The sequence below is a fragment of the Stieleria neptunia genome (assembly GCF_007754155.1).
Lineage (GTDB): Bacteria > Planctomycetota > Planctomycetia > Pirellulales > Pirellulaceae > Stieleria > Stieleria neptunia.
In genome coordinates this window covers 5815910-5873580 of record NZ_CP037423.1, presented here as the reverse complement: position 1 = coordinate 5873580, position 57671 = coordinate 5815910, and the positions used below count along the sequence as shown (strand labels likewise).

The following is a 57671-nucleotide window of genomic DNA, read 5'->3' as shown; positions in this document are numbered from 1 at the left end:
ACAATTCCCTGGCCGAACAGATGATGCCAAATGCGATTGACGATCACACGCCGAGTCAGCGGATTGTCGTCCCGCAACAAATCCTCCGCCAATTCCGCACGACCGCTGATCGTCGACCGATAAGGGCTGTCATCGATCACTTCGAGGAATCGTCTCGGCACCGGATCCGCCAGTTGTTTGTGATTCCCCCGGACCATCAACGGCTGGTCGACTCCCACCGATTCGTCCAAACCAGGGACACGAGTCGGTACGGGGATCTCATTTTCAAGTTTACGGTATTGTCCCACCAACGCGTTCAGTTCGGGAAGCCGATCCAAGGAATTCGGCAACACACCCGTCCGCAGACAATCGTCTAGCAGGATCGCTTGCGCGTCGGTCATCGAGCCCGACGTCCAAGCCACCACGGCACGCCGGACCGATGAACGCAACAATGTCTCCAGCTGCGACCAGTCGCCGGGCACATCGCCCCCAGCGGAGGCGGCGCCCCGAGCGGACTTAGCCGACTCGACCAACGCCAAGAACCCTTCCGATGCCGGCCTGGGGACTTCGTGATCATTGTCCGTCACGACGACCCGTCGCACGCCGAACCAGGACCGTGGCTTGTCGGATGTCAACAAAGGCGCGTCCATCGCGGTCGCCAACTCCAGATGAATCATGTCGCCACTCCAGTACGACAGATCGTACCGCTGCACGTTCCAGTCGCCGTTGAGTCGCGTGACCGGGTATACGGTTCCGTTGCGTGGATAATCCTGAACCACATAACGCAAACTGGCGTCGTTCGCACCGATCACTTCGGCGCAAATCGCCTGGCCGTCATGCAATTGAAAATCCGGTGATGTCAGCCGTCCGGGATGCTTGGCGGAAAGACCGTGCGTGTAAACGCCCGACGGATAGATGCCGGACAAAAGCGTCTGGCCATCGATGGCAATCGAAAACTGCCCGGCATCAGAATCTCCTTCCAGTCCCGTTCCATAGGAATACCACTGGGACCGTGCATCATCATCGCCCAAATTCCAGTGGACGCTTGTTGAATTCGCAAAGAACGCGTCGACGGCGTTTCGCTGGTCCAATTGAGCCTGCACCGTTTCGTTCCAGGCCGTTTGAAACGGTTTCCCGTCGGCGACGTTTTGACGAAGCCCGTTCAAGACGTCGACCAAGCCGACCGACTTGGCAGGCTTCGCGTCAGGGTTCAACAACCGATCCGTCGCCACGTTGGACTCGACCAGCCACTGTGACGCGATCGAGTCTCGGATTTGAGTCTTCAGCTCCGCCAGCGTCGTTCGATGAAGTTCTTGCTGGGATTGTAAATCGACGACATGGCGTCCGGGTCTGCAGGAGGCGAGCACCCCGAACAGCGCGTAGTAATCGGCCTGGCTGATCGCATCAAATTTGTGATCGTGACAGCGGGCACAGGAAACCGTCAGCCCCAAGAATGCTTTGCTAAAAACGTTGATTTGATCATCGATGAAACGAACCTTTTCGTCCAACGCGTCGGTGGGCGCAAATCCATGGAACACCATCCGCCAATGTGCGGTGCCGACCATGGACTCGTTGATCCCCAGCTGCGGATTGATTCTCGGTTCAGGCAACAGGTCACCGGCGACGTGTTCCCGCAGCAATTGGTCATAGGGAACATCGGCGTTGAGCGCGCGAATCAGATAGTCGCGATAGTGCCAAGCGTTTTGAATCCGCGGATCCCCCTCGCTGCCGTGTGACTCGGCGTAACGAATCCAATCCATCCAATGCCTGGCCCACCGCGGCCCAAAATTGTCACTGTCCAACAGCTGGTCGATCAATTCTCCGACGACCGCGTCTCGGTCGGCCGTTTCGTTGATCCGTCGAGTCCAGCTGGTTGCTTGGTCGGGCGATGGCGGCAGGCCGGTCAACGTAAAAAACAAACGGCGAACCAGGGTCGCGGCGTCCGCCGCAGGAGACGGCTTCAACCCGTTGCTTTCCAGTTCGCGATTGACGAAGCGGTCGATCGGATGGGGCGAATCGTTTTCGTCGGCGGGCGGATCACTCGAAACAATGGGTTGGAAGCTCCACCACTGCTTTCGCCGCTCCAGCTTTTCCGCCCACGAGCTTGACGCCTGGAGTTCCTCGTCGGTCGGCGGTTGGTCGCGGGGATCGGGCAGCCCGATGCGGATCCATTTTTCAAAGTCACGGACGATGGCCTCATCCAGTTTTGGGCCCCCCTCGGGCATCTCCAGGCCGTCGATTTCATGACGCAGCACCTTGATCAGCCGACTTGCGCCCGGATCGCCTGCGACAACGACCACGCCTCCGTCACCGCCACGCAGCACCGCGTCGCGATGATCCATCACCAGTCCCCCCTCCGACGAGTCGACGGAGTTGTGGCAGGAATAACAATGCTCGACCAACACCGGCCGAATCTTCGACTCGAAGAACTCCCGCTCCGCCTCCGAGATCGTCTTGGCCATGCCGTGAGTACTGAAACCGCAGGCCAAAAGGAGAATGACTGTCCAACGCATAGAGATCCCGATCCAGGTCTAGATTTGAATTTCGCCAGCCTAGCCCACCGCAGAACGCCGAGCAAGCTTTCCCCGGATCGCACCGCGTCACCGCTGAAATCGGGAAAACCGTTACAGATCTACCAATTGGTTGCCGATCAATCTTGACAAGGGAAGGCCGTCGCCAAACCGCATGCGCGGGTGCATCTCCATTGCATCCCGCCCCGCGATGGCCGATCTCCGTTGTTTCACGCTGATGATTTGATCCAAACCAACGGAAAAAGCGATGACAAACTCGCTCAAAGTAACCTTCGCCACCGTTTCAAAATGGTGCGGCCGAAGCCTCGCTGTCACCCTCATCGCGGGACTGGTCAATTCCGGAACCGATGTCAACGCCCAGCGGCCTGTTGTTCCGGGTACCGGCAGCGAAATCGTCGGCGTCTCGGACGACTTCGAAGACCCCAATTGGGGCTACGTCCCGCGGAACCCCAAGAGTACCGAAGACATCGACGAAAACCAACGCGGTCCGATGGGGCGAAGCACCAACGGTCGATGGTACGAAGGCATCAAACGCGGACATCCCGATGAAGTCAAACGCGTGGCGACTCCACCGGGTGGGATCCCCGGCAGCACGGGCGCCCTGTTGATGCGCAGCAAGTTCACCGGCATCCCCGGCCGACCCAGCGGAACCATGCACCAAGATGACTTCGTCGCAAACGTCCAATACCGGCTGAAACGGCGGATCGACATTGCGGAAGTCCCCAGTGTGACGACCCGCGTTTTTCTGCCGCCGGTTGAAAGCTGGGAAAACCGCAGTGGACCGCATTTCGGATTCCGCCTGGCGCTGGAAACAACCGCGATGGTTGACAAAGAAGTCGGCGTGGGGATCTTTAAACGCACCACCCAGGAAATGGGCAACGAAGTCTATTGGCCCGGGATGTTTGTTGAATTTGAAAGCAAGTCCACCACCCGCAAGGACCATGATTACGCCTACTTGCGAATCCGGGGCAACCAACGTGGCGGCGATTTCCGCGGTCCCCAAATCACCACGACCGGTTGGTGGACATTAGGGATGAGTGTCACTCCCGACGGAATGGTGCACTATTATGCGTCGCCCGGAGTCGATGATTTGACCGAAGACGATTACATCACCAGCCAGTTTCCGTACGGCTATCGCGCCGAACGCTTCCGAACGTTTTTCTACAACGTTTGCAGCGCCGACGACGGACAACGCTGGAGCACTACGTTCGTCGTCGACGACCCGAAGGTTTACGTGCTGCGTCCCAAGGGCCAGCGCATCGCCACCCGACCCGCACGCTAGTGGCGTAAGCTTCCAGCTTGCGACCCCAACTGCGCCAGCAGCCAAGTGGCGTAAGCTTCCAGCTTGCGACCCCAGCTGCGCAAGCAGCCAAGTGGCGTAAGCTTCCAGCTTGCGACCCCAACTGCGCCAGCAGCCCAGTGGCGTAAGCTTCCAGCTTGCGACCCCAACTGCGCAAGCAGCCCAGTGGCGTAAGCTTCCAGCTTGCGACCCCAACTGCGCCAGCAGCCCAGTGGCGTAAGCTTCCAGCTTGCGACCCCAACTGCGCAAGCAGCCCAGTGGCGTAAGCTTCCAGCTTGCGACCCCAGCTGCGCAAGCAGCCCAGTGGCACCAGCCAAAACAAACGCGGGGTTGATCTTTCGGGCAGCTGGAAGGGCAAAACGATGGGGGCAAGACGATGAAGTCAGAACCACCCGGCCAGCCCCCCACCATTCCCGCTCTTCATCATTCTGCCCCGGATCATTCTGCCATCCTTTCCCATCGTTTTGCCCCCATCGTTTTGCCAATCCCGTCCGCCGACGCAACTTACCGATCCGCCAAGCGTTCCACGTTGACATAGTACGCACCGCAGATCTCATTCCCCGAATCGTCATCGAACCAGGTTTGCATGGTCGTCCGACCGGCCGGCAACGTCAGCTCAAACCGGACTGAACTGGCATCTGGGTCAACCTTGGTTCGCAGTCGTTGCTCGCCGACCCGCAATCGTGCGACGGCGACCGGCCAGGCCGGCCCTTCGGTGAACACTCCGTCGGCAACGGGCGTCTCGTCGATGCCGTCACGCAAGCCGAGTCCCGACTCCTCGGGCCAACGGCTGAGTGTGAGCGCATAGCGGCCGGAGTCGGCAACTTCCAAATGCCAGATCCCGTTCTTGCGGTCACCACGGCGCACCTGAGACTGCTGGTCAATGAACACATCGGCCCACTCACAGGCGGTCAATCGCACGGGATTTTGCGAATCGTCGCCGATGACCGACGGTTGAAATTCATTGACGTTCGTTTTCAATCGGTCCCACCACGCGTCTAAATGTTCGCGCATGGCCGCTGCGACCTCGGGATGCTGATCGATCACGTTGGTTTGCTGCAACGGGTCGGCGTCCAGGTTGTAGAGCCGTTTGTCCTCGAGCAGGCGCCAATGCTTCCACAACACCGCTGCCCGCTCGCGACGTGGAACCGCATTGTTGTTGGGCATCGTTCGGCGCGCCTTGAAAGGCATCCGGCTGTAATTGATCACCAACATGCGATCTTCGGGAACATCGGACTCGCCGCGCAGCACGCCGGCCAGGCTGGTTCCGTCAAACGTTGCTTCGGCAGGCACCTTCAGCTTCAACAGATCCGAGAACGTCGGCAACAAGTCTTGGACCTGGGTCAAACCGGCCACATCACCCGCGGCTCTGAACCCACCGCTCGGCCACCGGACGAAGCAAGGCACACGGTGTCCGCCTTCCCAAAGCGTGGTTTTTCCGCCCGTCATGCCGGCGTTGAAGTATCTGGGGCCGAACGTGCTGCCGTTGTCGGTCAGGAAGACCACCACCGTGTTTTCCCGCAAACCGCTCTGCGTCAAAAAACGTTCCAACAAGCCGATGTTGTCATCGATGTTGGCGCACATACCCAGGAAACGAACCAGTTGTTCCTCCCGTTCGGGATCCATTGCGGGAAACTGGTCCCGCGCCGCCTGCCATTTTTCACGGGCGGCCAACCGATACTTTTCGGGAACAAAGTGTGGTTGGTGAGCCGCGGCGGTCGCCAAGTAACAGAAAAACGGTCGCCCGGCATCCGCTTCCGCCTGCATCCATTCCATCGATTCACGAAACAAGACATCGGTGGTGTATCCCGAATAGGTTTCACGACGGCCGTTGTGAAGGTAAGTGTCATCGAAGTAATCGTTGTTCCAGGCGTCCGGAACCGAATTGATGTGGGACGATGGGAACCAAACACTTTCTTGAAACCCGCGATCCTGGGGCCGGTAAGGATACGCATCGCCCAAATGCCACTTGCCGAACAGCCCTGTGCTCCAGCCCGAGTCGGCGAACAGATTGGCGATCGTGGGAAATTCACGACGAAGCAACGTTCGCCCGCTGCTGACGTTCATCGCACCGTTGCGCAGCGCATCGACTCCGGTCATCAATTGGCCGCGCGTCGGCGTGCACATCGGTGCGACGTGGAAATCCACCAGGCGAACACTTTCTGACGCCAACCGATCCAAGTGCGGCGTTTCCAAAACCGGATTGCCGTGGCAAGAAAGCTCTCCGTAGCCCTGATCATCCGTGATCACGACAACCACGTTGGGCCGTGATGCCGGTTGCGGATCGGCTGCTTGGCAATGGCCGAGCAACGAAGGAAGCAGGGAAATGCAAAACAGGAGTGTAGAGGTCAGGGGCTTCATGGCGAGGCGAGATCTTGAGTCGGATGAAGTGTTGGGGGGCTGACTACTTTGATCAATCGACAATGTGTTGTCGACCGGCCAAGCCAAGTCGAACGATGCGTCGACCGACTCGATCGCGCGACAAATCTGAACGATCTGACCGAATGGGTGAGAGGTGGTCGGCGGAGGGGTGTACGACGTCCTTTCTAGGTCGTCGCGCAGAGCCCCACGGGCGACGGCCCGGAAGGGCCATCGTACATCAGAAAAGCGACCGCCTTAAGCTGGACGGTCTCTGAGGGTGGGTGGCAGAATAATACAGGTGGCCGGAAGTAGGGCAAAACAATGGGGGCAAAACAATGAAGTCAGAACCGGCAGCCAATCACGTCACACCTCCCGCTCTTCATCATTCTGCCCCGTATCATTCTGCCATCCTTTTCCCAGCGTCTTGCCCTCGCCACGCAACCTGATCGTGTGATCGGTCAAAACTTAGTTTTCGCGATGCCTCAACTGCAACGTGACGACTTGCATGCTGCCGGGTTTCACCATGCCGATTTCCGCTTCCCAGTTGCCATCGCTCAGCAGGTAGTCGTCTGATTCGATCGATACCTTGTACTTGGCCGAGGTGATGTTTTCAACCACGACCTCCATCTCGCCGGCTTTGGCTGTCTTCGCACTCAAGCGATTGCTTCCGACGCGTTGCAAAAAAATGTTCACGGGTTCAGCGCTGCCGTCTGGGCGTGACAGTTGGACTTTCAGGTTGGCTGGACTCGATAACGTGACGGTAGTGCTCGTTCCGTTCCATGCGATCTGCTCCGTTCCCTTGCCGTCCTTCTCAACGATCAAGACCCCGTCGGCAAATGGGATCGCGGAAAAACGGACGTGCCCCTGCGAATCAGATTTGCCGTGAAGACGTCGACGGACCAGCGGATGCGCATCAAGCGGACGTTTCGGGTCCCCGGGAATCAGCCAAACATCCGCTCCTGCGATGGGTTGCGATGCCGGATCGTTCACCGTGATCACCGCATCGGTCGCCGGCTTGAGCTGCAGGTTGATCGATTCAGTTGAATCGAGCTCCGAAAGTGCCACCGCGTGGACGCGGGACACGACCGCGTCTTGGTATCCCGGCGCGGCGGCGACGAATCGATAGGTGCCTCCTTTTTTCAGCCCCGTGAACTCAAAACGCCCATCGGCCGGAGTGAACAGGCACGCGTTTCCGACGGGACCACCGCTGACGATCTCTTCACCGGGCTGCCAATCTCGCGGCCACTGAAACGACAGTTCGAATTCCGTCGCCGGTTCTCCGTTGGGCAGCAACACCTGGCCACGCACGCCGCCACGTCCCGGATCTGGCCGATCCGAAGCAAGCGAGTGAAACACGGCCGAGCCGGCTTCTTGCGGCGCCGCGTGGTCACCATCAACCGAAAAATTGACTTCCACTGGATCAGCCGCACGAACCGTCACCGTTTGGGTCTCCCATTGGGACCCACCGGAGGTCTTGTGGGAATACGTGCTGACACGCACCGGCCGATCAATCGGCATCCCGTCCATGGAGTAGTTCCCATCTTGGTCGGTGATTTGTCGCATGGCCGGCTGAAGACTTTGGTGGCCTATCATCAACCCGACCGGATTGCCAGCGACGGGCTGACCGCCACGATCAACGACTCGCCCAAGGATCCGACCGCCCTTGTCCAACTTGACCACCAGACGCTCTTGGTTTTCGGAAAACAGGTCGACCTCGATCGCTCGGCGTGCAAACCCCGGTGCAACGACGATTAGCTTCGTAAGGTCTTTCGGTAAGCCGCCGATGCGGCATTGGCCGTCCGGCGCATCCACGATGCGACCATCCACCAAAAACAAACGCGCACCTGAAATCATCTCGCCGGAAGCCCGATCCCGAACCGCGAAGTTCGCCATACGTCCCGGTTTCAGACTGATAGAGACCTCGCCGTCGTCAGACACTTTGCCGGACCGCCCGAAACGATTTCCTTCAAACGCAACAATGTTCCAAGACCGGATCGCCATCCGCGGATCGATCGGCAACTTCAATTCGAATCGACCTTCCCTGTCCGTCAGCACTCTCTCGCGTCCGCCGATCAGACCATAGCCGCTCGCCCAAACTTCGGCATCGGCCACCGGCATCCCGTCATCCATGACCTGTCCGCGAACCACTTTGACATCGCAATCGCTGATCCGAGCGGCGCTGCCGGGCATCTCGGGTGTCATCGACCAAATGCAGCCGGCGGTCGAATCACCGACGGCCTCCACCTCGCCCCTGCGTGCGGTCTCCGGCGCGCAGCCGAACAGAAACGTGACGAAGCCCATCACCGCCACCGCGAAGAACCCCGTCGCGCAGGACCAGGTGGCGTTGCATGGAGACGAACCACGGTCGTTCTGCAATAGCCAGTGAAGACGTTTGGTCAGCGTGGTTTGGCTGGTCCATCCGCCCACGACGGACAAAATCGACGGAGGCGCGTGTAGTGTGCGCGCCAGATCGATCATACCACGGGAATAGGCAACGACCGATGTCGACTCGGCCGCCGTCGCGTCGGCAACGTGTTCCGAAGCCATGATCGCCGATCGTCGGAGCAACCAATAAAACGGGTTGATGTACAACACCGGCATCGCAACATTCATCACGGCGCGGGTCAACGCATCGCCTCGTTGAACATGGACCAATTCATGTCGTAGAACATGAGGCCGATGCTCGCTGTCAGCGACTGCCGGCGGCAACACGATCCGCGGCGAAACGATTCCACAGCAGAACGGTCGACTCGCCCGTGGGCTGATCAACAAACGCACCTGCGGGGGCACGTCATCGGAACGCTCACACCGTGCCGCCGACTCGATCCAACGCAGCCGCAACCGCCCGACCAGTAAGAAAAGCACGCACAGCCCAGCGCCCCCCAGGTAGACGCTGGTCAACACGCCCCGCCATCGAATCGGTGACCGTGCGTTCAATACCGGATTGGCGAGAGGGGACGCGGCGGACGCGGCTGCAACCGCGTTGCCGATCATCGGCGGATCCGCCAACTGCTGCTGCACCGCGGCCACGGTCGACGAAGCTCCGATGATCGTCGACGAGCGGCTCGTCTGCGGCCCGCGTGCTGCTTCGAAAATGGCAGGACGCGGCATCGGAACAAGAACCAAACCCGCGGCCAACATTGACAATGCGATCCCTGCTTCGCACAGCCGCTGACGTCTCTGCGGGCTCCTTTGTGCCAAACTGCCTAGCCAGCAGCAGACCAGAACGATCGCCGAACTGAACAAAACGGAATCGAGCCATTCAAAGGAGAGGTCTGACATCATCGATCTCGATGGATGGTGGGTGTGTCGCGAATTCAATTCACGCTGTTGATGGTCAACGTGATTTCTTCTTGCCGGCTCGATGTTGCATCAACAATTCTTCGAGTCGCTGCAACTCTGCTTCACTGGGCGGTTTTGCATCAAAAGCGCTCTGGACCATCGCGTCGACCGCTCCGTCAAATGCGCGTTGCACCAATGACGAAACCAATTGACCACGGGTGCGTTTCTGAGCAACCGCCGCGCGGTAAACGAACGCCCGCCCTTGTTGTCGATAGGTGACGAGCTGTTTTTCAGTCATCAAACGCAGGAAGGCTTGCACCGTGTTTTGAGCCAACGCTTCGCCCTGCCCGCGAAGTTCCTCGTACACCTCGCGGACGGTGCATTCGCCGCGTGCCCAAAGGACGCCGAGGATCTGTAATTCACGATCGGTGGGAAGCTGCTCAGACATCGAGTTCTCCTGGTCGCTTACGCTTAACGCTTTAAGCTTAAGGGTTCCGGATAGGATGTCAAGGAGAAAATGCTTCGAGGCGAAGGGCTGGCAGAATGATGGCTGGCAGAATGATGGCTGGCAGAACGATGGCTGGCAGAACGATGGGGGAGTCCGGTGGGGGAGTCCGGTGGGGGAGTCCGGTGGGGGAGGCCGGTGGGGGAGGCAAAACAATGGGGGCAAAACGATGAAGTCAGAACCACCAGGCAAATGCTTCACACCTCCCGCTCTCCATCATTCTGCCCCGGATCATTCTGCCATCCTCTCCCCATCCTCTCCCCATCGTCTCCCCATCGTCTCCCCATCGTCTCCCCATCGTCTTGCCCCCATCGTCTTGCCCCCATCGTCTTGCCCCCATCGTCTTGCCCCCATCGTCTTGCCGATGCACCGACTTTGGTGCCCCCTGCGTCACTGAAACGCTACAAACGTCACGGATCCCCTGATCGGCAGTCTTTGGCCAATCGCGAGGGTAAACCCTCGGGTTTCGCTCCGCCGAGGGTTTGCCCCCAGCCGTTATCAAGAGAAATCGGCATCCGGTGGCCACGCGTGTCTCGCGGCAACGCCCCACCGTGAATTGCGATCTCCTCCCGAACCACTCGGCAGCCGGCGCCTCCCCAACATTCGCCGGCTGCACGGAGCCGTTGAATGATGACGCGCATGAATCGATCCACCAAGCCGCTCCGACGGCGCCTGTCCGAACAGCTTGAAGAACGGGTGTTGTTCGATGCCGATTTGGCAAACTTCATCGCACTCGATGCAACACCGGACGACATCGAGATCGCCAATCCAGACCTACCTGACGAACGAGCACCGGAAATCCAGACGATTTCCAATCACACCGATCTCGTCCAGCCAGCCGCCCCAGCGGAGCAGTCCACGATCCGTCAAATCGCGTTTGTCGACACCACCATTGACGACTTCGAAACCCTTCTCGAGGACATCGATCAACAAGACCAGCCCCTGGAAATCGTCTACCTTGATCCCGCCAGAGACGGCTTTGCCCAGATCGCCGAAGCGCTCACCGGCAGAACGGAACTCGACGCGATCCATCTGATCTCGCACGGCCGCGATGGCGTGCTGCACTTGGGCGAACAACCGTTCGATGCGGATGATCTATCGAATCAGTATGCGTTGGAACTTGAATCGATCGGCCGCGCCTTGGCAAGCGACGGCGACCTCCTGATCTACGGCTGCGACCTCGCCCGCTCTGGCCCCGGCCAACACCTCATCGACACGCTGGCTCAGTTGACCGGCGCCGACGTCGCCGCATCGGATGACACCACCGGCAATTCTGATGACGGCGGCGACTGGGAATTGGAGTTCCACCACGGACAGATCCAGACCCCGTCACTGTGGATCGAGACAACGGCGATGCAGTGGACCGGCACGCTATCACCGGCGCCGCACGTCTCCTTTCAAGTGCCATCCGAAGCGTTTCTCAATGAGGAGTTCCAATTCGACGTCACCTTTGACAACACGTCACCCACACACTCGGACGCGGGTTTCGCGCCCTACTTTGATCTGCACGTGCCGCACGGTGTTCGCATCAACCACGCCTCCATCTTCGCGGGAACATTGGATCCGATCGTGGCGGGAACGTTCAATGCCGATGGAGATCTGGTCAACGACGGCGGCAATCCCATCCTTCATCCGGTGACGGGACTGACGGTGACCGGATCTGCCGGCGACAGCTTGCTGGTGTATCAATTGCCGTTTGGAAGCTTTGTCCCCGAACAGCCCGATGCGACCGTTCACTTTAGCGCGGCGTTGAGTGGTACCGATGGAGCGACTGTCGGCACGCCACTCGACCTGTCCGCCGTCGGTTTCTTCGCACTGGGAAACGACCCGATTGACAACCGTACGACGGATCCACCGATTTTCGACACAGCGGTCACAGCGTCCGTCACACCGACGGTGTTGCAATTGGTAAAGACCAGTGATGCCGCCGAGGCGGAGCGAAGCACGGGGAGAAACTTCCCCATCACCTTTACGTTGACCCTGAAAGTGGCGGAGGGTGAAACGGTCGAACAGGTGCTGGTGGAAGATGCTCTGCCCCATTCGTACGTCTATGTGCCCGGCTCGCTGCAGGTCATCTCAACGGGCAGCTATTCGACGACGGAGCCCACTGCGGCGTCGCCCACTGCTGGGTCGCCACAAAACCCACCGGGAAACCGGCTTGCAGTCGACCTGGGAAGCCTGACCGGATCTGGTAGCGCCGACGCAGTGATCACCTATCAAGCCTGGATCAGCAAGACCGATGCCGACGGCAATCCGGTCTTGGATGGTTCAAGCGGCGACGACAGGGTCGCGGTGAATGATGCCCAGGTCACCGGAGTCTATCAATCCGCGTCGATTTCCGACAATGACGATTCCACCGACTCGGCCGTTTCACAGCAGTCGTTGTCGATTCAACAATCCGTCGCCATCGTCAACGACACCGGTGCACGCGGTGCGACTCCCGGCGACACGCTTGAGTATGTGATGCACGTTCAAGTCTCGGACTATTTCGAGTTCGCCGACCTGATCGTCCAGGAGACGTTCAGCGATGGACAATTGTGGGACGATTCCTTCCAACCGCTATTCGTGATCCGCGAGCAAGGTGTTGTTTCCAGTGGGACATTCTCTGAAACGCAGCACTCGATCACCAAACAGGGAACCGGCAGTGGGGCGACCGAAGTCCGCTTTGACCTCGCATCGGCCATCAGCGACGGCATTCTGACGGGGGACCGATTTGACGATGCGGACTCGGACGGCGGCACGACGGTCGAAATCCGTTTCCGAACCGTCATCCAAGAAGACTTCACGACGTACTACCTGTCGGGGGACCGATCGGTGGACGCCGGCGATCCGTTGGCCAGTTCCGTCACGGTGACGGGCCGCGTGCGAGACGGAATCAGCGATACACAATTTGAATCGGATTCCAGTGGCACCAGCCTCTTCATTGTCGGGCCGGCGATCAGCAAGTCGGTGTACGCCATCGAGGGAGACACGAACAAACGCAACGACCCGATCATGGCGGGGCAATCGATCACCTACCGACTTGCGTTTTCAATGCCAACAGCTGACTACGAAAACTTGATCCTGACCGACTTCTTGCCGCTGCCGATCTATCGAGCCAACGAAGTCACCTCGTTTGCCGGTGGAGGGCCGTCCGCCACACCGCCGCCTGCGGGCATGTTCAGTTACGGTCCGGCGCACACGTTGGACCAGGTCGCATCGAGCACGGATCCACCGACGCTGGCAGTCGATGGCGATTCCAACAGCGTCCATTTCAATTTTGGCAGTTTTGATGTCGTCGACAGTATCGCAGAAACCATCGAAATCCTGTTCACGGTGACCGCGCAAGACATGCATTTCGACGACGGGTTGTTGTTGACCAACCAAGCGATTGCGACGTATCAGTTGACCACAACGGAAGTCCGCTCATCGAACACGATCACCCAAAACCTGGCCGCAGCCCCCGAGTTGACGATCACCAAGGGAATGGTGTCGACCGATGGACCCCACCCCCGTTTTACATCGACACCGGCACCGACGGCATTCGCGCCGCCCGGCGACCCGGGAATTGCGTTTACCGGACGGATCACCGCTGCGGATCTGGCCACCGATCCGATCGATGCCGATCTCCACGACGTGGATGCGGGGGATCGTGTGAAGGTTGCCATTGCGATCCAGAACTCAGGTGGCGCCGACGGCTTCAATTTAAAAGTCGTCGATGCCCTCCCGCCACAATACGCGATCGCCGCCTCGGGGCTGAACTTGCAAGTCCATCGCGGCGATGGCACGGCACTGGACTTCACCGGCGACCTGTTTACCACCGGTATCGAAATCACCGACCCATCGGCCGCAGAAGGGGCGATCCACAAACAAGCCGACGGCGGCGGCAGCGGATCAAACGTGATCATCATCACCTATGATGTTCAACTACGCGAAGAAGTCGAGATCAATCAAAGCTACCAATCGTCTGCCCAGATCATCGCCTACGGTGCAATCGACGGCGGAGCGAATCATGCGGTCAGTCTGCCGGCGGGGGCACTCGCGGATGACGCAACGATCACGGTCCAGAACGTCGCGACGCACCACTCGATCGTAGCAACCAGCGAGGCGCATACCGGGCTGACCAGCGGCAGCGAACGGATCGCAATCGGCGAAATCGTGCGGTATCAACTGGTGGTGGAAATCCCCGAAGGCACGTTACCGGATCTGGTGATCAGAGATCGACTGCGGAGCGGCATGCAATACCTCGATGATGGCACCGCCACGTTGGCCTTCCTCTCCGACGCCGGAATTTCATCGACAAACGGATCGGGCACGTTGCCCATCGGCCTCGGCGGCGCCGGGAACTCGATCGGCAGCACCGTCATCTCGCCGACGTTTGTTCTGCCGGATATCAATGTCGGTTCAACGTCCAGCCTGCACACGGACACCGATTCCTATAACAACGGGACCGATCCCCAGTTCAAGCTCGGCACCCTCGTCAATCGAGACAACGACGCAAACGCCGAATACATCGTGATCGAGTTCAATGCCCTGGTGCTCAACCACGCGTCGGCGCAACAGAACGCAGTGCTGCGCAATGATTTCCAACTGTCAATCAATCCCACGGAAAAGCCCGGGCGACAGACCCTGCAAACCAGCAATCAAGCCAACGCCCGAGTCGTTGAACCGACGATGGATGACTTGGCGATCCGTGTTTCTCCATCCAACGCGGACGCCGGCGATCGAGTGACGTTCACCATCGAATTCAGCAACGACAACTCCGCAAGGAACTCCGACGCCTTTGAAGCTCGGCTGACCAGTCTGCTGCCCGACCAAGTCACGTTGCATGCCGACACGATCCGTGTCCTTAACAGCGGTGGATTCGGAACCATCACCGACCACTCCTCCGGCAATCAGATCGAGATCGCGTTTGACCATATCCCCACCGGTGGTCGCGTGACGGTGACTTTCGACGCGACGCTCGAATTACCCGTTCAACCGGGTGAAGCCCTGATCACGCCCGTGAACCTGACCTACACCAGTTTGCCGGGATCGGGTACCGCCGGAAACCCGACCGGCAGCGATGTGCCTGGTGGATCCGGCAGTGGGACCGGCGAGCGAACCGGAACCGGTGGCGTGAACCATCATTTCGACAACGCCTCGACGCGGCTGACCGTGTTCTCACCGACCGTCACCAAATCACTCGTCTCGACCAGCATCGTCGACGCGAACAACGCCATAGCGGAAACCGTGATCGGCGAGCGGGCCACTTATGAATTGGTGGTGACCATTCCCGAAGCCACCATGAACCGCGCCGTCGTGATTGATACGCTGGAAGCTGGGCTGGTTTTTGAAAGCCTGGATGCGGTGACGGTCGATTCAGCAATCGTGTCAGACGTTTCCGGCCCGGTCACACCACAAATCAGTGGACAACAGATCCGATTCGATTTTGGGAATCTGATCAATGCGCCCAACGACTCGGCACCGGAGACCATCACGATTCGGTACACCGTGCGCACCGACAATACAGCCGGCAACCAGGGCGAGCAGGCCGGTACGGTGCTGTCCAATGCCGCCAGGGTGACATGGGAGCTAAACGGTGCAACTCGATCGACGGCCAGCGCCGTGGCCGATGTGACTGTGATCGAACCCGATTTGGAATTGGTCTACGTGGCCTCGCCGGACCACGTCGATGCTGGTGATCGCGTGACGCTGGATTTGGTGGTTCGTCATTCCGCGGCCAGCGACACCGATGCATTTGACGTCATCCTCTCGGAAGTCTTGCCGAGCGCGTTGCAAAATGTTTCTTTGGTTTCGGTGCTTCATTCCAGCGCCGGCGACCTGTCGTCACTCTTCGACCTCTCGTCGACAACCAACACGGTCACCACCATCGCCCCAGCCGGATTTGATTTACGAAAGGGCGAAACGTTGACGCTTCGAGTGACCGGCGTTGTCAGCCAATCGGTCAACCCTGGACAAACACTGACCGGCAATGCAGACGTCCGCTGGACCAGCATGGACGGGGCAACCGCGGTCGAACGCACTGGCGACGGAGAAGATCACGGGATCGGGAGCGGGGGCGTCAACGACTATCGAGCCACACGATCGACTGATCTGCACATCATCCGTCCGCTGACGACCAAGGAACTGGTGGGGACGGGGATCAACGACCTTAACAATTCAACGACTGAAGCCGTCATCGGGGAACTGGTTCAATACCGCATCCGCGTTCAGATACCGGAGTCCACGATTGACGACGCAAGGATCATCGATACCTTGGACCCCGGATTGGAATTCGTCTCCTTTGACAGCCTTGCGGTGACCAGTGGCGGTGCCGCGACGCACATCATCACCAGCGATGGAAACCCAATCGACCAGCTTGCCGCGTACCATCCAACTCTCGACGGCCAGCAATTGACGTTCGATCTTGGGCAAATCATCAATCCCGACAATGACAACGCCAAGATTGAGTCATTGGAAATTGTTTACACCGCTCGGGTCGTCAATGCGTCGGTCAATCAACAGTCGACGAGGGTCGGCAATGACGTGCAGTTCGTCTGGGTTCGTGGCGGCGTCGTGGATGCGACGGCGGTCAGCAGCGCCACGGACGTGACGATCATCGAACCGAATTTGCAAGTCATTCATTCGGTTAGTAGGCCGAGCGGTGATGCCTTGGATGCGGTCACGTACACTTCAACGATCCGCCACACAGCGGACAGCCAGGCCGACGCCTTCGACACAACCTTTATCGCATCGCTGCCGACGGACATGGACATCACGTCGTATTCCGTCACACACAGCGTTCTGGGTGATTTGACCGCTGGGTTTGAATGGCTCGCCGGCAACCAATTGCAACTCAAAGCCGGACAATCGGTGGACATCGCGTTGACCGAATCGCTGACCATCACGGTCGTCGGCACGATCCATGCTGATGTGATGCCGGCAGACATTCATTCCAGCACCGCGACGATTGCCTGGTCCAGTTTGAACGGAGCCGACGCAACGGAGCGGACCGGCGCGGGCGGTTTGCCGATCAGCGGATCGACGCCCCTGAACAACTACGCCGCGACCGACGAGACGACGTTTACCGTGAATCCGATTGGCCTTTCCAAGTCCCTGCTCGGCACCAGCATCAACGACGGCAGCAACGGCGTGAATGACGTCGTGATCGGAGAATCGGTGACGTATCAGTTGGAGGTCACCCTGCCCGAGGGTGACGCCGAGGCGCTGGTGATCACGGACACCATGGATCTGGGGCTGGAGTTTGTTTCACTCGATTCGGTGGTCCACTCCGCCGGCCTTGCCTGGAGCGCCGCTTCGTTCTCGCCATCGATCGTCGGTGACGGCCAAACGCCCCCCCAATCGCTTATCTTCGACTTGGGCGATGTCACGAATTCTGACACAGACAACGGCGTTACGGAATCGATCGTGCTGACATATACCGCACGTGTGTCCAATCTCCCATCCAATGCATCCCTCCCCGTCTCCGGCGGAACGATCTTGGACGAATCGGCGACACTCACCTACAACCATCGCGGGACGTCGAAAACAACGCCGCCGGTTTCGGCGAGTGATGTCACCGTCCTGGAACCGCAACTCCGTCTTGCCGTCACCGTCAGCGATCACACGCCATCATTGAATCAAGTGGTACGCTACACGACGACGATCGGGCACAGCGCTGGCAGCAATGCAACCGCCCACAATCTGTCCTTCTTGGACACGCTTCCCGAAGGAATGCAGTTGCTGGGTGTGACGGTCACCGGAGCGACGCTCGAATTTGACGGTTCCGATTCGGGGTCGGTGGCGCTGCTGTTGGACTCGTTGCCGGTTGGACAAACCGCGACCATCCGATACGACGTCCGCATCACCGACAACCTCGCCGCGATCACCAACACGCTGCAGAATGATGCCGTTGTTCAATGGACGTCATTGCCGGACGGGGTGTACAGCGGAGACAACACCGAACGCGATGGGGACGGTGGGCACAGCGGTCAAGACGACTACGTGGCGCAAGCACGCGAAACATCGACGATCATCCATCCGCTGGTGGAGATCACGCAGTCGACGATCGCAACGACACCGGCGGCATCGGGAACCACCGGCAATGTCGACATCACCTACGAGTTGACAATCACTAGCACCGGCAACGATCCACTGACACAGATCGCGATCGACGAAGACTTCTCGATCCTGTTCGGTAACGGATTCGTCGACGTGGTGGTCCCGCCGGCCGTGATCCACACGACGGCGAACCGTCCCCTGACGCTCAACCCCGTCTACGACGGGACATCGATCAATCCCTCCATCGTCGACAACTCCGTCGGCAACTCCAATCGCATGCTTCCAGGCGAATCTGTGACGATTCGATTGACGGTGGAAGTCGATCCGGATGCGCCAGGCATCTCGGTCGACAATGGATCCATGATCGCCCAGGCCCAGGTGAGCGGTGTCGGAGAGGTTTCGGGGTTGACCGCAGTCGACCTGAGCGATGACCCGGATCGTCCGGCGAATGTTGAACTGGATCCGATTGCCGACAATGAGCCTGACGATCCAAACATCCACCGGATCCCAATGCTCAGTCTGACCAAGCAGATCATCGGATCGCCCACCCCATCGACCAGCGGCGTGTCGGGCAACTACGACGTGACCTATCAAATCCGCATCGACAACAACGGCTCCACTCCCCTCGATGAGTTGACGTTGGTGGAGGACCTGGAAGAACTTCTGGGTGACGCTTTCGTCGGCATCGTCTCAGCTCCGGCCGTGGTGGACGGCAATGCCAGCGACGCCCCGAAATTGAATGCCGGATATTCCGGGCGGGGGACCGGAACGTCACTGATTGATGCTTCCGCATCGGGACGCTTGGATTCCGGCCAGTTTCTCGTGATTCAGCTCACGATCGAACTCGACCCCGATGCCCCGGGACGCAGACTTGACTCGGTCCGCGATGACGCCAATGGCGATTTTGAAAACCAAGCCGTCATCGCGGCGAAGGATCCGGTGACGGGTCAAATGGTCTGGGATCGATCGGATGATCCCACGGATCCCACCAACGTCGATGGTGATCCGGCCAACCCCGATGACCACAGCGACGACGACAATGACCCCGACGATCCGGTCTCGCTGGAATTCGTGGAAATCGGCGTCGCCAAACGCGTCAGCCACGAGCAGCGGATCGGGATGTCATCGCTGGTGACGATCCAAATCATGGTCGAAAACACCGGCTCGGTTTACCTGGAGAACATCGAATTGCTGGACGATGTGCAGTCTCAATTTGGGGACAACTTTGATTCCGTCGTCACCGCGCCGACCATCATCGCAAGTTCCGCGATGGTTGATCCGATTCTGCAGCCCGGGTACGCCGACAATCCATCACAAAACATGTTCGACGGCAACAGCGGCCGCCTCGCACCGGGCGAGCAGGTGTTGGTGCAACTGGTGGTGCGGGTCAAGCCAACCACCGGTCAGGCAAACGTGGTCTTGGTCAACCAAGCGATGGCGGCGGGCACGCCCATCGACGCAGCCGGCAGCCCCGTGATGAATCAATCCAACCAAACCATCCGCCGTGTGACCGATTGGTCAGACTCAGGCACCGATCCGGCAACCAACAACCCCGGCGCACCGGGCGATACCGGCGGCTTTGATGATCCGACACCGACGTCGCTGACGTACTTCACGTATGACGGTTTCAATAATTTTAGCAACCCGTTTGATGTTGCCAGACAATACGAAAGTGACTCCACGGCGTTTCCCACCCGATTGCTCAGCCAGGAGATCCCGCGGCTCGCCGCAAACCCGATCTTTTCGGGTACCGCGCTGCCGGGGGCCAGAGTCATTGCAACGCTCTACAACTCCGATGGAGAGCAACTCGTCCGCGCATCCGTCTTCGCGGACATGGGTGGCAACTGGATGATGCAATTCCAGGGTTTGGATCAGGAGGAAGAGGTACGTGTGGAGTTCGAAGAAATCAGCACTGCGGCGGAAACGTTTACGACTGCCGGTGACAGCTTCGGCGCCCCGGGGCTACCCCACGGGCAAACACATTACCACTCCCTGCAACATTGGTCCGCCTACGATGACCGTTACGATTTCAATGCCGTCTATCGCGGGTCGGCCCGACAGTCGCTTTCCAATGAGCATCGGCAAGCCAATCGACCGATCGGATTCGGCGGGTAGGGAATCGGGTGGGCAAAACGATGGGGAAAGGATGGCAGAATGATACGGGGCAGAATGATGGAATGCGGGAAAGTGAACGAGTTGGTTTGATCATTTCCCCCATCGTTTCACGCTGTGAAGCATTTTCCCCCTGTAGTTCTTTAGATTTTAGCGGCAGGGCGCGAGCCCTCCGGTTCTTCCTCTTTGCCAAAACACCGGAGGGCTCCCGCCCTGCCGCTAAAAAGATGCTTCACAGCGTAGCCCATCATTCTGCCACCCCATCATTCTGCCGCCCCCTTTCCTCCGCTCCCGCAGAGTTCGTCCCAGTTGCAAGGCATAGCTTCTGGTCAACCGTTTCTGTCACCAGACCGAGTTGCATGAGCGTTTCGAGCGCCCGATCGACTCGAAAATCAATTTCGACCTCGATCGCCTCACGGATCAATCGCTCGCATTTGCGTCTCAGTCGGCGTCGGCTGATCGGTTCCGGTTCGGTCGCGAGTGCATAGTACGCCAGCGAGGCTTCGTTGGTCGATTGGCGGCCGGCTTGTTGGATAATCTGAAACGCGGCACCGGCGTTGGTATCCAGCTTTTGAAAGTACAGGTTCCGTGTCAGATCCAACAAATAGCGATTCTTGGTTTGGAAGTAGCTGAAGAAGCTTTTGACACAGTAGCCGATCCCGGCGAGGATCAAACCGATGACCAGGGCGGTGGAGTAGTACGCGGCCAACGCGAGAGTGACCAGCACGAACCGCGAGATCTTTTGCAACGACAACAGCCATCCGCCCAGGCTGGGCGCGATCACCTTCACCCGGTCGAGTTTGCTGAGTCGGACTTGCGTGCCCGGCAGCAACATATCGACGTCCTGTTTGGGGATGTTCTTGAAGATCCGCAGGTGGAATTGTCCGGCGGCCAGCATTTCGCCCCGTTCGTGGTCTTCGGCCAATTGAAACAGCACGACGAGCCGTTGGTAGATGGCGACGTCGACCATTTCCATGCGATACAGATTCTGCAGGCGGCGTTTGCACCGACGCCCGATGATGTCACCGCGGGCGTAGACGGCCAGTTGTTGAAACAGGCCAAAATTCGCACTCATCGGAACGCCCCAATGGCTTGAAACCCCGACGCATTTCTCGATGTCCTCCTGGCTGAGCTTCTGGTAGGCGGCATCGGCCAACATCTGATCACACAGTTCCATCAGCCGGGCGGAGTGGTCGACCACCTGGTCGCACTGTAAATCAATCGGGATTTTGCAATCGCTATCGGGATCGACCGCGTGGTACCGATCCGAAAATTGGGCGTGATACTGCGACGTTTTCGCCGCCACATGATCACTGATTTTCCGGACCGCGGCTGCAAAGGCGTCGCGTCCGGCTGGATCCAGCCCGGCGGTTTTCTCCGCCCGATTGCCCAGGTATTCGACCAAGGTCTGCGTTTCGATGGGCAAAAAGGGTTCGATCGACCACTGCGTCGCGTCATCATCGATCCACCCCGACGTGCTGACCTCGCTGATCCCACGCGTCAGCGGGCCTGTTCGGTCGATGGACCAGTTGGTAAGAATTCGGTCGACCGATCCAGACACGGCAATGACGCAAAAGCGAAAAGGGACAGAAATGGCGACGCGGCCAAACCGAGTATTTGAACCGATCCCCCAGCGAGATGATAGCGATCCCGTTCCCGCGGTGGCGGGAGTCGCCTTGGACATGGACGGATTGCTGTTCGATACCGAACGGATCTATTGGCAAGTCGGGGACACGATTTTGCAACGTCGCGGACACCGTTACAGTGCCGCCCTGCAGGCACGAATGATGGGGCGGATCGGCACGGCCGCCGTCCAGCAAATGATCGATTTCCACTCCCTGGACGACTCCCCGGACGCGTTGCTGGCCGAATCGGACCAGTTGTACGGAGAGCTTTTACCCGAACTGCTGAGGCCGATGCCGGGATTGGAAGCCTGGATCGATCACCTGCAACAAAGTGGCGTTCCGTTTGCCTTGACCACCAGCAGTCGCCGAAAATGGGTGGACGTGATTTTCGCCGAACTGCACTGGCGGCAATCCCTGACCTTCGTCTTGACCGGCGACGACGTCCGCCAAGGCAAACCGCACCCGGAGATGTACCTGACCGCCGCCGAAAAATTCCAGCTCCAACCGCAGGCCATGCTGGTGCTCGAAGACAGCGGCAACGGCTGTGCGGCGGGAGTCGCGGCCGGAGCAAACGTCGTTGCGATCCCCAACGAACACACCCGCCAACAGGACTTCAGCGGCGCGATGCTGGTCGCCGAATCGTTGCTGGACCAACGGTTGTGGGAACTGTTGCGATAGGGTGCCGAAGTTGGGATAGGCTTTCAGCCTGTCGGTTGCCGCATGACAGGCTGGAAGCCTATCCCAAACCCCCTACGTCGCCGACTGCTTTGAATCCGGCTGACTGGATTCCATCTTTTCACGCAACTCTTTGCAGGCGTCGGAAGGATTGCTGCACAAGGAGCAACTGGTGCTGCCGTCTTCGTTGGTTTTGTTGGCCAATCCGCCGCAGGAACCACTGATCGATCGCCGACCAAAAACGACTCCGATCGCCATCGCGAACAGCAGAATCGAAAACACGCCAAAGGTCAGGATGGCGATCGGCACCAGTGCCGCCAACCAACTGGTGGTCTCCGCCGCATCCGGTGTCGCCTGGGCGTACTGTGCCAAAACCCCGCTGCCTACCATTTGATACTCCTTCGCCCCGCTGCGCGAGACGAGCAATGCATGAAGGTCGTTTTGCGTTGCGATCGCCAATGCCGGCTCTGGTCCCAAGACATTCAGGGCGGTCGCCCAACCATCGGCCTGCATGCAAGTCTTGGCGATCACAGTCACCGATGCGAGGTCGTGTTCCACGGGCGAACCGGTCCGCGGGTCGATGGTGTGAGAATATCGTTTGCCATCGACGACATACACATTGCGGTAATCCCCGGACGTCGCCATCGCGTTGCCGGCCGATTCATTTTGCAACATCGGATGAGCGATCATCACCGTGTCCTTGGCGGCATCGGGCAATTGAATACCGACCTTCCAAGCGCCACCGGGCTTGTCGCCCGTGGTCCGCACCTCGCCACCGATTTCGACAAACACGTCCCCTGCGCCGAGCTCGGCCAGTTTGTCGACCACTCGATCGACACCGTGTCCCTTGGCGATCGACGAAAGATCGATCTGCAACTCGGGAATCAGCTTGCGCAAACTGGGAGGATCCGTGCGAACCTCCAACTTTTTGTAGCCGATCGTTTCCATCAGCATTTTGATCGTGTCCGGGTCGGGAACCGCCGACGAACGTTCCGTGGGACCAAAGTTCCATGCATTGACCAACGGCGCAACGGTGATGTCAAAGGCACCGTCCGTCATTTTCGCGATGGATTGAGCTTCCGCAACGACTTGGGCGAATTCGACACTGACGTCGAACCACTCGGTGCTGGTCGATCGATTGAACCGGCTGATCTCCGACGACTTGAGATACGTCGACATCTGGTCATTGACACGTCTTAGTTCGGCATCGATGGCGAACCGCAGCGTCTGGTCATCCAGTGTCTCCGCACCGGCGACTTTGACCATGTACAACGTCCCCATCGTCTTGCCGCGGTACTCGCGAATCGTCCGCGGAGCCGCCGAGTCGCCCTGGCCGTTTGCCGCCGTGGGGCTGAAACCGGTCAGGGGAAACAAAAGAAACGCGACCAGCAGCAAGGCTCGTCGCGTTTGTTGGATCATCATGGTTGTTACCGATCGTTGGGGAATGGACCGCGTCTACTCCATTGTCTCAATCATCAACCGCCGAAGTCATCGTAGGCGATATTTTCCGGTTCGACGCCCAGGTCGTCCAGCATGCGGAACACGGCCTGGTTCATCATCGGCGGGCCACAGATGTAGTACTCGATGTCTTCCGGCGCGGGATGCTTGCTCAAGTAGTTGTCCAACAACACTTGGTGAATGAACCCTTGGTAGCCGTCCCAATTGTCTTCGGGCAACGGATCCGAGAGCGCGATGTTGAACTTGAAATTCGGGAAATCCTTTTCGATGTCGCGGAAGTGATCGATGTAGAACAATTCACGCAAACTTCGGCCGCCGTACCAGTAGCTGACCTTTCGATCCGTCTTTTGCCGTTTGAACAATTCAAAAATGTGACTCCGCAGCGGAGCCATACCGGCACCACCACCGATGTAGACCATTTCCGCGTCGGTGTCCTTGATGAAGAACTCGCCGTACGGGCCACTGATGGTCGCCTTGTCACCGGGTTTCAGGCTGAAGATCCAGCTACTCATTTTCCCCGGCGGCAATTCCGGGTTTCTCGGCGGCGGGGTCGCGACGCGAATGTTCAGCATGATGATGCCTTTTTCGCCCGGATAGTTCGCCATCGAATAGGCCCGAATCACCGGCTCGTCGACCTTCGACACGAAACGCCAGATGTCGTACTTATCCCAATCTTCGTGGTACTCTTCTTCGATATCAAAGTCTTTGTAGTTCGCCACGTGGGGCGGGCATTCAATTTGAATGTAACCGCCGGCTTTGAAATTGACGTCTTCGCCTTCGGGCAGCTCGAGCACGAACTCTTTGATGAAGGTGGCCACGTTGTGGTTGCTACGGACCGTGCATTCCCACTTCTTGGTGTCGAACGCTTCGGCGGGAACCTCGACGTTCATGTCCTGCTTGACGGCCACTTGGCAGGAGAGGCGTTCGCCCTCGCGAGCTGCTTTTTTGGAGATGTGGTCCTTTTCGGTCGCCAGGATTTCACCGCCGCCCTCAAGCACCTTGACCTTGCATTGGGCACAGGTTCCGCCGCCCCCGCAGGCACTGGAGACGAACACGCCGGCATCGGCCAGGGCGCCCAACAGCTTTCCGCCGGCGGGAACTTCGATCTCTTTTTGCTCGTTGATCATGATCTTTACGGGGCCTGACGCAACAAGCTGCGCTTTCGCGCCTAAGATCAAGACCACCAACGCCACCACGACCAGGGTGAACATTGCGATGCCAAGGATTACGGTGCCCATATCGGATCGATTTGATTGAAGGTTTCTGAGTATCGTCTGGTCAAAGTTGCTTTCGCTCAGCGTGCAACAGCCGGGTTAGAGCTGGATTCCGCTAAACGACATGAATGCGAGCGCCATCAGCCCGACGGTGATGAACGTGATTCCTAAACCGCGAAGCGGCGGGGGGACATCACTGTATTTCATCTTTTCACGGATTCCGGCGAGTGCCGCGATGGCGAGCGCCCAACCGATCCCACAGCCCAGGCCGTAGGTGCACGACTCGGCGAATGAGTAGTTCCGTTCTTGCATGAACAGCGACGCGCCCAAGATGGCACAGTTCACCGTGATCAGCGGCAAGAAGATCCCCAGCGTGTTGTAGAGCGCGGGAAAAAACTTGTCCAAGAACATTTCCAGGATTTGAACCATGGCGGCGATCACGCCGATGTAGCTGATAAACCCGAGAAAGGTCAGGTCGACGGTCGCAAAGTAACCGGGCGAAACGGGAAGCAATCCCTCCGCCCATGTCAACGCGCCTTTCTTGAGGAACCAGGCGTAGATGAACTGGTTGGCCGGCACCGTGATCGCTTCGATCACAATCACGGCGATGCCCAGCCCGATCGCCGTTTTGACGTTCTTGCTGATCGCCAGGAACGTGCACATCCCGAGGAAAAATGCCAACGCCAGGTTTTCGACGAAGACGGCTTTCAGCAGGATGCTGAGATGGGTTTCTATGATTTCTTGCATGGTTCTATCCTCAGGACTCTTCGATTTGTTCCGGTTTGTATGCTCGGATCAACCAAATCAGGAAGCCGATCAAGAAAAACGCACTCGGTGGCAACAGCATCAAGTTGTTGGGGTTGTACCAGCCGCCGTTGCGATCCAGCGGCAGGATGACGTAGCCCATCAGGGTTCCGCTGCCGAGCAGTTCGCGGAAGAACGCGACAAACAGCAAGACCAGGCCGTAGCCGAGTCCGTTGCCGATCCCGTCCCAGAAGCTCAGCCAGGGGCCGTTCTTCATCGCAAATCCTTCGGCGCGTCCCATCACGATACAGTTGGTGATGATCAAACCGACGAACACCGAAAGCTGCTTGCTGATGTCGAAGAAGTAAGCTTTCAGGAATTGGTCGACGACGATCACCAGCGACGCGATCACGGTCATCTGTACGATGATCCGGATGCTGCTGGGGATGTAGGAGCGGATCGCACTGACGGCCAGGTTGCTGAACGCCGTCACGGCGATCACGGCGACGGCCATCACGATCGATGTCTCCATCTTGGTCGTCACTGCCAACGCACTACAGATCCCGAGGATTTGTAAGGCGATCGGGTTGTTGTCGACCAGTGGATCGACGATCACAGATTTTGCAGTTTTTTCAGCCATTTCTCAGGACCCCGATGTCTTCGACGTGCCGTTTTTTAGTTGTGACAAGAATGGTCCGTATCCATCCTCGCTGGCCCAGTAACGCAACAGGTTCGTCACGCCCCGGCTGGTGATGGTCGCCCCGGACAATCCATCGACCGCGTAAGGGTTTCCCGCAGGAGCGGTGCCTTTGTAAACCAAGGCGGCCGGCTGCCCGTTTTCGTCGTAGAGCTTCTGGTCTTCCCATTGCGCCTTCCAGGCCGGGTTGTCGACTTCGCCACCCAAACCGGGCGTTTCGGCGTGCTCGTAAAACGTCAAACCTTGGATCGTTTCCAGGTCGCCCTTGAGTGCCAAGTATCCGTACAACGTCGACCACAGTCCCTTGCCGTAGACAGGCAACACGACTTGTTGAAAGCCATCGGATCCGGGCTTGGTGACGAAGTAGACCTTCGCCACTTTCTCGCGGCGATCGACACCCGGATCGTACGGCACTTCGCCGATCTCGGTGCTACTGTCGACCTTTTCAGCCGCTTCACGCGGGTCGTAGTCGGCCGGGTCCATGTCCTCGACGATCTCGCCGGTTTGCAAATCGACCAGCTCTTCGCTGACCCATGCGTACAGTTCGTCGATCTGCTCCCGGGAAAGCTCGCTGGCCGGCTTGCCATATTCGCCGATCGACAGCCCCGCGGCGTCCAGAATGTTCTTCTGGCGATCGAGCATCTTGTTTTCTTCCTGCTTGCCCTTGAGTCCGACAGCGGCAACGCTGACGACCAGCGAGCAGACGACGCACAGGATGGTCGCCGTGAGCAGGGTGTTAACAGTTGAATCACGTTGTGACATAGCGTGCCATCCTCCGGCGAACGTTTGCGGAAACAACGAAGTAATCGATCAAAGGCGCGAACACGTTGCCGAATAAAATGGCCAACATGATGCCTTCGGGAAACGCCGGGTTAATGCATCGAATCAAAACGGTCATGAAACCGATCAGCCCGCCGTAGATCCATTTTCCCTTCTCCGTCATCGAAGCACTGACCGGGTCGGTTGCCATGAACACCAGACCGAACGCCAGACCGCCGATCACGAAGTGCCAGTAAAACGGAACGCTCATCATCGGGTTGCTGCCCGTGGTGACCCCGTTCAGTAACAACGACGTCGCGGCGACTCCGCCCAGCACACCGACCATGATCTTCCAGGAACCGATCCCGGCGCCGATCAAAATCGCGGCACCGATCAAGCACATCAGCGTGCTGGTCTCGCCGACGCATCCCTGAACCGTTCCCAGAAACGCACTGGTCCAGGTGATCGGTTCCGACCAGGTCACCGGGTCGGCGGCACCGAGGGAATAATTCACCGACTCCAGCGACGCCAGGGCCGCGTTGGATTCGCCGCCCGGATCGGGCGTCGCAACGGCCATTTGGCCCAGTGCGGTCGCGCCGCTGAACCCGTCGACCGCCGTCCAGACTTTGTCACCGCTGATTTGTCCGGCGTGTGCAAAGTACAGGAACGCCCGGCTGGTCAGGGCCACGTTCAAGAAGTTTCGTCCGGTCCCCCCGAACACCTCCTTGGCGACGATCACGCCGAACGCGATCCCGACGGCGACTTGCCAGAGCGGAATCGAGGCCGGCAGGGTGAGCGGAAACAGCAACCCCGTGACGAGGAAGCCTTCGTTGATCTCGTGGCCGCGAAGGACACTGAAGACCATTTCGATGTGGCCGCCGACGAACATGCAAACGAAGTAGATCGGGATGAAAAAGATCGCCCCGAGCACCATGCAGTCGGCGATGCTGCCCGGATCATTGGTGAATCCGATGGCGTTGTGAATCGTGTAATGCCAATCACCGACGTACTTCTCCCCTGCCTCGGCGGCCCGCTGGATCGTGGTGTTCGCCTGATAGCCGACGTTCCACATTCCAAACAGTGTCGCAGGCACGAGAGCCATCACAACGGTGATCATCATTCGCTTCAGATCGATGTTGTCACGCACGTGCGTTTGCCCGTGAGTGATTTCGCCCGGCGTGTACAGAAACGTGTCAATCGATTCGTACACCGGATACGCGATCTGCAGCGGTCCGCCCTTGTCAAACAGCGGATGGACTTTGTCCAGAGCAGCGCGGAGTGCTTTCATTGGTCAGTCTTGCCCAATAACGGTATTTTCTGAGTAAATGGAACGGCTCGGCAGCTCCCCGCCGCGTCCGCTAGGTGTCTGTGAACGGTTCGGATCAGCCTTCACGCTCGATCGTGGCCAAGTTCTCGCGAAGCAACGAGCCATATTCATATTTTCCGGGACAGACGAAGGTGCATAACGCCAAGTCTTCTTCTTCCAATTCCAGAACGCCCAATTGCTGGGCCTGGTCGGTGTCGCGGACAATCAACGCGCGAAGCAATTGCGTCGGCAAGATATCCAGCGGCATCACTTTCTCGTAAGTCCCCAGGGGAACCATCGCCCGTTCGCTGCCGCCGGTGCTGGTCGTGAAGGCAAACTTCTGGTTCGGCAACATCGTCGAAGCAAACACGCGGGTCGTGCTGAACTTGTCAAACCCCGGTTTTTGCCAGCCGAGAAACTCTCGCTCGTCGCCTTCCTGAATCACCGAGATCTGGGTGTGGAAGCGTCCCAGGAAGTTGTGCGGCGGCTTGGCGGTCCGCCCGCAGAGCACCGAACCCGAAATCTGACGGACTTTGATGTCGGCGTCGTACTCGCCGTCAACCAACTGGCTGATGTCGGCACCGATGCGGGTTTCCAACAGACGTGGTTTGCCGATCACCGGGCCGGCCAACGAAATCACGCGTCGCACATCCAACGTGCCGGTCGTCAGCAGGGCGCCGATCGCCATCACGTCTTGATAACCCAGGTACCAGACCGTCTTGGTCGGCCCGACCGGATCGAGTTCGTGAATGTGAGTGCCGACCAGTCCGGCCGGGTGGGGGCCGCCGAACTCGGTGACCGTCACACCGTCGACCGCGCCGCCCGGGATCTCCGATCCGGGAGCCTTGCAAACGTGGACGGTGCCGTCGGTCAGCTTGGTGATCGCAGTGAGCCCCAAAATGAATTGATCCTTGCGGTCCGCCATCGCCGTGGCCGGGCAGGCGGCAAGCGGGTTGGTGTCGATCGCCTGGACAAAAATGGAACTCGGTTTCGTGCCCGGCGCCGGCACCTTGCCATACGGCCGCGTCCGCATCGCCGTCCACAGCCCGCTGGTGACCAGCAGTTCGGTCAAGGCCACCGCGTCCATCGCGTTGACGTCGCCGACGTCGAATTTGACGCGATCCGCTTCGGTCGGCGAAGGATCGACGTCGATGACCACGGCTTCAAATTTTCGCTTTTCGCCGCGAATGACGTCCGCAACCGTTCCCGCCGCCGGCGAGGTGTACGTCACGCCTTCGGTTTTTTTGTCGGTAAACAGCGGCTGACCCAATTTCACCTTGTCCCCAGGAGCCACCAACATCGTGGGCTTCATGCCGATGTAGTCGTCCCCGACCAACGCCACTTGCGTGACCGGCTTGGCGACTTCGATGTGCTGAGCGGGCGTGCCGAGGATCGGAAGATCCAATCCTTCTTTGATCGTGATCATAGGCTTCGAAAAACGGTTGAACGCGGGATGGAACGCGGGGACGAAAACGAACGCGGGGGCGATATCAGGCGCCGCAGGATCAAGCTGATACGGGGCACTTTGTGATTTTTTTCACAAGCGAGCATCGAGCAAATGCCCACGTCGGTGGGCAAACGAAAACGGCAAGTTCCTCGGCTAGGGAATATTACATAGCTGACCATAACTCGCAACGGTACACCGATCCGCAGACGGGAGACCGACCCTCGCAAAACCCTTAGGGCCGACGGAACGCCTGTGCGAGCGGCTAGCGAAGCTGTCACCCGCACGGCGGGAAAGGTCTAGCGAGAAATCGTCCAAGCGTATTCACTATCTATCCGACAAGGAAAATTCCATTTCGTTTCTGTGACTCAAACGGTTAGCGCGAATCCTCAATTCCTACCGATTTTCGTCGCGAAACAAATCGAAACCCCCTCCCCACAACGGTGCCGCGTCAACGGCCCGCTGAGTCCCTTCGAAGTCTCTCCATTACCCTGCAAGCGTTTTTCGTGACCAACTCCACTTTGGCTGATCGCCGCACCGATATTCGAAACGTTGTCATCATCGCCCACGTTGACCACGGAAAAACCACGCTCGTTGATTGTTTGCTGCGGCAAAGCGGTCAGTTCCGCGACGCCGAACTCAAGGGCGACTGCATCCTGGATTCGAATGATCTGGAGCGTGAGCGTGGGATCACCATTCTGTCAAAAAACATCGCGATCCCCTACCGCGACGTGAAGATCAACCTGATCGACACGCCGGGGCACGCGGATTTTGGCGGTGAAGTCGAACGCGTGATGACGATGGCCGACGGCTGCTTGGTGTTGGTCGACGCGGCCGAAGGACCGATGCCACAGACGCGTTATGTCTTGGAGAAAGCACTGGCGGCGGGGGTCAAGCCGATCATCGTGGTCAACAAGATCGACCGTCCCGATGCGCGATCGCACGAGGCGCTCGACGAGGCACTCGAATTGTTGGCCGACCTCGGTGGCGAGCATCAACTCGATTCGGTCGCCTACGTCTACGCCAGCGCCAGAGAGGGATTCGCGACCACCGACCCCGACCAGCCCAACAATGACATGCGGCCGCTGCTGGATCTGTTGGTCGATCACTTGCCGGGTCCCGAAATCGACGCCGAAGCTCCGCTGCGGATGCTGGTGACGACGCTTGACTGGAGTGAGTACGTGGGACGAATCGCCGTGGGAAGAATCCAATCGGGCCAGATTCGCGCCGGCCAGACGATCGACCTGCATCAGAAAGGGGGGCCGGTCAAACAGAAGATTGCCGGGCTGTACGTGTTTGATAATCTCGGACGCGCGAAAACCGAGGTGGCCAGCGCCGGTGATATCGTGGCGATCGAAGGCTTCGAGAACGTCGAGATCGGAGACACGGTTTCCGCCGTCGACGCGAATAACCCGTTCGACCGGCCGGCCGTCGACGAACCCACCCTCGAAATGGTGTTCGCCGTCAACTCGTCCCCGATGGCGGGCCGCGAAGGCAAATACGTCACCACGCGGCAGATCAAGGCACGTCTTGAAAAAGAACTCGAACGCAACGTCGCCCTCCGCGTCGAATTGATCCCCGGCACCGAGTCCTATGCGGTCAAAGGACGTGGCGTGCTGCACTTGGCCATCTTGATCGAAACGATGCGCCGCGAAGGCTATGAATTGAGCGTCGGGAAACCGCGCGTCATCAATCGCGATATCGATGGCAAACCCCACGAACCGTTCGAGTCGTTGCGGGTCGAAGTCCCCACCGACGCGATGGGCCCTGTGATGGAGCTGGTCGGCTTGCGGCGCGGAACGCTGGAGGAAATGAAGCAACGCGGCGATTACAGCCTGCTCCGATTCACCATCCCCTCGCGCGGACTGATCGGATTGCGAACCCGATTGCTCAATGCGACCCGTGGCACCGCACAGATTCACCACCGATTCGATAGCTATCGCCCGGTCGAACCCGAAGTCCCTCGGCGTGCCAACGGCGTGTTGATCTCGATGGTCTCCGGAAAAACGATGCCCTTCGCACTGTTCGCCCTGCAGGACCGCAGTGACTTGTTCGTCGGCCCCGGCGTGGAAACCTACGAAGGCATGATCGTGGGCGAAAACGCTCGCGACAACGACATGAACGTGAACCCCTGTCGCGAGAAGAAACTGACCAACATGCGGGCTTCTGGAAGCGACGAAAACGTGATCCTGAAACCGCCACGCGACATGTCACTGGAAGCGGCGTTGGAATACATCGAAGACGACGAGTTGGTCGAAGTCACCCCGGAAAGCATCCGCCTGAGAAAAATCTTGCTCAAAGAGTCCGACCGCCGGCGAAATAGCCGGAAGTAGGAGACAAGGAGAGGGGGAGACAAGGAGAGGGGGAGACAAGGAGAGGGGGAGACAAGGAGATGCTGTGCCTGCCGGATGCCTCATCCTCTAGGAACGACTGGGATGTCGCCAACAGCGCGACTTACGCAACTCCCCCATCGTTCTGCCACCCCATCGTTCTGCCACCCCATCGTTTTGCCACCCCATCGTTTTGCCCCTATCGTTTTGCCCCCCGACTCATCCCATCCGGCGAACCGATTGGCCAATTCGACGTAGAACGTGATAATGTATAGGTTCCCCCGGCCGCGGGCCCCTCAACGCCAGCGGCATCCCCCATTCACCTCGCCGGATACCAAATCGATGACGTCCAAATCGTTCTCGCTCACCCTGGGATTTCTTGCCGCCTTTTGTTTTGCCGCCCTGCCAGGTTGCCAAGACAAATCGACCACGACGGTGACGGAGGCGTCCGATTCGGATCACGACCACAGCCACGACGATGGCGACCATGACCACGACGGCCATGATCATGACGAGCACGCCGATCATGACGAGCACGGCGACCATGACCACGCTGACCACGAAGGGCACGACCACGACGAGCATGGCGACGCGCACGACCATGACTTCGAGTCCTTGTCCGAAGCCGTCGAAGAGATCGAATCACTGCGCGACACGATCCGTGACGGATTTGCCGCCGGTGACGCCGACGCCGCTCACGATCCGCTGCACCACATCGGCGCAGTCCTGATCGCGACCGAGAACTTGATCCAAACCATGGACGATTCCGAACAGAAAACGGCGGCGGCCGCGGCAGTCGAATCACTGTTGGACGATTTCGCCGCGGTCGATCAAGGTCTGCATGGTAGCGAAGAGAGCAAAGCCAAGGGCAAGCAATACGACGACGTCAGCAAGTCGATCGACGAAGCAATTGAAACGCTAAAGAAGGACGCGAAATGATGTCCAGATTCCCCTACGCCGCCGCGCTGCTGACGGGTTTGACACTCGTCGGCTGTGGTGACAGCTCCGAGACGAGCTTCGAAAACGCGTCCCCGGCCAGCCTCGGGTCGACAGCCACGCAAGACGGATCGCTCGTCTTGACCGAGATGCCGGAAGGCGAAATCGTGACGCCGACGGAGATCAAAGAAGCGGGGACGGACGAGATTTCCGTCGTCTTGGGCGGCCGGATCGATGCCGGTGCGGCCGATCCGTTCCAGCCGGGACAACTGGCATTCATGATTTCCCAGCTGCCCGACGAGGGACATGGCGAGGACGATCCCGAGCACGCCGACAATTGCCCGTTTTGCAAGCGGAAACTGGAAAATGCCCCCCGGGCGATCGTCCAGTTCAAGGGAGCTGACGGCAGCATTCTGGAGGGCGATGCCCGCCAATCGCTGGCCCTGGACAAGGGCGACATCGTTTACGTCACCGGAATGGCGCAATACAACCCAGCCGTCAACACCGTGATGGTCAACGCCAAGGGTGTGTTCCGAAAGTCCGAGCAGTAATTTTCACCTCTCCGATCCCGTTTGGTGGCCGGAGAATTGCGACGGGGACCCTACGCTGCTAATCTACAGCGGCTGGATGGGGCGAGCTTTCGCGACGAGCCATCCCGCTTCCGCTTGTCACTTCCCTCTCAGAACCACTCGCAATGTCCGCCACCACAACGGAAAACAACGGCGAAATCTTGGTTGTCGGCTTCATGGACAGCAAGATTCTCGACAGTCAACGGATCGAGCAAGTCGGCCGTGAACTGCAAGACGCCGTTCCCCAGGCAACCCACAAAAAGCTATTGCTGAACTTTCGTGGCGTCTCGTTCATGTCGTCGGCGATGATCACCAAACTGGTGATGCTGAACAAAGGATGCAAAGCCCAGGGCGTTGCACTGAAGTTCTGTGAAGTCTCGCCGAACGTCTTGGAAGTCTTCAAAATCACGAAGTTGAACAAGCTGTTCGACATTCAGGGCAGTGAAGACAAGGCGATCGCCAGCTTTGAAAAGAAAGGTTGGTTCGGTTGAGCCCCACCGGTGTGACGGGCAACGGCGACGCGGAGGATTCCCAATCGCAATCTTCCGAATTGACCGCCGCCCAAATCATTGATCTGGAACGTTCGCAGATCGGTCATGACATCCATGACCTGTTGATCCCGTTGATTTTTGCCGCATCGGCAAATCTGCAAGCCGCTTCGCGAACGGTCGATGAATCCACAACCGCTGCCGCGGCGCCGCTGTTGGATCGCATCGCTAAATCCGACGATTGGCTAAAACAAGCGTTGGCCGTCGCGCGAAATTTGCTGACCCAAATCTATCCGCCCGAACTGGATCAGTTGTCCTGGTTGGCCGCGGCAAAAGACACCGCCAATCGAATTGGTGGCGCCGATTGCCAGATCGTCTGGGACGTCGACCCGGCAAGCCCGGTCTGCGATTCAAACTGGGACCGCGATCGAGCGACCACCGCCTATCGTGTGTTGATCGAAGCGTTGCGAAACGCCACGCGGCACGGCAGCGCAAACAACGTTTCGATCCGTTGCCTGCCCGATCGGTTGTTGATCGTTGACGATGGAACCGGTTTCGATCCCGCCGCGATCGATCCGAATCGGTTTGGCATTCGCTCCATGAAAGGCCGCGCCCGATTGGTCGGCAAAACCGTGACGGTCGAATCCGCCCCCGGCGGCCCGACCACCGTCAGCATGACGTTGTAAACATCCAGTGACAGATTAGACCGTTTGGTACGACGGGAAATCGGTGTACCCCGACTCGCCGTTGGGCTGGTACCAATCGGCCATCTCGGCCTCGGGTGCCAACTCCAGGCCTTCATCAAAGCGGCGCACCAGGTCCGGGTTGCTGATGTAGGGCCGACCGAACGAAATCAGGTCCGCCGCCCCCGATTCAATCGCCTGCTCGGCCGTTGCTTGCGTGTACCCGCAGTTGCCCATCAACGGTCCACCAAAGACCTCACGGAACTCGCCCAGCGTCATCGGGTCGCCGAGTTCATGAAACCCGAACGCCAACCCGTCCATGACGTGCAGGTAGGCCAGACCCAATCGATCAAGACGTTGGGCGACAAACGTGAATTGCTGGCGATAGTCCGGTGAACCCACGTCATTGAAGACGCCGTTTGGCGACAAACGAACGCCGACGCGCTCCGAGCCAAAGACCTCCGAAACCGCTTCGACGACTTCACCAACAATCCGATACCGATTCTCGATGCTGCCACCGTACGCATCGTCACGGTGATTCGTTTTGGACTGCAAGAACGTGTCCAGCAAATAGCCGTTGGCCGAGTGAACTTCGACGCCATCAAAGCCGGCTTGTTTGGCGCGTTCGGCGGCGGCTCGGTAGTCGGCGACGATGCCGGGAATCTCGCCGGTCGTCAACGCGCGCGGCACCTCGTAGGGTTCTTTCCCGTACGGCGTGTGGATGGAATCGCCGTTGATCTTGATCGCCGACGGCGCCACGGGCAGATCGCCTCCGTGAAAACTGCTGTGCGAAGCCCGGCCGGTGTGCCACAGCTGCATGAAGATCTTTCCGCCTTCTTCATGCACGCTCTCGGTCACCGATTTCCAACCCTCGGTCATTTCATCGGTGTAGATTCCCGGTGAATCCACCCATCCGATTGCCTGCTGCGAAATCACCGTCGCCTCGGTGATCACCAACCCCGCGGTTGCGCGTTGACGATAGTACTCCGCCATCAGTGATTTCGGGACGCGGTCACCGCCCGACCGGGCGCGCGTCATCGGTGCGAGCGCCACGCGATTGGCCAACGGCAGGCCGCGCAGATCAAAGGGTTGCATCAAGTTGGGCGATTGGGACATCGGTGTCGGCTGCCTTTTACAAAACGAGTACGGGAGCAGGAACAGTCACTGCAGTCTATTACTCGGTCCAGAGCAGACTCTTACAGGTGCGAGAAAGCTTGGCGATCGCGTGAGCGCCCCAAGTGAAGCGGCGGGCTCCTCTAAGAAGTAACGCAATCCTCCCTTTGAGGGTTCTTCGCGGATTTTAGCGGGTGCTCTCGAATACTCGGGGAAGGTTTTTTGAGGGATGACTGCGATGTCCGATGGTTCTGTTCGGTAGGATGGCGAAGCCAGGTGAAGCGGAGGCGGGCTCTGCTCTCAAGGAACTTCCTACCCAGCTAGTTCATTGGGGACCACTCGCAGGTTGAGTGCAGCTGCCCGTTTCGCCAGGTTTTCCATTGCTCGCTTCTTGTATTGCTGTTCGTAATAGTCGTTGCCGACATCGACATATTCCCTCCCGTACTTCAGCATCCCATAAACTATTTTCGCGAGCTTGTGGGCCGTCGCCGTGATCGCTTTGGGTGAACCAAGACGGGAACGGATCCTGCGAAAGAACGCTCCTAAGGCGCAGTTTGATCGTGCCAGGGACGCGGCGGCTGTTCGAAGTGCGGCGGCGGCTCGGTTCGCACTTGTACGTGTTTTACCACTGAGCAATTTCCCACCTGTCTTCTTACTGCCCGGACATAGGCAAAGCCAAGAAGTGAAATGCTTCTCTGTTGCCCACCTACTCATGTCGGTACCGATTTCAGAAATCAGTGTGATTGCGGATTGACCGCTAATCCCATCAATGGTCGTCATGTCGACGCCCAGCACCCGGTAGAGCTGATTGCGCATATCGAACCGGGGGCTATTGCTTCCAGCTTTAGGAGCCTTCAGCTTCGGCAGAATCTCACCGTCACTTCGGTCGGAAAATGTACCCAAATGTTCTTCAAGCTTGGAATCGACTTCCGACAGTTTGGAACCGTAAAAACGGTACAGTTCCAGAGCCTGTTTTAACGCAAATACATGTTCTTCACGCCAATTGCCTTCCAGAGCTTTCGCGATCGTCGACTCGTCATTTTTGCACCTTGGATCGCGAAGTTTTGCGAGTAGGTGAGGGTCTCGACTGCCCGCAACAATGGCATCCAAAATGGCAAGGCCAGTGGTGCCGGTGATGTCCGAAATGACGTGATGGAGCTGGACATTCATTTCCATCATCGCCTTCTGCATCCGTTGGATATGCTCGCTCGCGTTGGCGACGAGCATGGCTCGTTGCCGCATGTAAGAACGCAGAACACAAATTGCCGCACTCTTCCAACCAATCTGCGAGCGACGCCAGATCGGATGTAAAGGTGCCGAAGCAGCGAACGTGTGATGAGTCGCGATCGGAGGGCACGGCAACATAGTGCTGGGTCGAACCAATATCGATGCCGGCAGCGTTCAAGTTGATTGTGTCAAGTGATTGTGGAACGGGTGCGTTGTCAATCGGAAACCCACCACGTGATCGACGCTTAGGTTTCCCAGAGGATTTCTTCTTGGCCATGGCGGAACTCCGAAAGGTGACTTCAACGGAAAAACGCGGCAGGCGCGGGAGTAGGGCTCTGTTATTCTCTCAAACGGGGTCAACGCCGTGAGGCGAGCCACCAATGTCATTTTCAAGCAAACTCCCGGGACCAGGCTGAGAAGCGGGCACGAAGCACCACGTAGAGAACGGCCTCCACGACCCGCCGCGTATCCGACATGATAATCCTCACACCCAGTTCCTCGGAATCATTTGGTCACTTGTGGCCTGCGGCGGCTGAGGAGCAACCCGCCAAGGAATCACCTGGTCTGCGATGCGCCGAAGGTGCTTCGTGCCCTCGGCCGGCCCCCGTGTCGGCGGAGGGTCGTTTGAACAGAGCGTTTGTCCTCGCTCTCCCCATTCGGACATCGCAGCAATGCCTCGAAAAACCTGGGGCCTGAGCGATTAGCCACTAAAATCCACGAAGAACCCCCTCTGAGAGGTCGTGCAGTTCTAAAGTCACCCTCCTGGCAGGAGGGTCGAGCGAAGCGAGGGGAGGTCGATCGGTGAACCGCGGCGCTCATTTCAAGATTGAGAGGCGCGCCCAAATCCGCACCCCAAACCCTCTCCTCGCTGAGCTCAACTCTTCCAGGGCGAGAGTGACCAAATCCCTTTACTATCCACAACTTAAAACCTGCACGGCCTCTTGAAGGGAGAGTTGTTGCGACGTCAAAGCTGTTTGCAACGATGAAGCATCAATTGCGGAAGCCCTCCCCTCGCTGCGCTCGACCCTCCCGCACACGGGAGGGTGACTTCCAAAATTCCACTGCGTTCCAAGGCTCAGCCTTGGAACGAGAAAGAACGACGCCCCCCAAACTCAGCGACTACTCGTCACCGGGTCCGGCTCGAGCAAGGCGCCGCGTTGGGGATAACCGCCGTCGACGTTGATTTGGACCGTCAGATGGCGGCGCCATTGTTCATCGTTCTGCGCGGGATGGTCGCTGCGAAAGTGAACGCCGCGAGATTCGGTTCGCACCATGGCCGAGGAAACCATGATTGCGGCGGTGGTCAGCAGGTTCTGCAATTCCCAGCCGGCTTCATCTTCGAATTGATGATTCATCGCGTACGCGGCGTAGGAACGAATCGTGTCGGCCGCTTTTTGCAACCCTTCCGCATCGCGTTCGACTCCGACCAATCGCCCCATCAGACTTTTCAGCGAGATGCGAACATCATCGATGTCGAATGACTCGGTGGGTGACGTCGCGGACTGACGAATCTGCATCGCCCGCATTTCATGGTCTCCTTCGCTGGCCGATCGGGACGCTGCCCCGCCGGCGGCCGCACCATAGACCAGCCCCTCGAGCAGACTATTGCTGGCCAATCGATTCGCGCCGTGCAAGCCGCTGCTGGTCACCTCACCGGCCGCCCACAATCCCGGCAGACTGGTGCGTCCCTGACGATCCACCGTCACGCCGCCGAGCATGTAGTGTGCCCCGGGGCGAACCGGGATGCGATCACTGGCGAGATCCAAACCGAACTTGGCGCAGAGTTCGGCGATGCCCGGAAACCGCGCCACGACATGCTTGGCATCCAGATGAGAAAGATCCAGGTAGACACAGGGATGCGAGGTCGCCTGCATCTGACGGATGATCGATTGGCTGACGACATCACGCGGCGCCAACTCGGCCCGCTCGTCATAGTCGGGCATGAACCGGTGGCCGTCGGGATCGACCAGATGGGCGCCTTCGCCGCGAATCGCTTCGGTGATCAAGGAACGCGAGGAACCGGCGATGTACAGCACCGTGGGGTGGAACTGCATGAATTCCATGTCGCTCAATTGAACGCCCGCGCGATAGGCCAACGATGAACCATCGGCGGTCGCCACGGCGGGGTTGGTCGACTCGCGAAAAATCTGGCCGGCACCGCCGGTGCACAAGATGGTTTCCTTGGCCCAGACCATCATCGGTGCTCCGCCGTCTTCGGAAACGATCGCGCCCCGGCATTGTCCGCCATGGGTGAGCAGGTCGATGGTGAAGGTGTTTTCCAGGATACGAACGTTTTTTAGTGACCGCGTCCGCTGAATCACCGCACGCATGATCTCCGCGCCGGTCGCGTCCCCTTGGGCGTGAACGATTCGCTCATGAGAATGGCCGCCCTCGCGACCGAGTTCCAACACGCCTTCTTCCAGATCAAATTGGGTGCCCCAACGGACCAGTTCTTCGATCCGTCCCGGTCCCTCGCGAATGACCATGTTGACGACGTCGACGTCGCACAGGTTGGCACCGGCGACCAGCGTGTCGCGGATGTGATTTTCAAAGCGATCTTCGGGATCCAGCACACCGGCGATCCCGCCCTGGGCGTAGGTGCTGTTGGATTCTCGCAGCACATCTTTGGTGACCACCAAGACTCGCAGGTGAGAATCGACGGCGTTGGCCGCGCGAAGACCGGCAAGTCCGCCGCCGATGATCAAGACATCCGTGAACCTGTGGACCGCGTGACGCGTGTCAAAAGGGACCAGATATCGCGGCGTCATCATCAGTGGAAAGTCCCAGGCGGGCGGTTTCAGGGTGGACGCGGACTGCGACCTAACCCGTTAGTCTACGCCCTCGGCCTTTCTTTTGAAACATCCTGGCTAAAGCGACTTGAGAAACCAAGACACTTTTTTCGCAAATTGATCGATGTCGGTTCCCACCCAACGCTCAAAGTCATTCAGGCGGGCGAACCGATCGTACGGCTGGTAGGTCCCCCGGGATGCGGTTCCCGACAGCACCGCCTGAAACCGCTCCGGTTCACGCTCGGCCAAGTAGAACATCATCGCCCAGGCAACGGCGTAGGCGTCGCCGGTCGTCTTGGGATTGTTGAACATCTCGTTGGTGCCGACCAGATCGCGAACCGCCTCGGCAAATTCAGGCGAGCGGCCACCGTCATATCGGGTTTTGATTTGATTTAAACTGGATTGATTGACGCGGTCTCGCGTTTGCAGTCCGGACTGACCGCCGACCATCGTTTCGGGTTCAAACATTTGCCCGACGCCCTCGGTGACCCAGCGCGGCGTGATCACGACGCGGCTATGCACGTTGTAATTGTAGGCAGACTGGTGCGCCGCCTCGTGCCGGACGGTGTCGGCGATGAATCGCAAATGCCCACCGTCGTGCGTGATCACCCGATTGCTCTCTCGGGCATAGATTCCGGCGACGCGTTTGACGTCCACCTTCATCCGCTGCAACTCGGCGTACATGGCCGCGGAATCGGGCATCACGACGGCCACCATCGGGAATCGTCCCCGGCGAATCTTGACGCCGCGCCGCGACATGTAGGCGACGAAGGCACGGTGCGATCGTTCGAACAACTCCGGCCAGCGCTCGCCGCGTCCACGCGGCTGGACGACCAAAAAATGCTGGGTGCTGATGACTTCAAAGTCGCGGCCGAATTCCTTTTGAAGATCGACCTTCATCTCCATCGTCGTCGCGGGCTGATACGACGCATCCAACGTGCGAATGTTCTCTTTCGCTATGCCCGTCAACGTGTGCAGCTGCCCGTCGCGAGCCAACACGATCAGCTCGGAAGGGAAGTCCATGATCGGGATCCCCAACAGCGCGTTGTTCCCCAGACTGAATTCGATCAGACCCGGGGCCGCGGCGCGACAGCGATCGGCTGACAACACCCCGCCGGCGACCAGCACCAGCAGCAGCGTCTGGGCGGCGAACCGTTTCACCGAGCTTCGCGATCCAATGGCCGAGCGGGACGAGAGAAAGGACAACACGGAGACTTCACGGCGCGTGATGGCTTGATTCATCGTGGTTGCGTGACTCTTGCAGGTGTGGGGCAGTGATGACAAGCCTTCCCGCCGGTTCTGGGATCGCCTACCGGTGTGCAAAAACGCAATTCCAAACGTTTTCGTTCTCGAATTCACCGGGCTGACGCAACCTCGCGGGTGGCTTTGGTAACATGGAGCAATCAAAACCTAGCTCAAAAAGTGGTTCATTCGTGGTCGGATGCATTTGTGGAGACGAGATGAATCGAACGATCGAAACGATTCTGCGGACGACACCCCGTCGCCGCGGCCCAGCCCTGCTGGTCGCAGCACTTCTAATCGGTCTGATTGCCGGACCGAACGCGCTCGGCCAAGACGCCGAAACCCGCGAGGACACGCCGCCGGTTTCCAAGGCCGACGTGTTGGAATGGGTCGATCAGTTGGACGCCCGCAAGGCGAGTGATCGAAGTGCCGCCGAAAAAGCACTGATCGAGGCCGGTGCCGACGCCTTGCCGTATCTGCCCGAGTCGCGCCCCGAGTTCTCGATCGAAGCCAGCGAACGGCTCTCGCGCGTCAAAGCGGCGCTGATGACGTTGAAGGCGAAAACGCAATCCAAGGCGATTCGAATCCGCTTGGGCGACGCCAAAACGCTCGGCGAAGCATTGGAAGTGATCAGCCGAGAAAGTGAGATCGAATTTGAACACTCCGCCGACGAATCGCTGCCGATTCAATCGTCCAACGCACCACTCTCGTTCTGGCATGCCGTCGATCTGGTGCTGGACCAATCCAATTTGGACATCAACCATTACGGCGGCGATCGCGAAACCTTGCAACTGGTTCCGCGTCAGGAGACCCGACAATCACGCGTCGACTCGGCGGCCTACAGCGGTGTCTATCGCATCGAATCGACCGCGATCAGCGCCCGCCGTGTCTTCAATCAACCCACACAAAGCGGATTGAACCTGTCCATGGAAATCACTTGGCAACCGGGGCTGACGCCGATCGGGTTGACCATCCCCGTCGCACAACTCTCCGGCCAACTCGATGACGGCCAAGCGCTGAAACCCCAAACGACCGAAAACACGATCGACATCGCGGCCAATAGCGAATTGGCGTTCAGCGAATTCTATCTGCCGCTGGAACTGCCCACCGAAAGCCCGTCCCGGATCGAATCGCTTCGCGGTACGATCCAATCGTTGCTGCCCGGTAAACGTCACGCCTTCGAATTGCCGCTGACCGAGGTCGGCAACAATCAAACCGTCGACGCCATGACGGTCGAGCTGGAACGCGTTCAGCGCAACGGAGCACTCTACGAGATTCGCTTCTCGGTCGAACTCAAAGACGCCGACCGAGCCCTGGAAAGCCACCGCCAATGGATCTTTCAAAATCCCGTGTATGTCCGCGACGCCGAAGGGAATCGGGTGGAAAACCTGGGGTATGAACTGTATCGACAAAACGAATCCGGTGTCGGCATGGGGTACCTGTTCGAGATCGACAAACTTGAGGGCGCCAAACTCGTTTATGAATCCCCGACATCCGTTGTTCGCAACGAAGTCGACTTCGTCCTGCAAGACATCGCCCTGCCATGATCGCCCGCGACCAACGTTTGTGCACACCAGTCGATTGCCGACGCCACACCGCGCGATGGATGCACGTCGCCCCGGTCGCATGGCTCGTTCTGCCGATCTCGCTGCTCGTTTTGCCACACGCACTGCTCGCTGAACCACCGGCGATGCGGCCCACCGATCCGATCGCTTCGATCGACGGTGAACCCGTCTTTCTCGGCGAACTCCATTTCTTGCTCACTTCCAAACTGAAAGCGAAAGACCTTTCGCGGGTCGGCCAGGACGTCCAACGGGCGTCGTCCGCGTTGCTCGTGCGGCAGCATCTGGCCATGAAAACGCTCCGCCAGCAGGGCGGTGCCAATCTGCAAGCGCTGCTGGACCGCGACTGGGAATCGTTTTTGGATGACCTTCGCCGCAAGCGATCCAACCTGGACGAGTATTGCGCCCAGCGGCAAACCGACGAACGCTCTGTTCGAATCGCCCGCGACTGGGATTCGGCGTGGCGCCGGTATCTGAAGAGCAAAATGACGGACGCCAATTTGAAGCGTTACTACGAACTTCATCGGGAAAACTATTCGTCCGCTCGTTGGAACGTTTCGCATCTGTTCCTCACGGTCGACAACGAGAACCCGGATGCCGACGCCATCGCCGAACAACGGATCCAGACGATCGCTTCGCAGCTCGATTCCGAATCCGGCTCGCCCGAAAACCTGAAGAAACGATTTGCCGAGTTGGCGATCGGCGAGAGCGAAGGCGCAACGGCCAAACAAGGCGGCGGAATCGGATGGGTGTCCAAACCCGGTGACCTGCCGACTGCGGTCATGGATGCGATACGCGATACCGAAACCGCTGCGGTGTCAAAGCCCGTCCGCAGCCCGCTCGGTTACCACTTGGTTCTGGTGCACGACAAGCAGCTCGACCAAATTCCCTATGAAAGCGTCACGGACCTCAATCCGCTTCGCCGCGATGCCGCCAACGCGTTGTTCGACGCGCTGGTCGCTCGCCAGAGCAACGCCAAAATCACCTGGTACATCAAATCGCTTCAACCGCCCGGTGCGTGAAGCGGAGCGTGGCGAGACGTTGCGATCGGCGCAAAAAAAACGCGTCCAAGAGGTTGGGGCAAAACCACCTGGACGCTGACGGTGTCGACTTGTCGTCACCGCTGTAGAAGAGGTTAATGCCAGAATGTTTCCCCGTCGAGTGGAAACTGACGATCTTTCTTGCTTCTCTTAGGGAATCCGCTGCCACTCCCCACCCGATCCGCACAAATCGCCGTTTCCGGGCGAAATATGTCGGTTAACCGCCACTTTCGCTGGTCAAAAACGGGCTTTGCTCGGCCGCCCGCACCTGCTCGGATTGGCAACGCTAAGCCATCAAGCCGGTCAGTGACCCGTCGCCACAGAAATCCGGATTGCCGAACGTCTTCTCGGGCATTCCCATCCCTTCCAGGAAACTCAGCAGCAATCGGTTGTGTGCGACTTTGCCAAAGTCGTAGGCTTGGCCGAATTGGAAATCTAATCCGCCGCCGACCATCACAAACGGAATGTCGTTGCGGGTGTGCGAGTTTCCTTTGCCCAATTCGTTCGTCCAGACGATCGTGGTGTTGTCCAGCAACGATCCATGGCCAGACGGGTCCGGCGTTTCTTTCATCCGTTTCGCCATGTACGCCACCTGTTCGGCGTACCAGGTGTTGATGCGGATCAGTTTCTCGTAGGCTTCTTCGTTGCTGTCGGGTTCGTGCGAAAGCCCGTGATGCCCCTCGTTGATGTCCAACCACTTCATGCGCGGTTGCCCGACGCTGTTGGTGATTTGAAAACTCGCCACGCGGGCAAAATCCGCGACGAAACTGTTGACCAACAACTCCGTTTGCATCTGAGTGATCTGGGGCATGTTGTCGTTCTGCTCTTCGATGTTCGGAGGCAGTTTGGGGACGGCATGCCCGGCACCATCGTTCTTGGTCGCTGCGGCAAACTCGGTCTTCAAATCCTGTTCGACGCTGCGGACCAAATCCAAATGCAGGTCCAGCAGTTGGCGATCTTCGCTGCTGAGCGCATGGCCGACGCGTTTGAAGTCACCGGCCAGATCATCCAACACGCTGGCGAGCATTTGGCGGTTCTTCGTTTGCCCGTACAACTTGTCAAACATCTGGTAGGGATCGCTGATCGGAGCGACGGGTTGGTTGGCCCCGGCGTAAGACATCCGTGTCCAGGTGTCGGCGCGGTCGGGGACCATGACACCGAATTCCAGCGAACCGAAACGGGTTCGCGTCGCGGCGTCGGCCTGCAATCGATTCTTGATGTGCTGGTCGACCGAGATGCCCATCGACCAACCCGCCGGCGTATCGCTTCCGCCCTGGATGTCTCCGGGGAACAATTCAATGCCGGTCAACAGACATCCGATCCCACGCATGTGGCCGTCGCCGTCACCCTGGATCCGATTGCAAATCCCTTTGACGGTCAGCATTTGATCCTTGAACTCGCCCAGCGGCGCCAGGATGCGTTTCAGGTCATAATCCTTGCCGGTGTTGTCAGGCCAAAAGTGCTTCGGGATCACGCCGTTGGGGCTGAACACAAACACCAAACGTTTCCGTCGCGCCGCTGCGTCGCCGCCCATCGCGAGACTCGGCAGCCCCATCAGCAGACTTGCCGCGGCCGAACTGACACCCAACTGTGCTAAAAACTCACGTCGATTCATTGAAGTTCTCCTTGTTGAACTCTTCTGTCGCAACCACGACCGCAATTTCGACAATCAGGCGGCGTATGTGAAAATCGCTCTCGCGAAATCGTCTAACCAAGTCGTCGGCAACCTCTTCACCGTAAGCGGCGAGCGGTTGTTTTGCAAAATGTTCGAAGGCCCGTTCGACGAACGCGCGGTGGGCGTCATCGTTCTCGGCCAGGAATCGGGCTAAATCCCCGGGCGATTCAAAATCGACCTGTTGGCCGTCCCGCGTCACGTAGCCGCCTGAGGCATCGATCGGCTTCCCTTTTTCGGTCGCACGAAAGCGTCCCACGGCGTCATAGTTTTCCAGCGGAAAACCGAGCGCATTGATTTTTTGATGACAGACCTGACATTTTGCTTCGCCGGTCTGCAATTCCACGCGCTGTCGCGTCGTCAGATCGGGATGCAGCTCGGGATTGATCGGTGTGAACGCCTCGTTGGGCGGCCGCAGCGTTCGCCCCAGCACACGCCGAATCAGAAAGACGCCGCGGTGAATCGGCGACGTCGTGTCGTAGTAGCTCAAGTGCCCCATCACCAGCGGATGCGTCAGCACACCAAACGTCTTGCCCGCGGCGGGATTACCGGGGACGAGCCGGTGGCCGGTAGTTTCGGACGCCGGCATCCAGCCCTCGCCATAAAACTCGCCGAGGCGTTGGTTGGTCCAGTTCCAATCGCGGAGAAACAGTTGTCGGTAGTCGCTGGATTCGGACCAGAACACATCGCTGACCGCTGATTCCAGTGACCGTCGCAGGTCGAGCAACAGGTGGGCGTCGAAACCGGCAAATTGTTCGGGGTCTTTGGAGACTTCGGCAGCCGGGTCAACGTCCAGCCAATCAAAGAACATCTCCATGGCTTTTCCATGCAGTCGCGGATCGTCCGACATTCGCAGCGCGGCCTGACGGATCCGCTGCTCGACATTCTTTCGGGCGTTCTTTTGATCTGCCTTGGGATCGATGGCAAAACTGTCCTTGCCGGCCTGGTCTACTAGCCACGCATCGGCAGGCAGGGAATCAAAAAGCGCCAATGCCAATCGCGTCGCGACACGCCGGCTGACCGGTGCCTGTTGGTCCAACGTGGGATACAAGAACCGTGGTGATTTGATGATCATCAGACAGGCGCGAGCGATCGCCATCTGATCGTCTTCGACCGCGTCAACTTGGTCGTCGACGTACAACCGTTTCGTTTCGTCATCGATGGGGCTTCGAAAGGCGACCGACGCCAACTCCGTCAAAAATCCCCGCAGCCGTCCACGGTTTTCGTCGGATTCCCTGCGATGCTTTCGTTTGTACTGTGGCCACAATTCTTTGACGGCGGCGTTGCCAAACTCCAATGCCGCCGAGGTGATCGCATCTTCCCACTGGCGATCCACTCGTGTCCCCCGATCATAGCCGTAGCTGCGATCATCGGGCGGCAGTTTGGTTTGCAACGCAAATCCACTCGGCAACGTCGACGGCAACAAATACTCGTTGGGAATCACCGTCTCCGTTCCGCCCGGTGGCACCCAGCGCAAGGCGAATTTCGCCGGTGGCTGTTCGGTCTTTCGTTTCCGCTGCGTGAAATCGATTTGGATCGCGTACTGACGGCCGCCAATCAAATTCAACGTGCGACGAAATTCGGTTCGCCCCTCGGACTGGACATGGTTGTCGATCAGCACATGTTCGTGATGCCCGAAACGCACCTTCATCGAACACGTCGATTCCACCACAATTTCGTAGCGTCCCGAATGCTCGACTTGCAGCGATCCGGACCAATGGATGTAGAACTCTTCCGGCGTCACACCTTCCACCGGCGCGTCGTGGCCGAAGTCGAAATCCAGCACCGGATCAACTCGCTCGACTTTCAGCTGTTTTTTGTCCCAGCGGCCGCTATTAAAATACGACGCGCTCAGCCCACGCTCTTTGACTCGGAACGGCGTGCCAAAGAAATGCTGATACAGGTCCGCCAAACTTTGTTGCAGTTGCGTCCCGGTGAGCCGTGAAAGTTGCTGCCTGGCGGGGCGGTTTCGCAGCTGTGCCGCTTCGCTGTAAAACGATTCGTAGATAAACTCCGCGACGGCTTTGGCATCATCGCCGGTGCATTGCTCGGGGTCTTCCTCCGGCATCGTGTCCGAAATGATCTCCGCCAACTCGCCGATCGATGCGTCGCCGATTAGCGGATCGGCGTATCCGTCGGTCTCGCCCCGACCGCCTTCTCCATGACAGGAAAGGCATTGCTGGGCATAGATTTGTTGGCCCCGCGTCAACGTGGCTGGTGCCGAATCGTTGACCGGTTGCTCGGCCGCGGCTGGTCGTTGCCAACCGGTCCCGACGGCCAGCAAAACAACACCGATCGCTGCGAACGACCGCAGTCGCCCTTTTGCGGAATGCGGCGCGGCGCTAAACCGGGCAGCGTCAAACGCTGGAGAGCTGTTCATAAAAGGACGCGGAACTGGGGTGGGGGGATCCGATTCCAGATCCATCTCGCTGGTTGCGAATCAAATCAGGTTCGATTCACCAACAGAGGGTAGATGGATGCCAACCTTCCCGTCGCAGTCGCGGCCTGCCCGAGTCGTGGCCGGACAGGGCAGGTCGAACCGCAACAGGCTCTGAAATCGGATGTGGGGCGTAGGAAGGTGGGCATTTCACTACGCGTTTGGGGGTGGGAATCGAGCCTCAACCACTCGATATGGAGTCATTAAAGCAGATCGGCCGCCACGTTTGAATGGTTTTCGACAGAAATCGGGACCAATTTCAGTCCATTGCCGCAGGGCGCGGCCCGTCGATGCACTCGAATGTTCCGAAATCAATGCGACGATGGGACCCCGGATGCGAGGGCGAGTGACGCCGCGTGGCCCCTTCCCTGCCGCGTGCGGGCATGAATCGCCAGGCCGCTTGCCCAGAACGCCTGGTCAACGGCCAGTTTCCGACGCCCGCCGAAATTCTCGTCAATTACGAGGTGAAACGCCCCTTGGCTGATTTGGGGTGATTCTGCGATACTACGCCGCCAAAGTCGCAAACCAATCACTTTCACCACCCTTTTTCACAGGCTGCCAGACCCCCTACGGTGACCACCCTTCGGCGTCCTTTTTAGCCGACGCGTCGCTGGCCCCGGGAAAGACGTCTTGGCAAACCACCGACAGGATCACGAATGCTCAAGAATTTCTCGCCCAAGTCACTTGGAATTAACGGACGCCAAAGCGAACTGATCGAACTCGCACTGACTTACGGCTTCGCGTCGATGGACATCGACATGTACGAGATCCTGCGTCGGTCACAGCGGACGACGGCCGATGATGCGGCGAAGTTTCTCAAAGCCGCGATGGGCGAAGGGATGGGACGTCTGGAGCAAATCGGCGGCTTCCAATTGGAAATCAATTTGGACGCCGACGACGACGCCTTCACCAGTCAAGTCGGGGCGTTGCACCCGTTGACCGAGTTGGCGGCTGACCTGGAAGCCAAACGGGCCTACATCAATCTGCCCGCAGCCACCGACCGCCTGCCCTACCACGAATACTTCACCACCCAGCAAAATCGCCTGTCTCAGGTCGCTGACGTGCTGTCGGCCAAGGGAATTCAACTGGGCGTCGGGTTCAACGCCAGCAAAGTCCTGGCTGAGTCGAAAGAGTTCGACTTCGTCCGCAACGTCGAAGGCCTGATCGCCATCGTCAAAGCCGTCGCCAACCCGAACGTCGGCTACATCGTCGACACCTGGGACTGGGCGGTCGGCGACGGCGGCATGGACCAGCTCAGCGAAATCCCGGGATCCAGCATCGTTGCCGTTCGCTTGGGCACGCTGGCCGACGATGCCGATCCGTCCAAAGCCACGCGGCTGGATTGCGTGCTGCCCACCGTCGAAGGCGGGTTGAACCACGTCAATGTCGTCAAGCACTTGATCGCGACCGGGTTCGAAGGTCCGATCAGCCCCTCGGCCTCGCCGACCCGCTACAAGGGCCAAACGCGTGAAAACACCGTCAAGGAAGCCCAAGAAGCGATCGACGCGATCTGCACCGCAGCAGGTGTGGAAGTCAAACCGTTGCCGATGGATTTGATCGAAGACATCCCCTACGAGCCGACTCCGGTCGCCTAGGCCAGACGTCGGGGCGAACACGGCTTCGCGATACCGCGAACGGCTCCCGTCTCTCATCCGCGGAGGCGTTCGTGTATGGCAACTCTCCCCGCGGGAGATTGGTGTCTACACAACTCGCCTTTTGCCCAAAGGGCATGCATATCCATAGCCTGGGGCATCGCCCCAGGGCCCGATTGCGAGAGGGGCAAATTTGGCCAACGGCCATGCACAAGATTCGATTTTGACGAGGCGTTTGTGTATGGCCGTTGGCCAATCCCTCTCGTTCGCGTCCAGCGGACCTGGGGCGATGCCCCAGGCTATGGGTGTAAACGGCCGTTGGCCGAAACCACCCACTCAAACCAGACCAGATAGACAAACAATGTGAAGACACCGTTGCCTAGCGGGAGGGGGGCAACGGGGGAGGTAGCAACTCCTCATCCACCGATGGCAACAACGACGCCCAGGCACGCTCAACGCTCTGAGCGCAAGCTCATCCGTGACCCTCCCGAAGGCGGGGTGACTTCAACTCGAATTCGGTGGCGACCCTCAACACACGGTTGGTCACGGCGGTACCTCCCCCCGACGATCTCTAATCGTCACTTCCCGCACAATCTTTACCGGCCGCATCCATCTCGCCGGACTGCGGTCATCGAAACAGACATCGCGATCGCGCCGAATTAACGCGCTCGTAGGGTTGGGAGAGATTTCCACTACCCCTTCTGAAGCAAGCCATGTCTGCTGCGCCGATCCCCTGGAAACACATTCGGAACGTCCTGGTGCTGTTCGCACCACTTTGGATCGGAGCCGTTCTGGTCTTTGGCCTGATCGGCGTTGCCTATTCCTTCTTCACCTCAGACGTCTATTCAGCACGTCAGCCACTGGTGGTGCGTGATGAAGCGACTCGCGCGGTCGACCGGCTGGGCCGATTCGCCAGCCAAACGGAACTCAAAGCGGCCCAGGAGACCATTCTTGAAATGGCGCAAAACCGCGAGGTCGTGGCAGCGGCACTGCGCGAGATCGGTCCGCCGGACGGAGGCCTGGACGACGACTGGCCGTCACCGTCAACCGTCAACGGAGCGATCCGATCGTCCGTCAACCTGCTGGCCCCACAAGGCGCCGAATTCGGCAATACCGAAGTCGTCTACTTGGAAGTCAAAGCGGAAGCCCCCGACCGCGCCATCCGGTTTTGTCACGCCATGTTCGACTCCCTGACCAAACACTTGCGCGACGTCCGCCGCGTTCGTGCCGATAGCGTGATCGTCGAGTTGACGCATGCCCGCGACTTGGCCAAACAGAATCTCGACGAAGTCTCGTCGCGGATGCAAGAAATTGAAGTCCAATTTGGTGCGGACCTCGGCGAGCTGCGCAATCTGAACGACACCTACGGCGGCGATAGCAGCTACCGGCGATCCCTCGTGGCCACCAAAGAACAGCTGCAACTGGCCGAATTGGAACTCGAAAAGCTCCAGTCACTGCATGCCTTGCTGGTTGCCGGTTCGAAAGATCCGACCAAGCTGTTGATCAGTGGAGGCGATCTGCTCAACAGCCAACCTTCGCTGCAGCGTTTGAAAGATGGATTGATTGATGCCCAACTCCGTGCCAGCCAGCTTTCCGGCGTCTACACGTTGGAAAACCCGAAACGCAAAGCCGCGATCGCGACCGAGCGAGAAATTCGCGAACGCATCATCCAAGAAACCTTGTCGGTGATCGCTTCCATGCAGCCGATGTTGGAATTGCAGGTCGCTCAGGTCAAAAAGCTCTCGCAAAGGGTCAACAACCTCTCCGACAAACTGCAGATGCTGGCCGAAGCGCGGACCACGTACTCCGAAATCGATTCCGAGCTGCGGCAACGATCGGAGCAACTGGCCGAAGCGGAACAACGCTTGGTCGACGCGCGGGCCAGTCGCTCCGCTGCCTTGTCGACCAACCTGGTTGCCGAACTGGGGCCACCCCAAGTCTCCGACAAGCCGCTGGGCCCCGGCACGACAACGATGACGTTCGGATCGATGATGGCCGGATTGATCTTTGGCCTCGGAGCCGTTTTCTTGATCGCACCGGGCCCGACGCAATCACACGGACGCCGACGCTGGACCGATCATCTGGAAGGCCAGAATCGTCGCGCCGAAGACCGAGCCCGATTGGCCGAACAAAACCGCCGCCGCAGCGATGACGCCGCGACCCAGCGTCAAGCCCCAGAATCAGACGCGACATAGCCGCCCCGCCCTCCCAGCGGGACGCGCTGTGAAGCATTCTTTAGCGGTAGGGCGCGAGCCCTCCGGTGTTTCGGTAAAGATGGGAAACCGGACGGCTCGCGCCCTGCCGCTAACAAGAAACACCCCGCACGGCGTCAACGTCGCGGGCATTTGACACGCGTCCTGCGCGACAATCCCCATCCGGGGTGACCTCGGTTTCCTTTCTTTCGGTATAACGATTGTCTGACGATTCACCAGCAAATCGCTCCGATCCAACGCGGTGCCTCGGTGGATCAACGCAACCGTTCTGCCTTTTTGAGATGCCATGCCGGAGCAGTCGAATCCGACCGATGCAACGCCACCATCGGTCCAGGGATGGTACTCGCGGTTCGTCCGGCGTGTGGACCTGTCGACTCAGATTTTGATCGCACTTGCCTTGGGCATTTTCGGTGGCCTGTTCGCCGGCGAATGGTGCGCGCCTTTGGCGATCATCGGCGAAGCCTTTGTGGGGCTGTTGCGAATGACCGTGCTGCCCTACATCTTGGTGACGCTGGTCGTCAGCCTGGGGCGACTACGGATGCGCAGCAGTCGCCGGCTGGCACTGATCGGCGGGACGGTGCTGCTGGGCCTGTGGACGAGCTGTTTGGTGGTGGTTTGGGTGCTGCCCACGTCGTTTCCCCAATGGAGCACGGGATCGTTCTTCAGCACCGCACTGATCGAAGGCTCCGAACCGATCGACGTTCTCTCCTACTTCGTTCCCGCAAACATTTTTGAGTCGCTTTCGAACAACCAAGTCCCGGCCGTCGTGCTATTCGGCATCTGTTGCGGGCTGGCCTTGTCCAAATCGCGCAACCGCACGATTGTCTTGAACCAACTCGATGTCGCCGCCGACGTCTTGCTGAGGATCAGCAAATTCATCACGCGGCTGGCGCCGGTCGGAATTTTCGCGATTGCGGCAAGCACCGCGGGGACCGTCTCACTTGCCGAAGTCGGACGGCTTCAGGCCTATCTGGTGGCCTACACCGCGGGTGCCGTCTTTCTGGGTTTCGCCGTGTTACCGTTGCTGGTGACGACGTTGACCCCGTTGACCTATCGACAGGTCTTGTTCGTCGTCAAAGAACCGATGTTGACCGCCTTTGCCACCGGAAAACTGATCATCGTGCTGCCGATGCTGATCGAAAATACCGAACGGCTGTTTGAAACGCAGGTCAAGATCGACGGAAAAGACGAATCACCGGCGATCGACGTGCTCTACGGAACCGCCTATCCGTTTCCGCATGTCGGCAAACTGTTGAGCATGCTGTTCATTCCGTTCGCGGCCTGGTTCCTGGGCGCACCGATCAAGCCATCCGACTACCCCGACTTTCTTTTTTCCGGGCTGTTTTCATTCTTCGGTGGGCCGATCGTCGCCATCCCCTTCCTGTTGGACCAAATGCAGCTGCCCCACGATATGTTTCAGTTGTTCCTGGTCTCCGGCGTCTATGGCGAACGTCTCGGCGACGCCGTCGGCGCGATGCACTTGTGCGTGTTGACGTTGATCTCGATCTTCGGTTTCAACCGAATGCTGTGTTTTCAGCTTTGGGGCTTGGTCAAATACGCGACGGTGGTCTGCGTTTTCGGAGTCATCATTCTGGTCGGCGTGCGTCTGGTGTTGTATCGAGCGATCTCGATGGCCGACAACAAATACGACGTGATCGAGCGGATGCAGTTGCTTGAGCAACCCGTCGAAAGCATCGTCATCAAACAACCGGTTCCAAATCCAGCCCCCCTGCGCGACGGAGAATCCCTGCTCCAACGGATCCGCCGCCGCGGTGCCCTCCGCGTGGGATACAACGAAGACAATCTGCCGTTCGCCTATTTCAACAACCGCAGGGCCCTGGTCGGCTATGACATTGAAATGGCCCACTCGTTGGCGCGCGACCTGGGCGTCACCTTGGAATTGGTGCGATTTGATCGCGCCACGCTGGTCGACCAACTCAATGCCGATCACTTCGACATCGTCATGTCTGGCCTGGTGGGAACACTCGAACGCGCCCAAGCCATGGCACATACCGATAGCTACATGGACGTGAATCTGGCGTTGGTCACACGAGACTTTCGATCGGGCAACTTCCGAACGTTGAAAAGGATCTTGGCCCTGGATGACTTGCAAATCGGATTTGCCGATCTCAGCCGGGGATTCGTCAATCGGATCGAAGCCGCGCTCCCCGACGCCACTCTGGTCGAAATCCCCGACAATCGCGATTACTTCAACGGTCAACACCCCGACCTGGATGCGTTGCTGATCAGCGCCGAAAGCGGTTCCGCATTTACATTGATGTACCCCCGATTCGAAGTCGTCATCCCCAACGAACTCAATGCCAGCTTGCCGCTCTTTTATGCCGTCGGAAATCGAGACGCACAGCTGCGCGATTTTCTGGAGTATTGGGTCGGTTTGCGCAAGAAAGACGGCACCGCCCAAGACTATTACAACCACTGGGTGCTGGGCAAAACCAACGGCAAGAACGAACCACGCTGGTCCATCCTTCGCGACTACCTGGGTTGGATTCGCTAGCCGACGTTCACTCGCCGGCCCCCCTGACGACGAAATAGATCGCCACCGCCACCAACGCGATCGCGACAAACGCGTGGAACCGTCGCGTCGAAAGGCGACGGCTGAACATCGCGCCGACTTGAATGCCGATGATCGCCATCGGGGCCAGCGCGGCCGATTGCACCAGCGTTTCTTGATCGATAAACCCGCGGACCGCCAGCCCCGTGACTTTGTAGAACGACACCGCAAACAAGAACTGATTTAAAAACGCTTTGAACCGGGCTGGTTCCCATGGCTGTGACAAGGCGTACGCGGCGACGGGCGGCCCGGCGATTGTCACCGCACCGGCCAAAAAGCCACCCAACGCACCGGCCAACCATGACGATCCACCGCTCGACTTCGTTTCCATCTTTGCCCGCCGCCGGTTCCGAAAACTGACGCCCACCATCGCCAAAATCGCCAACCCCGTTCCGCGGATCAACCAGTCGGGCGAAACCCACTCGAATGCCAACAACCCCAGCGGCATGCAGATCGCCGCACCGACCAACGCTCGCCAGAGGGCCGACCAATCGGCCCCTTCACGATAGGCCCACGCGGCCATCATCAACACCGGAACGCTGGCCGTTGAAATGACCACGTGCGACTGCCGAACTTCGACGACCAGCGGCAACAGGGTCACCGCGACGATTCCGAATCCGAATCCGATCGCGCTGTGGACGAATCCGGCCGCCAACGCGATCACGCCGATGTACAAGAAAACGGTCAGGTCGCCAGAAAACATCAGTTCTCGACCAAGTCTCGCTGCTTGGTTTCTGGCAGCGTCAACATCACCACAATACCGACTACAAACAACGACGACAGCCACCAGACCGCGTGCTGAAGCGAGACATCTTCACGCCCTTTCAGCCAGCCGGAAAACAACAGCACCGGGACCGCCAACAGACGCCCCCCGTTGAAACAGAAACTGGCTCCGGTCGCGCGAATGTGTGTCGGAAACAATTCGGGGAAATAGATCGCATAGCCCGAGTGCATCCCCAACGTCAGGAATCCGAACACGGGCAGGATGAACAGCATCTGTGCGTACGTTTGCGGCAGAAAACACACGACGGGCACGATCAACAATGCCAAAATGTGATAGGCGATAAACGTCGGCTTGCGGCCGAAACGCGCGCACAGCGGACCAAACGCCAGCAGCCCCGCACCGCCACCGGCGGCCTGCACGATGCCGTAGGCAAATTTGCTCTTCGCCCCAGCGGCTTCGGGATCGCTTCCGAGCGACAGCAACAACGCCCTGACCAGATCCTGGCCCGCAACGGTCACCGACCAAAACGTTCCCAATCCCACCGCGGCCAGCAACATGCCGCGAAACGCCAAACCGTTCCATTTCGGATTCAACAGCAGATCGCGGAAACTGCCCGACTTCTGCCCCACGTCGCTGTTGCGAATCGCCCGCCAACGCTCGGGTTCCTTCACGCTCGCCCGCACCCAAACGATCAGCAATGCCGGCAACACGCCCAGCAGGTAGGCGTAGCGCCAGTGGCTGCCGACCAGGATGCCCGAGAGCGCGGCGAGCCACGTCCCCAAGATGCTGGAGGCATGAAAAATCCCCGCCGCCTGGGCGCGAGCTTTCTTGGGAAACACTTCTGCGACCAAGCTTGCCGCGACCGCCCATTCACCGCCGATCCCGAGTGCCACGAGAAAACGCAGCACCCCGATCACGTAAATGTCGTTGGCGAAATACGTCATCCCAGAAAAGATGGAATACATCAGGATCGTCGCGATCATGATCGGACGTCTGCCCCAGCGGTCAGCCAGGGATCCGAACAACAGCCCGCCGATCGTCCCGCCGGCCAAGAAGATGGCCAAAAAATTGTCGCCCCACGCCTTGGCCGCCGCTTCGTCACCCTCCAACACTTCCAGCAACATGTCGCTGCGAGTGATGTTAAAGATCTGGCCTTCGTAAACGTCAAACACCCAGCCCGCGCAGGCGATGATCAGGATCAACCACTGGTAACGCGTCACGCCTTGGTACCAGCGCCCCGACGAGCCCTCGCCCAGGTTTAGATGAACGGGTTCACCGGTGGGCTCGACCGGCGGTTCAACAGGGTTCTGTTTTTCGTCATCCATGTCGGCTAGACCACCGCGTCAAAAGCATGCGTTCGCATTTCCGCCAACGACGCCAACACTTTTCGTGTTCCCTTGAAGGGACGTCGCGCGTGCATCGCCACCGTATTGTCCAACAACACAATGTCGCCGGGGTGCCATTGGTGGTCATAGGCGAGTTCTTCGGCGAGCCGAACGGCCACGTTGACGGCGTCTGGATCAAGCTTCGTGCCGTCGCCATGCCGAATCGCATCGGAGGGGTCGTTGCGTTCGTCCTTCCATCCGCAATAGGCCGCGATCAATTGATTGAAAAATGTCTTTTGTCCCGGTGAAACCTCCATCACGGCTGGCAACTGCGGGGTCGTCGCCTTCAGGCAATCGTCGGCGAGCCATTCGTAGCTGTAACCCAACTCGCCGAGCCGCGCTTCGGCCTCGGCCTTGGTTTCCACTCCCAGCGTGCTGTGCCAGCTCCGTCCCATTCCTGATTTGGCGTCATCAACCCCCGGCATCACGTTGGTGTAACGCAACCCGGTCGATTCACACTTGGCCGCAAACTCCGGACACAACTGGGCCAGTTTCGCAAACAGAATATCGCTTCTGCACAACGGCGTCGCGCCGCCAGACTCCGGTGCGATTTCACAGTAAAACAGAATGTACTTGGGGTACAGCGGCGTTTGAGCCATCTCGTGGTGAAAGAAGATCTTGACCTCCGGCGGGGCTTCGTTGGCAGAAAACACCCGCGGCGTCCGGTTGACGCGGACCGCATTGGAAAGCGATTTCGCATACGGAAAATTCTCCAGATTCAACGCTTGGACGAACGCGTCAAAATCATCCACCGTCGGCGTCGCAAACCCGCGGAACGCCACCGCGCCGTGCTGACTGGAAAGTGCCAACAAGTCGTCGCGACTTTCCGACACCCAAGCGATGAATTGATCCAGCGTCACTGCGTCTTTGTCGCAGGTCATCGCCAATGGGAACAACGAGTCACTTTCGTTTCGCTGACCAGGAATCGCAGTGTGACGCATGCCTTGTAGGGGAGTCATGAATACCGGTGCAATGAAGGGAGGAGAGGGGGGCGGGGCAGCAATCAAGCCGCTCGAAGCAACAGCTTACCCGATGCCGCCCCGTCAGTGTTACACTATTGCCAGTGGCGTAAGCTTCCAGCTT

Annotated in this window: 33 protein-coding genes and 1 pseudogene (1 of these 34 cut by a window edge); 13 read left to right on the top strand and 21 right to left on the bottom strand. The window is 58.9% G+C overall.

What is annotated here, in order from left to right; genetic code table 11:
* Window positions 1-2441, bottom strand: the 5' portion of a protein-coding gene (locus tag Enr13x_RS20400; RefSeq protein WP_197455230.1) for a DUF1553 domain-containing protein. Its footprint begins 1585 nt before the window's first position; only the first 2441 of its 4026 coding nucleotides appear in the window; its start codon is at window positions 2439-2441; its stop codon lies beyond the left edge, outside the window.
* 316 nt (window positions 2442-2757) lie between these two features.
* Between Enr13x_RS20400 and Enr13x_RS20395 the strand changes: the two genes are divergently transcribed.
* Window positions 2758-3792: a hypothetical protein gene (locus Enr13x_RS20395; RefSeq protein WP_231743664.1), complete on the top strand. Its 1035-nt coding sequence runs from the start codon at window positions 2758-2760 to the stop codon at window positions 3790-3792.
* A gap of 522 nt (window positions 3793-4314) precedes the next feature.
* Here the strand turns inward: Enr13x_RS20395 and Enr13x_RS20390 are convergent.
* From Enr13x_RS20390 to Enr13x_RS20380, 3 genes are all read right to left on the bottom strand, one after another.
* On the bottom strand, window positions 4315-6171 hold the full coding sequence (locus Enr13x_RS20390; protein WP_145388768.1) for an arylsulfatase: 1857 nt from the start codon (window positions 6169-6171) through the stop codon (window positions 4315-4317).
* A 465-nt stretch (window positions 6172-6636) separates the two neighbouring features.
* The gene (locus Enr13x_RS20385) at window positions 6637-9282 is read right to left on the bottom strand and encodes a M56 family metallopeptidase (protein WP_197455229.1); all 2646 of its coding nucleotides are present in this window, start codon (window positions 9280-9282) and stop codon (window positions 6637-6639) included.
* 226 nt (window positions 9283-9508) lie between these two features.
* Complete coding sequence (locus Enr13x_RS20380) at window positions 9509-9901, bottom strand: BlaI/MecI/CopY family transcriptional regulator (protein WP_145388766.1); 393 nt, start codon at window positions 9899-9901, stop codon at window positions 9509-9511.
* A gap of 696 nt (window positions 9902-10597) precedes the next feature.
* On the opposite strand from Enr13x_RS20380, the gene Enr13x_RS20375 reads away from it, so the two are divergent.
* Entirely contained in the window at window positions 10598-20095 is a 9498-nt protein-coding gene (locus tag Enr13x_RS20375; RefSeq protein ID WP_197455228.1) for a DUF4347 domain-containing protein, read from the top strand.
* A 244-nt stretch (window positions 20096-20339) separates the two neighbouring features.
* On the opposite strand, the gene Enr13x_RS20370 is transcribed toward Enr13x_RS20375, so the two are convergent.
* Window positions 20340-21653, bottom strand: coding sequence for a DUF3754 domain-containing protein (locus Enr13x_RS20370; RefSeq protein ID WP_197455227.1), 1314 nt, complete (start codon window positions 21651-21653; stop codon window positions 20340-20342).
* A 4-nt stretch (window positions 21654-21657) separates the two neighbouring features.
* Between Enr13x_RS20370 and Enr13x_RS20365 the strand changes: the two genes are divergently transcribed.
* A complete protein-coding gene (locus Enr13x_RS20365) occupies window positions 21658-22395 on the top strand; it encodes an HAD family hydrolase (RefSeq protein ID WP_390620980.1) in 738 nt (245 codons plus the stop codon).
* A gap of 72 nt (window positions 22396-22467) precedes the next feature.
* Here the strand turns inward: Enr13x_RS20365 and Enr13x_RS20360 are convergent, their stop codons facing one another.
* The 7 genes from Enr13x_RS20360 to Enr13x_RS20330 all read right to left on the bottom strand — a co-directional run bounded on the left by Enr13x_RS20360 (window position 22468) and on the right by Enr13x_RS20330 (window position 29996).
* Window positions 22468-23814 (bottom strand): FAD:protein FMN transferase, encoded by a 1347-nt coding sequence (locus Enr13x_RS20360; RefSeq protein WP_145388762.1) that lies wholly within the window; start codon window positions 23812-23814, stop codon window positions 22468-22470.
* A gap of 53 nt (window positions 23815-23867) precedes the next feature.
* The gene (gene nqrF, locus Enr13x_RS20355; RefSeq protein ID WP_145388761.1) at window positions 23868-25088 is read right to left on the bottom strand and encodes an NADH:ubiquinone reductase (Na(+)-transporting) subunit F; all 1221 of its coding nucleotides are present in this window, start codon (window positions 25086-25088) and stop codon (window positions 23868-23870) included.
* A gap of 75 nt (window positions 25089-25163) precedes the next feature.
* Window positions 25164-25802, bottom strand: a complete 639-nt coding sequence (nqrE, locus tag Enr13x_RS20350) for an NADH:ubiquinone reductase (Na(+)-transporting) subunit E (RefSeq protein WP_197456193.1) — start codon at window positions 25800-25802, stop codon at window positions 25164-25166.
* Window positions 25803-25821: 19 nt separating this feature from the next.
* Window positions 25822-26448, bottom strand: a complete 627-nt coding sequence (locus Enr13x_RS20345; RefSeq protein WP_145388759.1) for an NADH:ubiquinone reductase (Na(+)-transporting) subunit D — start codon at window positions 26446-26448, stop codon at window positions 25822-25824.
* A 3-nt stretch (window positions 26449-26451) separates the two neighbouring features.
* Entirely contained in the window at window positions 26452-27267 is an 816-nt protein-coding gene (locus Enr13x_RS20340; protein ID WP_145388758.1) for a Na(+)-translocating NADH-quinone reductase subunit C, read from the bottom strand.
* On the bottom strand, window positions 27254-28552 hold the full coding sequence (locus Enr13x_RS20335; protein WP_145388757.1) for an NADH:ubiquinone reductase (Na(+)-transporting) subunit B: 1299 nt from the start codon (window positions 28550-28552) through the stop codon (window positions 27254-27256). The genes Enr13x_RS20340 and Enr13x_RS20335 overlap by 14 nt, the downstream gene beginning before the upstream one ends.
* A gap of 94 nt (window positions 28553-28646) precedes the next feature.
* Entirely contained in the window at window positions 28647-29996 is a 1350-nt protein-coding gene (locus tag Enr13x_RS20330) for a Na(+)-translocating NADH-quinone reductase subunit A (protein ID WP_145388756.1), read from the bottom strand.
* Between the two features lie 524 nt (window positions 29997-30520).
* Between Enr13x_RS20330 and typA the strand changes: the two genes are divergently transcribed.
* The 5 genes from typA (at window position 30521) to Enr13x_RS20305 (ending at window position 35023) form a co-directional block, all read left to right on the top strand.
* The gene (gene typA, locus Enr13x_RS20325) at window positions 30521-32347 is read left to right on the top strand and encodes a translational GTPase TypA (RefSeq protein WP_197455226.1); all 1827 of its coding nucleotides are present in this window, start codon (window positions 30521-30523) and stop codon (window positions 32345-32347) included.
* A 339-nt stretch (window positions 32348-32686) separates the two neighbouring features.
* On the top strand, window positions 32687-33283 hold the full coding sequence (locus tag Enr13x_RS20320; RefSeq protein WP_145388755.1) for a hypothetical protein: 597 nt from the start codon (window positions 32687-32689) through the stop codon (window positions 33281-33283).
* Window positions 33280-33831 carry a hypothetical protein gene (locus Enr13x_RS20315; RefSeq protein WP_145388754.1) on the top strand — a complete coding sequence of 184 codons (552 nt, stop codon included), beginning with the start codon at window positions 33280-33282 and terminating at the stop codon, window positions 33829-33831. Before Enr13x_RS20320 ends, Enr13x_RS20315 begins: the two co-directional genes overlap by 4 nt.
* Before the next feature lie 143 nt (window positions 33832-33974).
* Window positions 33975-34340 (top strand): STAS domain-containing protein, encoded by a 366-nt coding sequence (locus Enr13x_RS20310; protein WP_145388753.1) that lies wholly within the window; start codon window positions 33975-33977, stop codon window positions 34338-34340.
* A complete protein-coding gene (locus tag Enr13x_RS20305) occupies window positions 34328-35023 on the top strand; it encodes a sensor histidine kinase (protein WP_145388752.1) in 696 nt (231 codons plus the stop codon). The genes Enr13x_RS20310 and Enr13x_RS20305 overlap by 13 nt, the downstream gene beginning before the upstream one ends.
* A 15-nt stretch (window positions 35024-35038) precedes the next feature.
* Here Enr13x_RS20305 and Enr13x_RS20300 read toward each other — a convergent pair whose 3' ends face one another.
* The 4 genes and pseudogenes from Enr13x_RS20300 to Enr13x_RS20285 form a co-directional block, all read right to left on the bottom strand.
* On the bottom strand, window positions 35039-36136 hold the full coding sequence (locus Enr13x_RS20300) for an alkene reductase (RefSeq protein WP_145388751.1): 1098 nt from the start codon (window positions 36134-36136) through the stop codon (window positions 35039-35041).
* A 309-nt stretch (window positions 36137-36445) separates the two neighbouring features.
* Window positions 36446-37580 (bottom strand): annotated as a pseudogene (locus tag Enr13x_RS20295) (transposase).
* Window positions 37581-38472: 892 nt separating this feature from the next.
* Window positions 38473-40131: an L-aspartate oxidase gene (nadB, locus tag Enr13x_RS20290; RefSeq protein ID WP_145388750.1), complete on the bottom strand. Its 1659-nt coding sequence runs from the start codon at window positions 40129-40131 to the stop codon at window positions 38473-38475.
* Window positions 40132-40227: 96 nt separating this feature from the next.
* Complete coding sequence (locus Enr13x_RS20285) at window positions 40228-41391, bottom strand: DUF1570 domain-containing protein (protein ID WP_145388749.1); 1164 nt, start codon at window positions 41389-41391, stop codon at window positions 40228-40230.
* 218 nt (window positions 41392-41609) lie between these two features.
* Between Enr13x_RS20285 and Enr13x_RS20280 the strand changes: the two genes are divergently transcribed.
* Both Enr13x_RS20280 and Enr13x_RS20275 read left to right on the top strand, forming a co-directional pair.
* A complete protein-coding gene (locus Enr13x_RS20280; protein WP_197455225.1) occupies window positions 41610-42938 on the top strand; it encodes a hypothetical protein in 1329 nt (442 codons plus the stop codon).
* On the top strand, window positions 42935-43975 hold the full coding sequence (locus Enr13x_RS20275) for a peptidylprolyl isomerase (protein WP_145388748.1): 1041 nt from the start codon (window positions 42935-42937) through the stop codon (window positions 43973-43975). Before Enr13x_RS20280 ends, Enr13x_RS20275 begins: the two co-directional genes overlap by 4 nt.
* A 304-nt stretch (window positions 43976-44279) precedes the next feature.
* Here Enr13x_RS20275 and Enr13x_RS20270 read toward each other — a convergent pair whose 3' ends face one another.
* The gene (locus Enr13x_RS20270) at window positions 44280-45608 is read right to left on the bottom strand and encodes a DUF1552 domain-containing protein (RefSeq protein WP_145388747.1); all 1329 of its coding nucleotides are present in this window, start codon (window positions 45606-45608) and stop codon (window positions 44280-44282) included.
* A complete protein-coding gene (locus tag Enr13x_RS20265) occupies window positions 45595-48045 on the bottom strand; it encodes a DUF1588 domain-containing protein (RefSeq protein WP_197455224.1) in 2451 nt (816 codons plus the stop codon). Before Enr13x_RS20265 ends, Enr13x_RS20270 begins: the two co-directional genes overlap by 14 nt.
* Before the next feature lie 713 nt (window positions 48046-48758).
* Here Enr13x_RS20265 and Enr13x_RS20260 point away from each other — a divergent pair.
* The 3 genes from Enr13x_RS20260 to Enr13x_RS20250 all read left to right on the top strand — a co-directional run bounded on the left by Enr13x_RS20260 (window position 48759) and on the right by Enr13x_RS20250 (window position 54422).
* Entirely contained in the window at window positions 48759-49697 is a 939-nt protein-coding gene (locus Enr13x_RS20260; RefSeq protein WP_145388745.1) for a TIM barrel protein, read from the top strand.
* A gap of 710 nt (window positions 49698-50407) precedes the next feature.
* A complete protein-coding gene (locus Enr13x_RS20255) occupies window positions 50408-51889 on the top strand; it encodes a GumC domain-containing protein (RefSeq protein WP_145388744.1) in 1482 nt (493 codons plus the stop codon).
* A 304-nt stretch (window positions 51890-52193) separates the two neighbouring features.
* Window positions 52194-54422 (top strand): cation:dicarboxylate symporter family transporter, encoded by a 2229-nt coding sequence (locus Enr13x_RS20250; protein WP_145388743.1) that lies wholly within the window; start codon window positions 52194-52196, stop codon window positions 54420-54422.
* Between the two features lie 7 nt (window positions 54423-54429).
* Here Enr13x_RS20250 and Enr13x_RS20245 read toward each other — a convergent pair whose 3' ends face one another.
* From Enr13x_RS20245 to Enr13x_RS20235, 3 genes are read right to left on the bottom strand one after another with little or no spacing between them, the layout of a single operon-like run.
* Window positions 54430-55182, bottom strand: coding sequence for a sulfite exporter TauE/SafE family protein (locus tag Enr13x_RS20245; RefSeq protein WP_145388742.1), 753 nt, complete (start codon window positions 55180-55182; stop codon window positions 54430-54432).
* Complete coding sequence (locus Enr13x_RS20240; RefSeq protein WP_145388741.1) at window positions 55182-56528, bottom strand: MFS transporter; 1347 nt, start codon at window positions 56526-56528, stop codon at window positions 55182-55184. Before Enr13x_RS20240 ends, Enr13x_RS20245 begins: the two co-directional genes overlap by 1 nt.
* A 5-nt stretch (window positions 56529-56533) precedes the next feature.
* Window positions 56534-57547 (bottom strand): TauD/TfdA family dioxygenase, encoded by a 1014-nt coding sequence (locus tag Enr13x_RS20235; RefSeq protein ID WP_145388740.1) that lies wholly within the window; start codon window positions 57545-57547, stop codon window positions 56534-56536.
* Between the last annotated feature and the right edge of the window lie 124 nt (window positions 57548-57671).

What these genes read in the sequence shown, in the direction of transcription:
- Enr13x_RS20280 (WP_197455225.1), top strand. Translation starts at nt 41,610, where the DNA reads ATGAATCGAACGATCGAAACGATTCTGCGGACGACACCCCGTCGCCGC.
- Enr13x_RS20300 (WP_145388751.1), bottom strand. Translation starts at nt 36,136, where the DNA reads ATGTCCCAATCGCCCAACTTGATGCAACCCTTTGATCTGCGCGGCCTG.
- Enr13x_RS20365 (WP_390620980.1), top strand. Translation starts at nt 21,658, where the DNA reads ATGACGCAAAAGCGAAAAGGGACAGAAATGGCGACGCGGCCAAACCGA.
- Enr13x_RS20395 (WP_231743664.1), top strand. Translation starts at nt 2,758, where the DNA reads ATGACAAACTCGCTCAAAGTAACCTTCGCCACCGTTTCAAAATGGTGC.
- Enr13x_RS20330 (WP_145388756.1), bottom strand. Translation starts at nt 29,996, where the DNA reads ATGATCACGATCAAAGAAGGATTGGATCTTCCGATCCTCGGCACGCCC.
- Enr13x_RS20335 (WP_145388757.1), bottom strand. Translation starts at nt 28,552, where the DNA reads ATGAAAGCACTCCGCGCTGCTCTGGACAAAGTCCATCCGCTGTTTGAC.
- Enr13x_RS20345 (WP_145388759.1), bottom strand. Translation starts at nt 26,448, where the DNA reads ATGGCTGAAAAAACTGCAAAATCTGTGATCGTCGATCCACTGGTCGAC.
- Enr13x_RS20250 (WP_145388743.1), top strand. Translation starts at nt 52,194, where the DNA reads ATGCCGGAGCAGTCGAATCCGACCGATGCAACGCCACCATCGGTCCAG.
- Enr13x_RS20260 (WP_145388745.1), top strand. Translation starts at nt 48,759, where the DNA reads ATGCTCAAGAATTTCTCGCCCAAGTCACTTGGAATTAACGGACGCCAA.
- Enr13x_RS20320 (WP_145388755.1), top strand. Translation starts at nt 32,687, where the DNA reads ATGACGTCCAAATCGTTCTCGCTCACCCTGGGATTTCTTGCCGCCTTT.
- Enr13x_RS20340 (WP_145388758.1), bottom strand. Translation starts at nt 27,267, where the DNA reads ATGTCACAACGTGATTCAACTGTTAACACCCTGCTCACGGCGACCATC.
- Enr13x_RS20375 (WP_197455228.1), top strand. Translation starts at nt 10,598, where the DNA reads ATGAATCGATCCACCAAGCCGCTCCGACGGCGCCTGTCCGAACAGCTT.
- Enr13x_RS20385 (WP_197455229.1), bottom strand. Translation starts at nt 9,282, where the DNA reads ATGCCGCGTCCTGCCATTTTCGAAGCAGCACGCGGGCCGCAGACGAGC.
- Enr13x_RS20270 (WP_145388747.1), bottom strand. Translation starts at nt 45,608, where the DNA reads ATGAATCGACGTGAGTTTTTAGCACAGTTGGGTGTCAGTTCGGCCGCG.
- Enr13x_RS20380 (WP_145388766.1), bottom strand. Translation starts at nt 9,901, where the DNA reads ATGTCTGAGCAGCTTCCCACCGATCGTGAATTACAGATCCTCGGCGTC.
- Enr13x_RS20315 (WP_145388754.1), top strand. Translation starts at nt 33,280, where the DNA reads ATGATGTCCAGATTCCCCTACGCCGCCGCGCTGCTGACGGGTTTGACA.
- Enr13x_RS20240 (WP_145388741.1), bottom strand. Translation starts at nt 56,528, where the DNA reads ATGGATGACGAAAAACAGAACCCTGTTGAACCGCCGGTCGAGCCCACC.
- nadB (WP_145388750.1), bottom strand. Translation starts at nt 40,131, where the DNA reads ATGATGACGCCGCGATATCTGGTCCCTTTTGACACGCGTCACGCGGTC.
- Enr13x_RS20275 (WP_145388748.1), top strand. Translation starts at nt 42,935, where the DNA reads ATGATCGCCCGCGACCAACGTTTGTGCACACCAGTCGATTGCCGACGC.
- Enr13x_RS20360 (WP_145388762.1), bottom strand. Translation starts at nt 23,814, where the DNA reads ATGATGATCCAACAAACGCGACGAGCCTTGCTGCTGGTCGCGTTTCTT.
- Enr13x_RS20285 (WP_145388749.1), bottom strand. Translation starts at nt 41,391, where the DNA reads ATGAATCAAGCCATCACGCGCCGTGAAGTCTCCGTGTTGTCCTTTCTC.
- Enr13x_RS20245 (WP_145388742.1), bottom strand. Translation starts at nt 55,182, where the DNA reads ATGTTTTCTGGCGACCTGACCGTTTTCTTGTACATCGGCGTGATCGCG.
- Enr13x_RS20310 (WP_145388753.1), top strand. Translation starts at nt 33,975, where the DNA reads ATGTCCGCCACCACAACGGAAAACAACGGCGAAATCTTGGTTGTCGGC.
- Enr13x_RS20235 (WP_145388740.1), bottom strand. Translation starts at nt 57,547, where the DNA reads ATGACTCCCCTACAAGGCATGCGTCACACTGCGATTCCTGGTCAGCGA.
- Enr13x_RS20390 (WP_145388768.1), bottom strand. Translation starts at nt 6,171, where the DNA reads ATGAAGCCCCTGACCTCTACACTCCTGTTTTGCATTTCCCTGCTTCCT.
- Enr13x_RS20255 (WP_145388744.1), top strand. Translation starts at nt 50,408, where the DNA reads ATGTCTGCTGCGCCGATCCCCTGGAAACACATTCGGAACGTCCTGGTG.
- nqrF (WP_145388761.1), bottom strand. Translation starts at nt 25,088, where the DNA reads ATGGGCACCGTAATCCTTGGCATCGCAATGTTCACCCTGGTCGTGGTG.
- Enr13x_RS20265 (WP_197455224.1), bottom strand. Translation starts at nt 48,045, where the DNA reads ATGAACAGCTCTCCAGCGTTTGACGCTGCCCGGTTTAGCGCCGCGCCG.